Annotated in this window: 57 protein-coding genes (1 of these 57 only partly in view); 27 read left to right on the top strand and 30 right to left on the bottom strand. The window is 71.0% G+C overall.

From position 1 onward, the window contains the following. Positions 1-238: 238 nt before the first annotated feature. The 4 genes from ACIBJB_RS05225 to ACIBJB_RS05210 all read right to left on the bottom strand — a co-directional run bounded on the left by ACIBJB_RS05225 (position 239) and on the right by ACIBJB_RS05210 (position 3,409). On the bottom strand, positions 239-439 hold the full coding sequence (locus tag ACIBJB_RS05225; RefSeq protein ID WP_020116516.1) for an AlpA family transcriptional regulator: 201 nt from the start codon (positions 437-439) through the stop codon (positions 239-241). Between the two features lie 263 nt (positions 440-702). Further along, positions 703-1,239, bottom strand: coding sequence for a hypothetical protein (locus ACIBJB_RS05220; protein WP_398926622.1), 537 nt, complete (start codon positions 1,237-1,239; stop codon positions 703-705). A gap of 131 nt (positions 1,240-1,370) precedes the next feature. Beyond that, positions 1,371-2,399: a helix-turn-helix domain-containing protein gene (locus ACIBJB_RS05215; protein WP_398926620.1), complete on the bottom strand. Its 1,029-nt coding sequence runs from the start codon at positions 2,397-2,399 to the stop codon at positions 1,371-1,373. 92 nt (positions 2,400-2,491) lie between these two features. Beyond that, complete coding sequence (locus ACIBJB_RS05210; RefSeq protein WP_266564466.1) at positions 2,492-3,409, bottom strand: sugar phosphate isomerase/epimerase; 918 nt, start codon at positions 3,407-3,409, stop codon at positions 2,492-2,494. Positions 3,410-3,540: 131 nt separating this feature from the next. Between ACIBJB_RS05210 and iolC the strand changes: the two genes are divergently transcribed. The 8 genes from iolC to ACIBJB_RS05170 all read left to right on the top strand — a co-directional run bounded on the left by iolC (position 3,541) and on the right by ACIBJB_RS05170 (position 15,058). After that, positions 3,541-4,491: a 5-dehydro-2-deoxygluconokinase gene (gene iolC, locus ACIBJB_RS05205; RefSeq protein WP_398926618.1), complete on the top strand. Its 951-nt coding sequence runs from the start codon at positions 3,541-3,543 to the stop codon at positions 4,489-4,491. Further along, positions 4,488-5,369 (top strand): deoxyribose-phosphate aldolase, encoded by an 882-nt coding sequence (locus ACIBJB_RS05200; protein ID WP_398926617.1) that lies wholly within the window; start codon positions 4,488-4,490, stop codon positions 5,367-5,369. The genes iolC and ACIBJB_RS05200 overlap by 4 nt, the downstream gene beginning before the upstream one ends. A 10-nt stretch (positions 5,370-5,379) precedes the next feature. Further along, a complete protein-coding gene (gene iolB, locus ACIBJB_RS05195) occupies positions 5,380-6,195 on the top strand; it encodes a 5-deoxy-glucuronate isomerase (RefSeq protein WP_398926615.1) in 816 nt (271 codons plus the stop codon). Next, positions 6,192-8,069 (top strand): 3D-(3,5/4)-trihydroxycyclohexane-1,2-dione acylhydrolase (decyclizing), encoded by a 1,878-nt coding sequence (gene iolD / locus ACIBJB_RS05190; RefSeq protein ID WP_398926613.1) that lies wholly within the window; start codon positions 6,192-6,194, stop codon positions 8,067-8,069. The genes iolB and iolD overlap by 4 nt, the downstream gene beginning before the upstream one ends. A gap of 16 nt (positions 8,070-8,085) precedes the next feature. After that, positions 8,086-9,588 (top strand): CoA-acylating methylmalonate-semialdehyde dehydrogenase, encoded by a 1,503-nt coding sequence (mmsA, locus tag ACIBJB_RS05185; protein WP_398926611.1) that lies wholly within the window; start codon positions 8,086-8,088, stop codon positions 9,586-9,588. A gap of 294 nt (positions 9,589-9,882) precedes the next feature. Beyond that, positions 9,883-12,531 carry an alpha/beta fold hydrolase gene (locus ACIBJB_RS05180; protein ID WP_398926609.1) on the top strand — a complete coding sequence of 883 codons (2,649 nt, stop codon included), beginning with the start codon at positions 9,883-9,885 and terminating at the stop codon, positions 12,529-12,531. Next, positions 12,528-13,394 carry an ABC transporter permease gene (locus tag ACIBJB_RS05175; RefSeq protein WP_398926607.1) on the top strand — a complete coding sequence of 289 codons (867 nt, stop codon included), beginning with the start codon at positions 12,528-12,530 and terminating at the stop codon, positions 13,392-13,394. Before ACIBJB_RS05180 ends, ACIBJB_RS05175 begins: the two co-directional genes overlap by 4 nt. A 146-nt stretch (positions 13,395-13,540) precedes the next feature. Continuing rightward, complete coding sequence (locus tag ACIBJB_RS05170) at positions 13,541-15,058, top strand: von Willebrand factor type A domain-containing protein (RefSeq protein WP_398926605.1); 1,518 nt, start codon at positions 13,541-13,543, stop codon at positions 15,056-15,058. Positions 15,059-15,084: 26 nt separating this feature from the next. On the opposite strand, the gene ACIBJB_RS05165 is transcribed toward ACIBJB_RS05170, so the two are convergent. The 3 genes from ACIBJB_RS05165 to ACIBJB_RS05155 all read right to left on the bottom strand — a co-directional run bounded on the left by ACIBJB_RS05165 (position 15,085) and on the right by ACIBJB_RS05155 (position 17,052). After that, positions 15,085-15,780: a chaplin gene (locus ACIBJB_RS05165; protein WP_398926602.1), complete on the bottom strand. Its 696-nt coding sequence runs from the start codon at positions 15,778-15,780 to the stop codon at positions 15,085-15,087. Positions 15,781-16,008: 228 nt separating this feature from the next. Continuing rightward, positions 16,009-16,284, bottom strand: coding sequence for a hypothetical protein (locus ACIBJB_RS05160; RefSeq protein ID WP_398926600.1), 276 nt, complete (start codon positions 16,282-16,284; stop codon positions 16,009-16,011). A gap of 75 nt (positions 16,285-16,359) precedes the next feature. Next, the gene (locus ACIBJB_RS05155) at positions 16,360-17,052 is read right to left on the bottom strand and encodes a hypothetical protein (RefSeq protein WP_398926598.1); all 693 of its coding nucleotides are present in this window, start codon (positions 17,050-17,052) and stop codon (positions 16,360-16,362) included. Positions 17,053-17,516: 464 nt separating this feature from the next. On the opposite strand from ACIBJB_RS05155, the gene ACIBJB_RS05150 reads away from it, so the two are divergent. From ACIBJB_RS05150 to ACIBJB_RS05140, 3 genes are all read left to right on the top strand, one after another. Next, positions 17,517-18,002: a hypothetical protein gene (locus tag ACIBJB_RS05150; RefSeq protein ID WP_398926596.1), complete on the top strand. Its 486-nt coding sequence runs from the start codon at positions 17,517-17,519 to the stop codon at positions 18,000-18,002. A gap of 155 nt (positions 18,003-18,157) precedes the next feature. Then, positions 18,158-18,445 (top strand): hypothetical protein, encoded by a 288-nt coding sequence (locus ACIBJB_RS05145; RefSeq protein ID WP_398926594.1) that lies wholly within the window; start codon positions 18,158-18,160, stop codon positions 18,443-18,445. Between the two features lie 198 nt (positions 18,446-18,643). Then, a complete protein-coding gene (locus ACIBJB_RS05140) occupies positions 18,644-18,934 on the top strand; it encodes a hypothetical protein (RefSeq protein ID WP_398926592.1) in 291 nt (96 codons plus the stop codon). Between the two features lie 129 nt (positions 18,935-19,063). On the opposite strand, the gene ACIBJB_RS05135 is transcribed toward ACIBJB_RS05140, so the two are convergent. From ACIBJB_RS05135 to ACIBJB_RS05110, 6 genes are all read right to left on the bottom strand, one after another. After that, positions 19,064-19,420 (bottom strand): hypothetical protein, encoded by a 357-nt coding sequence (locus ACIBJB_RS05135; RefSeq protein ID WP_398926591.1) that lies wholly within the window; start codon positions 19,418-19,420, stop codon positions 19,064-19,066. Between the two features lie 320 nt (positions 19,421-19,740). Next, on the bottom strand, positions 19,741-20,064 hold the full coding sequence (locus tag ACIBJB_RS05130; protein WP_398926589.1) for a hypothetical protein: 324 nt from the start codon (positions 20,062-20,064) through the stop codon (positions 19,741-19,743). A gap of 121 nt (positions 20,065-20,185) precedes the next feature. Continuing rightward, positions 20,186-20,527, bottom strand: coding sequence for a hypothetical protein (locus ACIBJB_RS05125; RefSeq protein ID WP_398926587.1), 342 nt, complete (start codon positions 20,525-20,527; stop codon positions 20,186-20,188). Positions 20,528-20,564: 37 nt separating this feature from the next. After that, positions 20,565-20,810: a hypothetical protein gene (locus ACIBJB_RS05120; protein WP_398926585.1), complete on the bottom strand. Its 246-nt coding sequence runs from the start codon at positions 20,808-20,810 to the stop codon at positions 20,565-20,567. 213 nt (positions 20,811-21,023) lie between these two features. Beyond that, a complete protein-coding gene (locus ACIBJB_RS05115) occupies positions 21,024-22,436 on the bottom strand; it encodes a condensation domain-containing protein (protein ID WP_398926583.1) in 1,413 nt (470 codons plus the stop codon). A 272-nt stretch (positions 22,437-22,708) separates the two neighbouring features. Continuing rightward, positions 22,709-23,107: a rodlin gene (locus ACIBJB_RS05110; RefSeq protein ID WP_398926581.1), complete on the bottom strand. Its 399-nt coding sequence runs from the start codon at positions 23,105-23,107 to the stop codon at positions 22,709-22,711. A 245-nt stretch (positions 23,108-23,352) separates the two neighbouring features. Here ACIBJB_RS05110 and ACIBJB_RS05105 point away from each other — a divergent pair, with 245 nt between their 5' ends. Both ACIBJB_RS05105 and ACIBJB_RS05100 read left to right on the top strand, forming a co-directional pair. Further along, the gene (locus ACIBJB_RS05105; protein ID WP_398926578.1) at positions 23,353-23,751 is read left to right on the top strand and encodes a rodlin; all 399 of its coding nucleotides are present in this window, start codon (positions 23,353-23,355) and stop codon (positions 23,749-23,751) included. Positions 23,752-23,950: 199 nt separating this feature from the next. Further along, a complete protein-coding gene (locus tag ACIBJB_RS05100) occupies positions 23,951-24,202 on the top strand; it encodes a chaplin (protein ID WP_398926576.1) in 252 nt (83 codons plus the stop codon). A 291-nt stretch (positions 24,203-24,493) separates the two neighbouring features. Here ACIBJB_RS05100 and ACIBJB_RS05095 read toward each other — a convergent pair whose 3' ends face one another. Both ACIBJB_RS05095 and ACIBJB_RS05090 read right to left on the bottom strand, forming a co-directional pair. Next, the gene (locus ACIBJB_RS05095; protein ID WP_398926858.1) at positions 24,494-25,786 is read right to left on the bottom strand and encodes an FAD-dependent oxidoreductase; all 1,293 of its coding nucleotides are present in this window, start codon (positions 25,784-25,786) and stop codon (positions 24,494-24,496) included. Further along, positions 25,786-27,102: an ATP-grasp domain-containing protein gene (locus ACIBJB_RS05090; protein ID WP_398926574.1), complete on the bottom strand. Its 1,317-nt coding sequence runs from the start codon at positions 27,100-27,102 to the stop codon at positions 25,786-25,788. Before ACIBJB_RS05090 ends, ACIBJB_RS05095 begins: the two co-directional genes overlap by 1 nt. A gap of 167 nt (positions 27,103-27,269) precedes the next feature. Between ACIBJB_RS05090 and ACIBJB_RS05085 the strand changes: the two genes are divergently transcribed. Further along, positions 27,270-28,580, top strand: coding sequence for a glycosyl hydrolase (locus ACIBJB_RS05085; protein ID WP_398926572.1), 1,311 nt, complete (start codon positions 27,270-27,272; stop codon positions 28,578-28,580). Positions 28,581-28,608: 28 nt separating this feature from the next. Here the strand turns inward: ACIBJB_RS05085 and ACIBJB_RS05080 are convergent, their stop codons facing one another. The 9 genes from ACIBJB_RS05080 to ACIBJB_RS05040 are packed head-to-tail and all read right to left on the bottom strand — an operon-like array spanning position 28,609 to position 38,063. Then, positions 28,609-29,730, bottom strand: a complete 1,122-nt coding sequence (locus tag ACIBJB_RS05080; protein ID WP_398926570.1) for a GNAT family N-acetyltransferase — start codon at positions 29,728-29,730, stop codon at positions 28,609-28,611. Next, the gene (locus ACIBJB_RS05075; RefSeq protein WP_398926568.1) at positions 29,727-30,383 is read right to left on the bottom strand and encodes a lipopolysaccharide biosynthesis protein; all 657 of its coding nucleotides are present in this window, start codon (positions 30,381-30,383) and stop codon (positions 29,727-29,729) included. The genes ACIBJB_RS05080 and ACIBJB_RS05075 overlap by 4 nt, the downstream gene beginning before the upstream one ends. After that, a complete protein-coding gene (locus tag ACIBJB_RS05070) occupies positions 30,380-31,534 on the bottom strand; it encodes a glycosyltransferase (protein ID WP_398926566.1) in 1,155 nt (384 codons plus the stop codon). The genes ACIBJB_RS05075 and ACIBJB_RS05070 overlap by 4 nt, the downstream gene beginning before the upstream one ends. A 1-nt stretch (position 31,535) precedes the next feature. After that, positions 31,536-32,279, bottom strand: coding sequence for a polysaccharide deacetylase family protein (locus tag ACIBJB_RS05065; RefSeq protein WP_398926564.1), 744 nt, complete (start codon positions 32,277-32,279; stop codon positions 31,536-31,538). Beyond that, the gene (murJ, locus tag ACIBJB_RS05060) at positions 32,263-33,921 is read right to left on the bottom strand and encodes a murein biosynthesis integral membrane protein MurJ (RefSeq protein WP_398926562.1); all 1,659 of its coding nucleotides are present in this window, start codon (positions 33,919-33,921) and stop codon (positions 32,263-32,265) included. The genes ACIBJB_RS05065 and murJ overlap by 17 nt, the downstream gene beginning before the upstream one ends. Next, the gene (locus ACIBJB_RS05055) at positions 33,918-35,231 is read right to left on the bottom strand and encodes an O-antigen ligase family protein (RefSeq protein WP_398926560.1); all 1,314 of its coding nucleotides are present in this window, start codon (positions 35,229-35,231) and stop codon (positions 33,918-33,920) included. The genes murJ and ACIBJB_RS05055 overlap by 4 nt, the downstream gene beginning before the upstream one ends. Before the next feature lie 4 nt (positions 35,232-35,235). Further along, positions 35,236-36,660 carry an exopolysaccharide biosynthesis polyprenyl glycosylphosphotransferase gene (locus ACIBJB_RS05050; RefSeq protein WP_398926558.1) on the bottom strand — a complete coding sequence of 475 codons (1,425 nt, stop codon included), beginning with the start codon at positions 36,658-36,660 and terminating at the stop codon, positions 35,236-35,238. Then, the gene (locus ACIBJB_RS05045; RefSeq protein WP_398926556.1) at positions 36,657-37,832 is read right to left on the bottom strand and encodes a glycosyltransferase; all 1,176 of its coding nucleotides are present in this window, start codon (positions 37,830-37,832) and stop codon (positions 36,657-36,659) included. Before ACIBJB_RS05045 ends, ACIBJB_RS05050 begins: the two co-directional genes overlap by 4 nt. Before the next feature lie 48 nt (positions 37,833-37,880). After that, a complete protein-coding gene (locus ACIBJB_RS05040; RefSeq protein WP_398926864.1) occupies positions 37,881-38,063 on the bottom strand; it encodes a hypothetical protein in 183 nt (60 codons plus the stop codon). 253 nt (positions 38,064-38,316) lie between these two features. Between ACIBJB_RS05040 and chpG the strand changes: the two genes are divergently transcribed. The 7 genes from chpG (at position 38,317) to ACIBJB_RS05005 (ending at position 42,750) form a co-directional block, all read left to right on the top strand. Next, positions 38,317-38,556 carry a chaplin ChpG gene (gene chpG, locus ACIBJB_RS05035; protein WP_392767513.1) on the top strand — a complete coding sequence of 80 codons (240 nt, stop codon included), beginning with the start codon at positions 38,317-38,319 and terminating at the stop codon, positions 38,554-38,556. A 247-nt stretch (positions 38,557-38,803) separates the two neighbouring features. Next, the gene (locus ACIBJB_RS05030; protein WP_398926554.1) at positions 38,804-39,481 is read left to right on the top strand and encodes a hypothetical protein; all 678 of its coding nucleotides are present in this window, start codon (positions 38,804-38,806) and stop codon (positions 39,479-39,481) included. A 164-nt stretch (positions 39,482-39,645) separates the two neighbouring features. Continuing rightward, positions 39,646-39,927: a hypothetical protein gene (locus ACIBJB_RS05025; RefSeq protein ID WP_398926856.1), complete on the top strand. Its 282-nt coding sequence runs from the start codon at positions 39,646-39,648 to the stop codon at positions 39,925-39,927. A gap of 90 nt (positions 39,928-40,017) precedes the next feature. Continuing rightward, complete coding sequence (locus ACIBJB_RS05020; RefSeq protein ID WP_398926551.1) at positions 40,018-40,602, top strand: vitamin K epoxide reductase family protein; 585 nt, start codon at positions 40,018-40,020, stop codon at positions 40,600-40,602. Between the two features lie 116 nt (positions 40,603-40,718). Next, entirely contained in the window at positions 40,719-41,234 is a 516-nt protein-coding gene (locus ACIBJB_RS05015; protein WP_398926549.1) for a hypothetical protein, read from the top strand. A 177-nt stretch (positions 41,235-41,411) separates the two neighbouring features. Then, on the top strand, positions 41,412-41,900 hold the full coding sequence (locus tag ACIBJB_RS05010) for a tyrosinase family oxidase copper chaperone (RefSeq protein ID WP_398926547.1): 489 nt from the start codon (positions 41,412-41,414) through the stop codon (positions 41,898-41,900). Next, a complete protein-coding gene (locus ACIBJB_RS05005) occupies positions 41,884-42,750 on the top strand; it encodes a tyrosinase family protein (protein ID WP_398926545.1) in 867 nt (288 codons plus the stop codon). Before ACIBJB_RS05010 ends, ACIBJB_RS05005 begins: the two co-directional genes overlap by 17 nt. Before the next feature lie 87 nt (positions 42,751-42,837). Here ACIBJB_RS05005 and ACIBJB_RS05000 read toward each other — a convergent pair whose 3' ends face one another. From ACIBJB_RS05000 to ACIBJB_RS04975, 6 genes are all read right to left on the bottom strand, one after another. Continuing rightward, a complete protein-coding gene (locus ACIBJB_RS05000; RefSeq protein ID WP_398926543.1) occupies positions 42,838-43,176 on the bottom strand; it encodes a chaplin in 339 nt (112 codons plus the stop codon). A 132-nt stretch (positions 43,177-43,308) separates the two neighbouring features. Beyond that, entirely contained in the window at positions 43,309-44,268 is a 960-nt protein-coding gene (locus ACIBJB_RS04995; protein ID WP_398926541.1) for a D-2-hydroxyacid dehydrogenase family protein, read from the bottom strand. 57 nt (positions 44,269-44,325) lie between these two features. Further along, positions 44,326-45,981 (bottom strand): ABC transporter substrate-binding protein, encoded by a 1,656-nt coding sequence (locus ACIBJB_RS04990; protein ID WP_398926539.1) that lies wholly within the window; start codon positions 45,979-45,981, stop codon positions 44,326-44,328. 5 nt (positions 45,982-45,986) lie between these two features. Further along, positions 45,987-48,128 (bottom strand): hypothetical protein, encoded by a 2,142-nt coding sequence (locus ACIBJB_RS04985; protein ID WP_398926536.1) that lies wholly within the window; start codon positions 48,126-48,128, stop codon positions 45,987-45,989. A gap of 620 nt (positions 48,129-48,748) precedes the next feature. Next, entirely contained in the window at positions 48,749-50,659 is a 1,911-nt protein-coding gene (locus ACIBJB_RS04980; RefSeq protein WP_398926534.1) for a TerD family protein, read from the bottom strand. Positions 50,660-51,990: 1,331 nt separating this feature from the next. Next, positions 51,991-52,746, bottom strand: a complete 756-nt coding sequence (locus ACIBJB_RS04975) for a GntR family transcriptional regulator (RefSeq protein ID WP_398926532.1) — start codon at positions 52,744-52,746, stop codon at positions 51,991-51,993. A 78-nt stretch (positions 52,747-52,824) separates the two neighbouring features. Between ACIBJB_RS04975 and ACIBJB_RS04970 the strand changes: the two genes are divergently transcribed. From ACIBJB_RS04970 to ACIBJB_RS04945, 6 genes are all read left to right on the top strand, one after another. Beyond that, positions 52,825-53,103 (top strand): hypothetical protein, encoded by a 279-nt coding sequence (locus ACIBJB_RS04970; protein ID WP_398926530.1) that lies wholly within the window; start codon positions 52,825-52,827, stop codon positions 53,101-53,103. 12 nt (positions 53,104-53,115) lie between these two features. After that, the gene (locus ACIBJB_RS04965; protein WP_398926528.1) at positions 53,116-53,427 is read left to right on the top strand and encodes a hypothetical protein; all 312 of its coding nucleotides are present in this window, start codon (positions 53,116-53,118) and stop codon (positions 53,425-53,427) included. A gap of 199 nt (positions 53,428-53,626) precedes the next feature. Further along, complete coding sequence (locus tag ACIBJB_RS04960; protein WP_398926526.1) at positions 53,627-53,851, top strand: hypothetical protein; 225 nt, start codon at positions 53,627-53,629, stop codon at positions 53,849-53,851. Continuing rightward, complete coding sequence (locus tag ACIBJB_RS04955) at positions 53,848-54,591, top strand: GntR family transcriptional regulator (RefSeq protein WP_398926524.1); 744 nt, start codon at positions 53,848-53,850, stop codon at positions 54,589-54,591. The genes ACIBJB_RS04960 and ACIBJB_RS04955 overlap by 4 nt, the downstream gene beginning before the upstream one ends. After that, entirely contained in the window at positions 54,588-54,890 is a 303-nt protein-coding gene (locus ACIBJB_RS04950; protein ID WP_398926522.1) for a hypothetical protein, read from the top strand. Before ACIBJB_RS04955 ends, ACIBJB_RS04950 begins: the two co-directional genes overlap by 4 nt. Positions 54,891-55,001: 111 nt before the next feature. Then, a protein-coding gene (locus ACIBJB_RS04945) for a hypothetical protein (protein WP_398926520.1) crosses the window boundary here: on the top strand, positions 55,002-55,163 show its 5' portion. It continues 291 nt past the right edge of the window; 162 of the gene's 453 nt are visible here — the first part of the coding sequence; its start codon is at positions 55,002-55,004; the stop codon falls past the right edge of the window.

Genomic DNA, 55,163 nt, shown 5'->3' with positions numbered 1-55,163 from the left:
GCCAGACGTCGACTCGCCCTGCCCCGGGATTTTCGGCGGGCGGGCACAGGACGACTGCGGCGTCCCGGGTGCCGCCGGTGGGTCGTCCGGGGGGCCTGGGTGCCCGGAGGCGGGTCGGCGGCGGGGCTTCGGTACCGAAGGTGAGATCGGCGCCCGCCCACAGCCCGTGAGGGCAGGACGGGACTCGGCCGGGTCCGGCTTGGTGCCCGCGGTGGCGCCCTCCCCGTGAGGCCGGCCCTCAGTCCTCTCTCCGCCCCCGGTTGCCCGGCCGGGACGCGACCCATGCGCGCACGGTGTCCGCGTACCAGAAGGGCTTGCCGCCCTCGACGTGATCGGGTGGCGGCAGCAGCCCGTGCTTGCGGTACGACCGCACGGTGTCCGGCTGCACGCGGATGTGCGCCGCGATCTCCTTGTACGACCAGAGCCTTCGGTCGGTCATGTGGTGCACCTCCCCGCGCGCACCGCGGCGGCGGCCGGGGAAGGCCGTCGGGGGTACCGGGCGCTGCGCTGGCGATCACAAAGCGTGTGCCCGGTCAACGACCCGCGGTGACTTTCGGTCAGGGCCTGTGTGCCTGGTGTGACGGGGAGCCCGCGTACCCGAGACATCTGTGACACGGAGGGGGAGTTTGTGACAGAGGTGACGCAAAGGCGTACGCGGGCGCGAGGGCGTGGCGCGTTGACAAAGTTGACAAAGGGGCCGCCTCAGACTCCCGCGGTCTTGCCGGCGAGGAATTCCTCCACCTCGCGTGCGGAGTCGGGCGCGAGCCGATAGACGCCCTGGAGGCTGACGGCGCTGCGCAGTTCGCCGTCCACGACATGCTTGATCTGGCGCTCGCCCCGTCTCGAACGGTAGGTGAGACGCGCGAGCAGGTCCGGCGGCACGGGCCTGTCGAAGCCGAGCGGGACACCGGGCCCGCCGAGGAGGACCTCGCTCGCGCAACTCCCCTCCAGCAGCCCCCAGCGGTTGAGGCGTGCCTGCCGCTCGACGCTCAACTCCTCGCCCACGTTGTCGTAGTCCACCAACCGCTCGACCTCCATGGCCCCGAGCACCCACATACGCTTCTGGAAGACCCGTATCGGCAGGATCCGGTCGCCGGGCCGGACCCCGGCCCGCGCGAAGCTCGGCATCGAGGTGTGCGGGCCTCCGAAGAGCACGGTCAGCGGCTCGCCGTCGAAGCCTCCGGCGCCGAGCGCCCTGCAGAGGTCGTTGGTCCACAGGGTGGTGTACGTGTCGGCCATGCCCGAACGCTAACCGCCGCCACTGACAACGCAACTTCGCCAGGGCGGGCCGGACCCGCTGCGCCGGGCCCGACCCACCGGCTCCCCCCGGCCGTCCCCCGATCAACCAGTTGGACGCGCACAGTGTGCAGTCAGGTGGACCAGTCGGTCTTGGAGAAACCCGCACTTCGCCCGGAAGCACCGGACGCACCAGGCGTACCAGGCGTACCGAGGGTGCTGGACCTGCTCGGCTTACCAGACGTACCAGAAGTACCAGAGGTATCAGATGTACCAGACGCAAGGATCAAGCTCGTTGCCTCCCCGTCCATCCGGTCCCCGGGCGGGGCGGCGGCCAAGGGCAGCCGCCGGGCCGTCGTGAATTCCCGAGGCGTACACCCGGTCATCGCCTTGAACTCGCCGCTCAGATGCGCCTGGTCGTAGAACCCGCAGGCCGCCGCGGTCTCCGCCTGTCCGCGCCCCGCGGCGAGCAGCCGCCGGGCCCGCTGCAACCGCAGAACCCTCGCCGCCGCCTTGGGCCCCAGCCCGATCTGCTCCCGGAACCGGTTCTCCAGATGCCGCACACTCCAGCCCACCTCCTCGGCGAGCCGCCGCACCGGCATGGCACCGCACGTCCGCACGAGCTCCGACCAGGCCCGTACCACCCGGGCCGAACAGGGCGTACCGGCGTCCCACCACCGTGCGAACACGTCGTCCAGCAACCGGAAGCGCTCCTCCCAGGAGGGCAACACGGCCAGCGCGGCGGCGAGTTCATCGACCCGCCGGTCCAGGGCGTGCGGAAGCGCGTCGGGATCGACGACCCGATCGGCGATCTCGTGCTGCGGGGTCCCGAACAGGGTGAACGCGGCCCAGGGCGTGAGCATCACCTCGATGCCGGACAGCCGGCCACCGTGTTCACCGACGGCCGGTGTGGTGGTGGGCCCGCAGAAGACGGAGACGAGTGTCTCCGGAGCCCGTCCCGCGCGCGTGATGCGCACGGGCTGCTCGAACCCCAACAGCAGCGTGGCGGCCCCGACGGGCGTCTCGAGCCGCCGCCGCGGCCGGTCCATCGCCAGCTTGATCCCGCGATAGCTCAACACCCCGGGCCGCAGCCGAGGGTGAGGCGCCCCGAGGGCGAACTCCCAGTACCCACCGGACCCACGCCCGGTACGGACCAACACCATCGCCCCAGCTTCACAGCCGACGGGCCACAGCAACACCCTCTGGACCCACCAAGGACTCCGCCACCAGCGATCACCGGCCCACAGCCGACGAACTACGCCCCGCAGGACCGCAGGAACGCCCTGGTCCGCTGAGCGATCGGCAACGGCCGATCCGGCTCGCACGGATACATGTCCTGCTCGACGATCGCGAACAGATCGACATCCAGCCGCCCCGCCGCCTCCAGCACCGGCCCGAGCGCCGGCACACCCGAAGGCGGCTCACACATCACGCCCTGCGCCACCGCGGGCCCGAACGGCGTCCCCTTGGCCCGCACGTCGGCGAGGATCTCCGGATCCACCTGCTTGAGGTGCAGATATCCGATCCGCGACCCGTACGTCTCGATCAGCTTGACGCTGTCGCCGCCGCAGTACGCGTAGTGCCCGGTGTCCAGACACAGCGACACCAGGGAGGAGTCCGTCCCGTCGAGGAACCGGACGACGTTCTCCTCGCTGTCGATGTGGGTGTCCGCGTGCGGGTGGACGACGATCTGGAGGCCGTACTCCTCCCGCACCCGCTGCCCCAGCCGCTCGGTCAGCGAGGTCAGGTTCCGCCACTGCTCGGGCGTCAGCGAGGACGACTCCAGCACCTCACCCGTCTTGTCGTCCCGCCAGAACGACGGGATTACAACGAGATGCTTCGCACCCATCGCCTGCGCCAGCACCGCGTTGTCCGCGACATGCGCCCAGGTCTTCTCCCACACGGCCTCGCCGTGGTGCAGGCCGGTGAAGACGGTGCCCGCGGACACCTTCAGGCCGCGCCGGGAGACTTCTTCGGTCAGGACCGTGGGATCGGTCGGCAGATACCCGTACGGCCCCAGCTCGATCCACTCGTAACCGGAGTCCGCGACCTCGTCGAGGAAGCGCTGCCAGGGGACCTGCTGGGGGTCGTCGGGGAACCACACGCCCCAGGAGTCGGGAGCCGAGCCGATCCGGATGCGGGACAGTGAGGGCTGAGGTGCGGGCGCTGTCATGCCGGTCAGCTTCGGTTCGGACGGCAAGCGCTGTCAAGGTCTCGTCCGAATGTCTGGACAAAACATTGACAGGGCTCGGCGTCCGGGGCTACAAACGCCGGGAGAGCCGACGCAGGTACGAAGGGAAGCCGATGGCGTACGACCTGATCACCATGGGGCGGATCGGTGTGGACCTGTATCCACTCCAGACCGGTGTCCCGCTGCCGCAGGTGACGTCCTTCGGGAAGTTCCTCGGAGGATCGGCGACCAACGTCGCGGTCGCCGCGGCACGCCTGGGACGGCGGACCGCGGTGATCACCCGCACCGGCGACGACCCCTTCGGCACCTACCTGCACGAGGCCCTCCAGGGCTTCGGCGTGGACGACCGCTGGGTCACCCCGGTCCCGGGCCTGCCGACCCCCGTCACCTTCTGCGAGATCTTCCCGCCGGACGACTTCCCGCTGTACTTCTACCGGCAGCCCAAGGCCCCCGACCTCGAGATCGACGCCCACGAGCTGGACCTCGACGCGATCCGCGAGGCGAGCGTCTTCTGGATCACCGGCACCGGCCTGAGCGAGGAGCCCAGCCGTACGGCGACCCTGGCGGCCCTCGCCCACCGCGCGAAGGCGGGCACCACCGTCTTCGACCTGGACTGGCGCCCGATGTTCTGGAAGGACCCGGCGCAGGCCCGCCCCTTCTACGAAGAGGCCCTGCGCCACACCACCGTCGCCGTCGGCAACCTCGACGAGGTCGAGGTCGCGACCGGCGTACGCGAGCCGCACGCCGCCGCCCGCGCCCTCCTGGACGCCGGTGTCGAACTGGCGGTCGTCAAGCAGGGCCCCAAGGGTGTCCTCGCCGTCAACAGCAGGGGCGAGTCCGCCGAGGTCCCGCCCCTGCCCGTGAACGTCCTCAACGGCCTCGGCGCCGGCGACGCCTTCGGCGGCGCCCTCTGCCACGGCCTGCTCAGCGGCTGGGACCTGGAGAAGATCATGCGGCACGCCAACGCGGCCGGGGCCATCGTCGCCTCCCGTCTGGAGTGCAGCTCGGCGATGCCGACGCCCGACGAGATCGACAGCGCAATCGCGGCGGGAGCGGTCAAGTGAGGATCGACATCGCGGAACTCGTCCGCCTGCGTGCCGAACACCCCGAGGCGATCGCCGAGGCGGCCGCCCGCCGCACCCGCAGGCCGCTGCTCAACGACAACGGCCGTCTGATGATCGTCGCCGCCGACCACCCCGCCCGGGGCGCGCTCGGCGTCGGTGCCAACCGCATGGCCATGGCCAACCGCGCCGACCTGCTCGAGCGCCTCTGCCTGGCCCTGTCCCGCCCCGGCGTCGACGGCGTCCTCGCCACCGCCGACATCCTGGACGACCTGCTGCTGCTCGGCGCCCTGGACGGCAAGGTCGTCCTGGGCTCCATGAACCGCGGCGGCCTCCAGGGCGCGAGCTTCGAGCTCGACGACCGCTTCACCGGCCACCGCCCCGAGGACATCGAGCGGCTCGGCTTCGACGCCGGCAAGCTCCTCCTGCGCATCGACTACGACGACCCGGGCTCCCTCACCACCATGGAGTCCACGGCCCGCGCCATCGACGACATGGCCGCACGCCGGCTCCCGGTGTTCGTCGAGCCGTTCATCAGCGGCCGCACCACCGAGGGCAAGGTCAGGAACGACCTCTCCGCCGAGGCCGTCAGCAAGTCGATCGCCATCGCCTCGGGCCTGGGCGGCAGCTCGGCCTACACCTGGCTCAAGGTCCCGGTCACCGACAACCCCGACGACATGGGCGAGGTCATGGCGACCTCCACGCTCCCCGCCGTACTGCTCGGCGGCGAGGTCGGGGACGACCAGGACGGCGCGTACGAGAAGTGGCGCGGCGCCCTGCAACTGCCCACCGTGCGCGGCCTGGTGGTCGGCCGTTCGCTGCTGTACCCGGCGGACGGCGACGTGGCCGCCGCCGTGGACACCGCCGTAGGACTGCTGTGAGGGCCGGCGCATGACACAGAACGAGCTGTACGTCCCCAAGGGCGGCTCCGCCAACGCCCAGTACACGCTGGACATCGACCCCAAGCGGGCCGGCTGGACCCACAGCAGCCTGCGCATCGTCGAGCTGGCAGCCGGCGGCACCCACACCTTCACCTCCGGTGACAGCGAGTGGATCGTGCTTCCGCTGGAGGGCGCCTGTACCGTCCACACCGACAACGAAGAGTTCCAACTCCTGGGCCGGGAAAGCGTGTTCGCCGGAGTCTCGGACTTCGCGTATGTGCCCCGGGACGCCCAGGCATCGATCGCCTCCGGCGCGGGAGGCCGCTTCGCCCTGGCAGGAGCGAAGTGCGAGCGACGACTCCCCGCCCGCTACGGCCCCGCGCCGGAGGTCCCCGTCGAAGACCGCGGCAGTGGCAGCCAGTTGCGGCACGTGCGCAACTTCGCCTCCGCCGACGCCTTCGACTGCGACAAGCTCATCGCCGTCGAGGTGGTCACCCCCGGCGGCAACTGGTCCTCGTATCCGCCGCACAAGCACGACGAGCACCGGCCCGGCGTGGAAGCGGAGCTGGAGGAGATCTACTACTTCGAGATCGATGGCCCGAACGGTTTCGGCTATCAGCGCGTATCTCCCTCCCGTGAGGGCGGTTCCGACGTCCTCGCCGAGGTCCGCTCCGGCGACGCCGTCCTCGTCCCCGACGGATGGCACGGCCCGTCCATCGCCCAGCCCGGCCACGACATGTACTACCTCAACGTCATGGCGGGACCGGGTGAGACGCGGGAGTGGCGGATCTGCTTCCACCCGGACCACACCGAGGGGTACCGATGACCACCCGTCTGACCGTCGCGCAAGCGCTGGTCCGCTTCCTCGCCGCCCAGTACACCGAACGCGACGGCGTTCGGCAGCGGCTGATCTCCGCGACCTGGGGCATCTTCGGCCACGGCAACGTCGCCGGGCTGGGCCAGGCGCTCGTCGAGTACGCCGACGACATGCCCTACCACCAGGGCCGCAACGAGCAGTCCATGGTGCACGCGGCCGTGGGCTACGCGCGTCAGTCGAACCGCCTCTCCACCCACGCGGTGACGACCTCCATCGGCCCTGGCGCCACCAACCTGGTGACGGGCGCGGCCCTCGCGACCATCAACCACCTCCCCGTCCTGCTGCTGCCCGGTGACACCTTCGCCACCCGGGTCGCCGACCCGGTCCTCCAGCAGCTCGAAGTGCCGTACGCGGGCGACCTCAGCGTCAACGACTGTCTGCGGCCGGTGTCGAAGTACTTCGACCGCGTGACCCGTCCGGAAGCCCTGATCCCGGCCGCCCTCCAGGCGATGCGGGTCCTCACCGACCCCGTCGAGACCGGCGCGGTGACCCTCGCCCTCCCGCAGGACGTCCAGGCCGAGGCCCACGACTGGCCCGACGAGTTCTTCGCCGAGCGCACCTGGACCGTACGACGACCGGGTGCCGACCCGACCGAACTCGCCGAAGCGGTACAGGCGATCCGCACCGCCGAGCGCCCGCTCGTCATCGCCGGCGGCGGAGTCCACCACAGCCGCGCCGAGGAGGCCCTCGCCGAGTTCGCGAACGCCACCGGCATCCCGGTCGCCTCCACCCAGGCCGGCAAGGGCTCCCTGCGCCACGACCACCCCCAGGACGTCGGCGGCGTCGGCCACACCGGCACCGCCACCGCCAACGAACTGGCCCGCCAGGCCGACCTGGTGATAGGCGTCGGCACCCGGTACACCGACTTCACCACGGCCTCCGGCACCCTCTTCACAGGCGACGGCGTCCGCTTCCTCAACCTCAACATCGCGCCCTACGACGGCCACAAGCTCGCCGGCACGCCCCTGGTCGCGGACGCCCGCAGCGGCCTGGCGGAGCTCACCGAGGCACTCCAGCTGCACGTCCACCGGGTCACGGGCACGTACGTCGACGAGTACACGCTCGACAAGGAGCGCTGGGAGCAGCGCGTCGACGCCTGCTACGAGGCCGACGAGCCCGACATCAGGCCGACCCAGCCGCAGGTCCTCGGCGCCCTGGACGCCCTGGTCGACGCGTCGGACGTCGTCATCAACGCGGCCGGCTCCCTCCCCGGCGACCTGCACAAGCTGTGGCGCGCCCGGTCGAGGGACCAGTACCACCTGGAGTACGGCTACTCCTGCATGGGCTACGAGATCCCGGCCGCGATCGGTGTGAAGATGGCCGCGCCCGACCGCAACGTCTGGGCGCTGGTCGGCGACGGAACGTACCTGATGATGCCGACGGAGATCGTCACGGCCGTGCAGGAGGGCATCGCGATCAAGCTGCTCCTGATCCAGAACCACGGCTACGCCTCCATCGGCGGCCTGTCCGAGACGGTCGGCGGCGAGCGGTTCGGAACCGCCTACCGCTACCAGTCCGACGACGGCACCTACACGGGCCCCCCGCTGCCCGTGGACCTGGCCGCCAACGTGGCCAGCCTCGGTATGCGCGTGCTGCGCGCGAAGACCGTACGAGACCTCCGCGCCGCCCTCGAAGAGGCGCGGGCGGCCGACACTCCCACATGTGTCTACGTCGAGACCGAAACGGCAGACACAGTGTCGGGCCCGCCTCCGGCGCAGGCCTGGTGGGATGTACCTGTGGCCGAAACCGCGACCCGACCGTCCGCGGTGAAGGCCCGTGAGCTGTACGAACGGCACGTCTCAACCCGACGCCGCCATCTGTGAAAAGGAGTACTCGGTCATGACGAAGATCGTCAACCACTGGATCGGCGGCAAGACCGTCGAAGGCGCGTCGGGCAACTACGGGCCGGTCACCGACCCTGCGACCGGCGCGGTCACCACCAAGGTCGCGTTCGCCTCCGTCGACGAGGTCGACGCCGCCGTAGCCGCCGCCAAGGACGCGTTCGCGACCTGGGGCACCTCCTCGCTCGCCAAGCGCACCACGATCCTGTTCCGCTTCCGGGCGCTGCTCGAGGCGAACCGGGACGCGATCGCCGAGCTGATCACCGCCGAGCACGGCAAGGTGCACTCCGACGCCCTCGGTGAGGTCGCGCGCGGCCTGGAGATCGTGGACCTGGCGTGCGGGATCACCGTGCAGCTCAAGGGCGAGCTGTCGACCGAGGTCGCCAGCCGCGTGGACGTCGCCTCCATCCGCCAGCCGCTCGGTGTCGTCGCGGGCATCACGCCGTTCAACTTCCCGGCGATGGTCCCGATGTGGATGTTCCCGATGGCCATCGCGACCGGCAACACCTTCGTCCTCAAGCCGTCCGAGAAGGACCCGTCGGCCTCCCTCAAGATCGCCGAGCTGCTGGCCGAGGCCGGTCTGCCCGACGGTGTCTTCAACGTCGTGCACGGCGACAAGGTGGCCGTCGACCGCCTCCTTGAGCACCCGGACGTCAAGGCCGTCTCCTTTGTCGGCTCGACCCCGATCGCCCGCTACATCCACACCACCGCCTCCGCGAACGGCAAGCGTGTCCAGGCCCTGGGCGGCGCCAAGAACCACATGCTGGTCCTGCCGGACGCCGACCTGGACGCGGCGGCGGACGCGGCGGTCTCGGCGGCCTACGGCTCGGCGGGCGAGCGCTGCATGGCGATCTCCGCGGTCGTGGCCGTCGGTTCGATCGGCGACGAGCTCGTCGACAAGATCCGCGAGCGCGCCGAGAAGATCAAGATCGGCCCCGGCAACGACCCGGCCTCCGAGATGGGCCCGCTGATCACCAAGGTGCACCGCGACAAGGTGGCCTCCTACGTCGAGGGCGCCGCCGCCGAGGGCTGCGAGGTCGTCCTGGACGGCTCCGACTACACGGTCGAGGGCTTCGAGGACGGCCACTGGATCGGCATCTCGCTCCTCGACAAGGTCCCGACCACGGCGAAGGCCTACCAGGACGAGATCTTCGGCCCGGTACTGACCGTGCTGCGCGTCGACACCTACGACGAGGGCATCGCCCTCATCAACGCCTCGCCGTTCGGCAACGGCACCGCGATCTTCACCCGGGACGGCGGCGCCGCCCGCCGCTTCCAGCTGGAGGTCGAGGCCGGCATGGTCGGCGTGAACGTCCCGATCCCGGTCCCCGTCGGCTACCACTCCTTCGGCGGCTGGAAGGACTCCCTCTTCGGCGACCACCACATCTACGGCAACGACGGCACGCACTTCTACACCCGCGGCAAGGTCGTCACCACCCGTTGGCCCGACCCGGCCGACGCCCCGGCGGGCGTGGACCTGGGCTTCCCGCGCAACCACTGAGCCAGACCGTCCAGGGGCCGTCCGTGATCCGGGCGGCCCTGTTTTTCTGGCGCCCGCGCAGGAACCCGGTGGCGTGTGTCACCCCCTGCACACCAGCCGCCCCAAAGGGGCGCGGGGAACTGCGCGACCAGCCCCAACGCACCCGCACCCGCCCGACAACAGCCCCCCCCCGAGCTCCCAACCGCCGTACCACGCCCGCGGTACACGGACCCGCCCCCGTACCCCCACGGGATGGGGCATGGTTCACCCCCCAGTCGACAACTCCCTGCCCACTTCACCCCGTACCGTTGACACATGGATCTTCGACTGCCGCCGCTGCGTGACCTACGACGGCGGCCACGACGGCTCGCCGCCGCCGTGGCCGCCGTCGTCGTGCTCGCCGGTGCCGGGACATGGACGGCCGTGGCCGACGACAAGCCGGCCCCGGTGCACCGGGAGGACCAGGTCATGGCCCTCGACGGCGTCCGCATCGACACCTCGTACTTCACCTCGTCCGACGCGGGCCGCCGCCCCGCCGTCCTGCTCGCGCACGGCTTCGGCGGCAGCAAGGACGACGTGCGGGAACAGGCCGAGAACCTGGCCCGGGACGGATACGCGGTACTGACCTGGTCGGCGCGGAGCTTCGGCAGGTCCACCGGGAAGATCGGACTGAACGACCCGAAGGGTGAGGTCCAGGACGTCAGGAAGCTGATCGACTGGCTCGCCCGGCAGCCGCAGGTCCAGCTCGACAAGCCCGGCGACCCCCGCGTCGGCGTCGCGGGCGCCTCGTACGGCGGCGCGATCTCCCTGCTCGCCGCCGGTTACGACGACCGCGTCGACGCCATCGCCCCGGCGATCACCTACTGGAACCTCAGCGACGCGCTCTTCCCGAACGGCGTGTTCAAGAAGCTCTGGGCGGGCATCTTCGTCAACTCCGGCGGCGGCTGCGCCAAGTTCGAGCCGCAGCTGTGCCGGATGTACGAGCGGGTCGCCGAGTCCGGCACCCCGGACGCGCAGGCCGAGAAACTGCTGGACGAGCGCTCGCCGTCGGCCGTCGGCGACCGCATCAAGGTGCCCACCCTGCTGCTGCAGGGCCAGACCGACTCCCTCTTCCCGCTCGGCCAGGCCGACGCCGCGGCGAAGGCGATCCGCGCCAACGGCGCCCCCGTTGACGTCGACTGGATCGCGGGCGGGCACGACGGCGGCGACATGGAGACCGACCGGGTCCAGGCCCGGGTCGCCTCCTGGTTCGACCGCTACCTCAAGGACGACAAGGGCGCCGACACCGGCCCCGCCTTCCGCGTCACCCGCACCCTCGGCACCGACACCGGCGACGGCGAGACCCGGCTGAGCGGCGTGGACGCCGACACCTACCCCGGCCTCGAAGACCACCCGCGCCCGATCGCCCTCACCGGACGCGAGCAGTCCTTCGAGAACCCCGCAGGCTCCAGCCCGCCCGCCGTCTCCGCCCTGCCCGGCATCGGCGGCGCCGGCGGCCTCGCCCAGCTCTCCACGCTCGGCGTCGGGATCTCCCTCGACTTCCCCGGCCAGTACGCCGCCTTCGAGTCGGCCCCCGTCAAGGACGACCTGCAGATCACCGGGTCCCCGACGGTCACCGTCCACGTGAAGTCAACGAGCGACGACGCGGTCCTCTTCGCCAAGGTGTACGACGTCGGCCCCGGCCGCGGACAACAGGTGCTGCCCTCCCAACTGGTCGAGCCCCTCCGCGTGGCGGGCGCCAAGGCCGGCAAGGACGTCACCCTCACCCTCCCGGCGATCGACCACGAGGTGCAGGACGGCCACCGGCTGCGCCTGGTCCTCGCCTCCACCGACCTCGGCTACGCCTCACCGGCAGCCCCCGCCACGTACACGGTCTCCCTCAAGGGCGACCTGAAGGTGCCGACCACCCTCGCCGACAGCGGCGCGGCCGCACCACTGCCCTCATGGGTGTGGTGGCTGCCCCTGGCCGGCGCGGTGACCGCGCTCGCCCTCCTCCTGACGGCGAGGCGCCGCACCACGGCCCCCGCCCCCGACCCGGGCCTCGCCGAAGTCCCCCTCCAGATAAGGGACCTCAGCAAGCGGTACGCCAAGTCCGCCGACCGGTACGCGGTCCGCGACCTGTCCTTCCGGGTGGACAAAGGCCAGGTCCTCGGCCTGCTCGGCCCGAACGGCGCGGGCAAGACGACCACCCTGCGCATGCTGATGGGCCTGATCACACCGGACGGCGGCGAGATCCGCGTCTTCGGCCACGCCATCGCGCCCGGCGCCCCCGTACTGTCCCGCGTCGGCGCCTTCGTCGAGGGCGCGGGCTTCCTGCCGCACCTGTCCGGCCGGGAGAACCTGGAGCTGTACTGGCGGGCCACCGGCCGCCCGCCAGAGGACGCCCACCTGGACGAGGCCCTGGAGATCGCCGGCCTCGGCACCGCCCTGGAACGCGCGGTCCGCACCTACTCACAGGGCATGCGCCAGCGCCTCGCCATCGCCCAGGCCATGCTCGGCCTGCCCGACCTGCTGATACTGGACGAACCGACCAACGGACTCGACCCGCCGCAGATCCGCGAGATGCGCGAGGTGATGATCCGCTACGCGGCGGCCGGCCGCACGGTGATCGTCTCCAGCCACATGCTGTCCGAGGTCGAGCAGTCCTGCACCCACCTGGTGGTGATGGACCACGGACAGCTCGTCCAGGCGGGCCCGGTCGGCGAGATCATCGGCTCCGGCGACACCCTGCTGGTCGGCACGGCCGGCCCGGTCGACGAACCCCTCGTCGAGAAGGTCGCCGCGCTGCCCGGCGTGGCCTCGGCGGTCCGCACCGACGGCGGGCTGGTGGTCCGCCTCGACGCCGACGGCAGCGCCCGGCGCCTGGTCGCCGAACTCGTCCGGCTGGAGATCCCCGTGGAGGCGGTCGGCCCGCACCGCCGCCTCGAAGACGCCTTCCTCACCCTGATCGGAGACTCCGCATGAGCAGCACGCTGATCGACAGCGCGGAGGTCGCCGACGGCTATCGCGCCGGCCGCACACTGCCCCTGAGGGTGGAACTGGTCCGGCAGTTGAAGCGACGCCGCACGATGGTCATGGGCGGAATCCTGTTCGCCCTGCCGTTCGTGCTGCTCATCGCCTTCCAGGTGGGCGGCGGGCCGGGCGGCGACAACAACGGCGTGAACCTGATGGACACGGCCACCCTGTCCGGCGCGAACTTCGCGGCGGTGAACCTGTTCGTCTCGGCGGGCTTCCTCCTGATCATCCCCGTCGCCCTGTTCTGCGGGGACACGGTCGCCTCCGAGGCCGGCTGGTCCTCCCTGCGCTACCTGCTGGCGGCGCCCGTGCCCCGGGCCCGGCTGCTGTGGTCCAAGCTGGTCGTCGGACTCGGGCTCAGCCTGGCCGCGATGCTGCTCCTGCCGCTGGTCGCGCTCGCCGTCGGCACGGCGGCCTACGGCTGGGGCCCGCTTGAGCTGCCCACCGGCGGTGAGCTGGCCGCCGGCACCGCGGCGCAGCGCCTCCTGGTCACGGTGGCGTACATCTTCGTGTCCCAACTGGTCACCGCTGCTCTGGCGTTCTGGCTGTCCACCCGGACGGACGCCCCGCTGGGCGCGGTCGGCGGCGCGGTCGGCCTGACCATCGTCGGCAACGTGCTCGACCAGGTGACGGCGCTCGGCGACTGGCGGGACTTCCTGCCCTCGCACTGGCAGTACGCCTGGCTCGACGCCGTCCGACCCCGGCTGGAGTGGTCCGACATGATCCAGGGCACGGCCCTGTCGGTAACGTACGCCCTCGTGCTGTTCGCGCTGGCCTTCCGCGGTTTCGCCCGCAAGGACGTGGTGTCGTAGGTCACCGGAGGATCACCCACCGGTATCGAAGGCCGTCGTCCGTGCCCTGTTCGAGATCCATCCGCAACCCCCCGTAGCGCACGTTCCGGCCCCCCGGCCCGTCACAGTCACAGACACGGCGTCAACTGGCCAAGGGGGCACGGACGATGGACCGGTACGGGACACGGCGGCTGCGGGCCGCTCTCCTCGCGCTCACCGCGACGGGCGGCCTGCTCCTCACGGGATGCGGGGCGGGCGGCTCGGGCGACGGCAGCAGCACGGACCGGGCGAACGGCGCCAGCGCCTTCCCGGCCCCCGAGTACAGCCGGGGAAGCGAACAGGACGACGAGTCCCGCGACACCGCCCCCGACCACCTCTCCACCTTCGCCCTCGACGTCGACACCGCGTCCTACGGCTACGCCCGCCGCACCCTCGCCGACGGACAGCGCCCCGCCCCCGCGACGATCCGCCCCGAGGAGTTCGTCAACAGCTTCCGCCAGGACTACGAGCGTCCCGACGGCAACGGCTTCACGGTGACCGTCGACGGCGCCCGCACCGACGAGAAGGACTGGTCCCTGGTCCGCGTCGGCCTCGCCACCCGGAACGCGCGGGACCAGCACGGCGAACGCCCGCCGGCCGCCCTCACCTTCGTCATCGACATCTCCGGCTCCATGTCCGAACCCGGCCGGCTCGACCTCGCCCAGGAGTCCCTCGGCGTGATGACGGACCGGCTGCGCGACGACGACTCGGTCGCGATCGTCACCTTCAGCGACAAGGCGGAGACCGTCCTGCCGATGACCCGCCTCGACGGCAACCGCGACGAGATCCACGACGCCATCGACAGCCTGGAACCCACCTTCTCCACCAACCTCGCGGCGGGCGTCGAGACCGGCTACGCCACCGCCGTCAAGGGCCTGCGCGAGGGCGCCACCAACCGGGTCGTCCTGATCTCCGACGCCCTCGCCAACGACGGCGACACCGACCCCGACGCCATCCTCGACCGCATCGACGGCGCCCGCCGCGAACACGGCATCACCCTCTTCGGCGTCGGCGTGGGCAGCGACTACGGCGACGCCCTGATGGAACGCCTCGCCGACAAGGGCGACGGCCACACCACGTACGTCTCGGACGCGAAGGACGCTCGCGAGGTCTTCTGCGAGCAGCTCCCGCAGAACATCGACCTCACCGCCCGCGACGCCAAGGCCCAGGTCGCCTTCGACCCGGAGACGGTCACCGACTTCCGGCTCGTCGGCTACGACGACCGCCGCGTCGCCGACGACGACTTCCGCGACGACCGCGTCGACGGCGGCGAGGTCGGCCCCGGCCACACCGTCACCGCCCTCTACGCCGTCCGCACCCGACCGGGCGCGGACGGCCACCTCGCCACCGCCACCGTCCGCTGGCAGGACCCCGAGACCCGCACCCCGCACGAGGAGTCGGGCCAACTGGAGTCGGACAGCCTCGCCGACTCCCTGGGCAGCGCGAGCCCGCGCTTCCAGGTCACCGCGGTGGCCGCCTACTTCGCCGACGCCCTCCGCCGCGGCGACGACCGCTGGAGCCCCCTGCCGGGAGCCCCCCGCCTGAGCGAACTGGCCGACCGGGCGGACAGGTTGGCGGACATCACGGAGGACCGGGCGGTACGACAGCTCGCCGACACCATCCGGCAGGCGAAGCACCTCGAGTGACCACCCCGCCAGGCAGTCGGCCGGGATCACCCCTGGAGGGCGCCCGCGCTCGGACGAGAGCGCCGGTACAGCACCGCTCCGGCGGTCAGGAGGGCCAGGCTCGCCACGCTCGGCACCCAGAGGCTGCCCGCTCCGGTGTCCGCGAGCGCGGCGGCCCCCTCCTGCTGTACGACGGCGGGGGACCCCTCCGGCGCGTAGTGCCCCTTGGCCGGGTGCGACGGCTGGTGAGGGATCCGCCGGGTGGACGGTACGGACCGGTCCTCGGGCTCGTCGGGACGGTGGGCCGGGCCGTTGACCGACTCGTTGCCGAAGGCGGGATTGCCGATACCCACCAGGTTCGCGCTGTTGCCGCTGAGGTTCACGGGCAGATCAATCGGAAGCTGGACGTTGTTGCCGGAGACGACGCCCGGCGAGCCGTGGGCGCTGCCGTCGGCCGCGGCCCCGCGCGGCGCCGCGGACTTCTTGTCGCCCCCGTCCTCGCCGTTCTCGTTGGCGCAGCGGTTGCCCATGGCCGGGTTGAGGAGCCCGACCACGTTCAGGGTGTTCCCGCACACGTTCACCGGGACGTCCACAGGCAACTGGACGCCGTTGCCGGAGAGCAGCCCGGGTGAGCCCTCTGCGGAGCCGTCAGCGGTGGAGTCGGCCTGCGCCGGCCCCGCGACTGCCATCGCACCGGAGGCGACGGCGACGGCGATCACACTGTTTCGGATAGCCCGTTTCATGGGTCCCTGCCCTTCAGACATGTCGCGGGCACTCACCCGCACTTGGTAAAACATGCGTGAAACCACGGAAGTAATGGCTTTTCAGTCTTTTGCCCGGAACGGGGTTGTGTGCGTACACCAGTTGGGGCCCGTTCGCGCGGCAGGCCGCCCACAGCGAAACCCTCGCCCCGCACCGCGAGTTCTCGGCGCAGGGGAGGGTCAAGGCCGCCTGTAGGGCGGCGAAGCCGGTCAGAGGGCCTGGTTGTCGCAACCCATGTCCGAACCGAGGTGGTTCTGCTGCGCACCGGGGTTGCCCTCGCCGTTCACCAGGTTGCCGGCCAGGCCGGTGAGGGCGCCGACGCTGCCGAGCACTTCGATGTTCATGTCGTGCGAGCGGCATTCGATGCCCTGACTGATGTCGAGGTCGTTGCCGGGCTCACCGTGTGCCACGGCGGTGGTGGCGCCGAGGGAGCCGACACTGCCGAGGATGGCGCCCACGAGGACTGCCTTGTGGAACATGCGCATGGGGTACTCCATTTCGAGCGGATGGGGTCTGCGACAGAACAAGCTGGGATGTGCTGGACGAGGCTCGGGCGGCCGTCAGCCGAGTCGGGGGAGCCCCAGTTGGCCGACGGGAGGCGCCGCGAGCTGTCCGAGGCCGACCGGAGCCAGCTGCGGCGCGCTCGCCGGTGCGAGCTGCGGGTTGAGAAGCGGATTCACCTGCGGGTTGACCTGTGGGTTCACCTGAGGAGTGACAGTCGTCGGCGGCTCTGGCGCGAAGGTCTGCGGTACGGCCAACTGGGGGGCGACCTGCGGCATGACCTGCGGCACGACCTGGGGCTGTACGGGTGCGGGTGCGGCCGGTGCCGGCTGCGCGGGTACCGCCTGCTGCGCGAACGGCGAAGTGGAGGCCTGGGCCGATCCCTGCGACGAGGCGGCGGCGTAGCTGGCCTGCTGCGGTGCCGGGTGGTAGACGGGCGCCGGGGCAGCCTGCGGAGCCGGCTGGTAGGCGGGTGCGGGCGCGGCCTGGGGAGCCGGCTGGTAGGCGGGTGCGGGCTGAGGCGCCGGCTGGTACGCGGGTGCCGGGGCCGCCTGTGGGGCCGACTGGTAGGCAGGTGCGGCCTGCGGTGCCGACTGGTAGGCGGGCGCCGGGGCGGCCTGCGGAGCCGCGTTGTCGGGAGCCGGCGCCGGCGGGGGAGCGATGGGAGAGTCGGCATGGCTGATGCCGGTGCCCATGGCGGACAGACCGCTGGCCGCTGCTACTAGGAGCACGGCCTTGTGAAGCTTGCGCATGAAACTCTCGGCCCTTCATACCTGAATAGGGAAGTCCATTGCATTGAGTGCGGTTACGCGTGCAGTCGATGCGCTGCTCCCTACTGCAGGGGGCAGCGGTGATCCCGAGTGGCACGCGGACTTCGCATCAAAGCCGGCAGCGACTCGCCTCACCCTCTTCAGGTCCACGACCGCTGCCCTCTCCCGGTTGGAACGAGGAGGCCTGGCCGCGGTCACGGAATCCCACGGCCCGTCACCCGTTTGCCACCTGGGGGAGCGCGTGTCGCGACCCGTACGCCGTTTGCGGCAAATGGGTGACCACATCCCGGCGCCCGTATCTGCGTCTCTTCTCGTGTCGTTCCCCACGGGGCAAGGACGTTGGTCCATCGCAGCCGCTCAGGGCAGTGGGAACAGCTGCAACTGCGCTGCCGTATCAGCGTTTCCCCAGATTTTCCTGCACAGGTCAATGAAGGGCCGAGAATTCAATGCGCAAGCTCCAGCACATCGCGCTCGTCGTCGCAGCGGCCGGCGGACTGACCGCCGTCGGGGCAGGATCGAGCTCTGCCGTCACCCCCGCCGCCTTCAACGGGGCTGTGCCGCCTCCCGTTTCACAGCCGGACGCCCAGGCCACCACCGCCACGTCCGCTCAGGCGACCACGCAGAGCTACGGCTCGCCGACCGCTCAGCAGCCGGCCCCGCAGCGCGGCACCCAGGTTGCACCGCAGCTCAACCCCCAGCTCAACCCGCAGATCAACCCTCAGCTCTCCTCCCCGGCCCCGCAGACGGGGCAGACAGGGCAGAGCGCCGCGCCGGCCCAGACCAACCTGTTCCGGCCGGCACAGGAGTGCAGCCCGCAGTCCCTGCTCGACGCGAACGTCCCGGTCGCGGTGCTCGCCGCCTCCCAGACCCGGGGCATCGAGTGCACCCAGGCGAACAGCCAGTCGAACGCCCTCGCCCACGCGCGCGGCTAGCTCTTCGCACGCGATACGACTTTCGGGTGTTTTGGCTCCGCGATCACGAAATCGGCGCGCCTTTGACCGTTTTGGGATACTTCGCACTAATCTCCTGTAACTGTAAGGAGTCGATCTGGAACAGATCGCACCCATTCACTCTCACCGGAGATGACATGCGCAAGCTTCGCAACGTTGCCGTCCTGGTCGTTGCCCTCGGCAGCATCGGCCTCGTGGGTGGCACCGCCCACGCCGACGGTCATGGAGGGAAGGACGGGCACGGGGACAAGTTCAAGATCACGCAGAGCTCCAACTGCCGCTCGCACGACCTGAACCTTGACGTCCTCGGCGAGGTCGGTCTGATCGACGGCCTGCTGGGCAACGGCCTCAACGGCGCGGGTAACCCGGGTGCTCAGGCCACCGACATCGGCTCCACGATGGGCTGCAACAACAGCGCCTTCTGAGGTCTGACCGGCGTCCAGGCGCCGAACTCCGCAAATGGTCCCGGCGCAGGGCCGGGACCATTTGCGTACCGCCAGGCCTGCCGGGCGGCGATGGTTCCGGCGTGTCGCCGGAACCTGTCGGCTGTTCCCTTCGGCCTTCATGACCGCACTGATGTCGATCAACACGGATCGCGTCCACCTCACTTCACCGGAGATGACATGCGCAAGCTCCGCACGGCTGCCGTCCTCGTCGCCGCATTCGGGAGCATCGGCCTCCTGGGTGTCGGCACCGCCCACGCCGACCAGGATGGGCACAGGGGCAAGGGCGACACTTTCGATATCATGCAGACCAGCAACTGCTCGTCGCACGACCTGAACCTTGACATCCTCGGCGAGGTCGGCCTCGCCAACGGCCTGGGCGGCAACCTCCTGAACGGCACGGGCAACCCGGGCGCCCAGCAGACGTCCATGGGCTCGAGCATGGGCTGCGGCAACACGGTCGGCAAGTAAGACCCAGTCTTTCCCCGGTGCCCCGAATCGCTGACGGGGTGCCGGGGATTTTCGTTTCGTCGGGAGACCTTCCGCAAAAACCGAAATGCCGGGCCGGGAATCATCCCGGCCCGGCATTCGCTGTAATGCTCAGAACTCGATGTGCGGCTTCTTGAACTGCTTGGACTTCTTGTACTCCTTGGGCAGGGGGGCGTTGTTGGAGCACTCCACGACCGGCCCGACGCTCGTGGACCCGCCCTCGAGCATCTGGTCCTGCCAGTCCACCACATGCGGCTGGTCCGACGTCGAGCAGTCCTGCGCCTGGTCGACGATATGCGTGTCGTCCTTGTCGACCTGGGTCTCACTCTTGCGAATACAGATGGTGTCACCCTGCGCGGTGGTCGCGCAGTTGCCGTCGTCCGCGTAGGCGTGCGGGGCGCCGAGGCAGATCGCGGCGAGACCCGCGACGAGCCCCGAGACGGCGGCGATCTTCTGCGGAGTGAACATGTGCGGTATTCCTTTACGACGGAGGCCCGAGCGCACGTGCCATTGACCGGTGTGCGCTCGAGCCCGGGAGGGTCGAAACAGAGCATTCTGCGTCCGGACGCGCTGTCGGCAGCGTCCGACGGCAAGACGGCCGCAGCCCGGACGCGTGCTCTGATCGAGCGGCGCGTCCGGGCTGCATTCGCCATGGGGATTCACTCAGCACACCGTTGAACCCGCTGAAGCGGTGCGGGACCGAGACGTTGAGTTCGTGCAATGTGCGTCAGGCTTCCCAAGAAGGGGGATCCGTTGTGGCGCTGTGCGGATGGGCTTGCGGCGCGTTCTTACTCTTCGCCGTGCTGCTCCTCGGGGTGCTCCTCCGGCTGGGCCTCGGGCTGCTGCTCCTCCGGCTGAGCCTCCGCCGGCTGAGCCTCGGGCTGCTGCTCCGGCTGAGCCTCCGGCTGGGCTTCCGGCTGGCCCTCGGGCTGGGCCTGCGGCAGGGTGTAGTAGTCGCCCCCGAAGGCGACTGCGTTGGCCGACGAGTTGGCCACGGCGCTGATCGGCGGAGGTGCTTCGCCGTTGTCGCCGGCGAAACCGACGCCGGCACCGAGGGTGGACAGCCCCGCAATCGCTGCCGCTACGACTGCAGCACGCTGAAACATACGCATGGTTGACCCTTTCTCACCCGGGCAGGACCGCCCGGCTTGGCTACTCAATGTGAGCTTATACACACACTGCGTAGCTATCGAGGATCTGCGTTCCCCATGTCGCGTCGTCGGTTTGTGGGGCTCAGCCCAGCAGGCCGGTCTCCTCCGGTGCCGTGTCGGTCGCGTCGGGTGCTGTCCGTACCGGGGCGGCACAGGTCACTTGGGTACCCAGCCGCGCCCTGCCATTGCCCAGGGCTGCGGGCAACGTCAAGGGCTGCGTCTGCGTACAGGTCTCATAGTGGGGGATGACGCCGTCTTCGGGAATCACACCCTCGATCTGCTGGCTGCAGCTGAAGCCGCCCAGGAGGTCGCGAGTGCAGGCCCCCGGGCCCGCCGCGGCATGCGCCTGGGTGATGCCGGCGCAGGTCATGAGGATGCCCCCGGTCAACACCGAAAGGGCCGCGATCTTCCTTCTGTTGAACATCTGATGCGTTGTCCTTTGTGGGGGTGGCCTGCCGAGTTCAGCCTGCGAAGGCGGTGTTGAACTGGCCGCAGGTGGTGTCCATGGTGGTCGCGAGGCCGAGCACGCCGACCGGGACGTTGTTCTCGGACACCGTCTGCGGACTGCATTCCTGGTAGGGGCGGTAGAGGTTGTTCACCTGCAGCCCCCCGTCGGAGGTGTCGGCGGCGGCGGTGCCGGCGCCGACGGCGGACAGACCGCCGGCCGCCACTGCTGCTGCGATCACGACCTGCTGAATCTTGCGCATGGAACACCTCGTTCGTCGCTCGTACGTCACAGCTGATTGCCTAGCGTGACTGACCGAATACTAGCAGTAGTCACTGGAGGCTCCGCACGCAACAGGCGTGTTCCTGAGGGGGATACGCCCCGCACCATCACCGGGTTGACGCCAACTGCCCGCCCGCGAAACGGGTTGCCGACGGCGGACGGGTCAACGCGGTTGAAGCAGAAGCAAGTCAGGTCAGGTGAACACCGGCTCCGCGACCCGCAAGCGACCTTGCGCGGGCACGGAGACGATCACATCCCGCAGTCCTTCGGCGTACCGACGCACGTTCTTGTGGGCGATCTCGGTGTCCGGGTAGCGACAGGCGAACCACAGGCCCTCGTGCAGCCGGTTGACCCAGGCGCACACCTGGTCGCCGTACGACACCCGGATCAGCCCGTACGCCCTCTGCTCCGCCCAGCGGGCCGAGCCGGGAATGAGGCGGGCATCCACGTAGGAGACCATCGAGTACATGTCGGGTGACGTCGGACGGAAGTCCGTGCCGAGCAGGCGCAGTACACGGGCCAGCGGAATGCGCGCCAGCGACCGGTTGGCCCGCAACTCGGCGCGGACCGCGACGAGCGCTCCCTCGAAGTCCCGGGCCGCGGGCACCTCGATCGGGGCGCCGCCGACATACCAGCCCACGGAATCCGACCACGCCGACTTCAGCCGGGTGTGGAACGGCACGACCGTCCGGTAGACCGGCTGTCCGCCGAGTTGGTGGACGATGAGACTGGTCGCCGCCAGGATGCCCACCAGACTGCCGCCGTAGGGACGGCAGTACTCCTCGAACGCGGCGGCGGCGTTCGCGTCGACGAGCGGTTCGCACAGCAGCTTCTGGGCGGGCAGAACCCCACCGGGCCGCACACCGAGGTCGACGGGGAATTCCGGGAGCCTTCCGTCGCACCGGCTCACGAACTCCCGCCAGCGCGCGACGATCGCGTGGGTGTCGTCGATCCCGTCCGCGTTCGCCCGCTCCTGCTCGCAGAAGTCGACGTAACTCCCCACAGGCGTACCGACGACGGGCTCTCCCGTGACGGAGGCCATGTACAACTCGCTGATCTCCTCCGGGATGCGCTGCAGGGAGTAGGCGTCGACATTGGTGTGGTCGAAGGCCATGTACACACTGACGGAGTCCTCGTGAACGACCGCCGCGTACATGAGATTCGGCCAACCCAGCGCGTCCGCCGCGATGTCGAACCGGCCCTGGAGGTAACTGACCAGCGCCTCCGGCTCGGTGAAGTCACCGACCACCTCACGTTGCAGTGACACGTCCCTCGCGTCGAGCGTGAAGCGCTGCATGTCGTCCCCGGCCCACCTGAATCCGCTGCGCAGCGTCTCGTGCCGCAGCGTCCAGTCCCGCAGAGCCCCTTCCAGCGCGCCGAGGTCCACACGGCCCGGCAGGTCGAAGGCCGCCCCGAGCCACGTCGGCACGAACAGACCGTCCTCACGCACCGATCGCGCCGTCCTGACGTGCGACTCCTGGATGTACGCCGGCGGCCGCGGATCCGGTGGCAGCACCGCCGCAGCCGCGACGGTTGCCGCACTGACCGTCCACTCGACGAGCTGTCCCGGCCGGGCCTCGCAGCGCTGAATGTCAGAAATTCGCACGGTGGTGTCTCCTTCGCCAGAAGACACCAGCTTGATCAAGAGGCCGCCGTGTGGCAGCGGTGGCCGCCGTGTCGCCGTCATTTCAGCAACACGTGTGACACCTCGAACGACGAAGCGATCCCTGGGAGACACCAGGACGAGGCGGCCTAGTTGAGCACGAGTGTCGCACAACCCGTTTGCCGCGCAAGCGGGTTGGCGACCTTGCATCCGGTCGAGGGCGCACAAAGGGCGGGGCCACCGATCAGTTCGGTGGCCCCGCCCTCCCGTCGATGTCAGTCCTCGCCGTTCTGGGACAGAACCGACACGTCCTCCAGCAGGTGCGCCAGCGCGCCGTCGCGCTTGACGTTCGAGGAGTTCTCGGTGCACTGCTGCTGCATGTGGTCGGACAGGATCGGAACGTCCTGGATCGCGCCACCGATGGCCCCGTCGACCGAGGCCGGAATGTCGTTCACGGCGAGGCACGGCTTGTTGAAGGAGCCCTGGATGAGAGCGATCTGCGGGCTCATCTTCCCGTACGTGGTCGAGTTGCCGAAGGCCTGCCATCCCGCGTTGCCGTTCGTGACGGAGGGCCCATGGTCGTTCCCGACCGCCAGGGCCTGCGGTGCCGCGGCAGCGGAGGCGCCCAAGGCGGAAGCGGCGACAGCCGCAGTGGCAACAAACTTCTTGATCACTGGCCAACCCTTTCTGAGGAAACGTCTGCGCGGGAGCGCTCTGGCTCAACTGCATTGGCCCAGCATGGTTTCTCCCGTTCACTCCGTCGGCCCATACCGAGGACACCCGGCGAGCCTTGTCGGCCCTGGTGATGAGATGTCCGGCATTTCATGCGGGCCAACCGGGTGAATCCCCGCAACCAAATCGGGAGGGTCCGGTTGATGAGGCCGTAGGACATGCGTCGCTACGACGAAAGGAAAGCGAAGTGCTCAAGAAGGCAATGGTCGCCGCGGCGGCTGCCGCTTCTGTGATTGGCATGTCTGTGGCGGCCGCGCCCCAGGCGCTTGCCATGGGCGACGACAAGGGGCCGAGCGTGGCCAACGGCAACGGGGCCTCGTCGAAATTCGGCAACTCGGTGACCAAGGGCGACATGAGCCCGCAGCTCTCGCTGGTGCAGGGCTCGCTCAACAAGCCCTGCCTGGGCATCCAGGACACCGACGTCGCGGTCGACGGGTTCGTCGGCGGCACCATCCAGGACATCCCGGTTCTCTCGGACCACCTGCAGCAGCAGTGCACGGAGAACTCCTCGAACGTCAAGCGGGACGGCGCGCTCTCGCACGTCCTGGAGGACGTGGCGCTCCTGTCGTCGAACAGCGAGAAGTGAACCGCCCCGCAGGGTGAGGGCGTCGGCGGCTGTGTAGCTCTTTCGGCGGTACGGCGGCGGTATTGTGCGGCCCATCCGAGTGAATTTCGGAGTGTCGCACATTGATTTTCCCTTCTTCGGTCAATTTCTCGTGTGCAGGCTGCTGGTCATGGTGCGAGCCGTACGGCTGTGCTCGCGCGGTTTCGGCCGTCAATGAGGCATGACCGCAGAGAAGGGAAAGTTCATGAAGAAGACCGCTGCTGTCGTTGCGGGCGTGATCATGGCTCTGGGTGCGGCCACTCCGGCCTTCGCTGACGCGGAGGCCCAGGGTGTCGCCGCCGGTTCCGGAGGATTCCTGTCCGGCAACGTGATCCAGGTCCCCATTCACGCGGCCATCAATGTGTGTGGCAACTCCGTGAACGTTTTCGGGGCCTTGAACCCGGCGTTCGGCAACGTGTGCGTGAACAGCTGACGTCGTTCCGCACCAGCCGTACGGCTGCGTCATGGCCGGCCTTGGACATCTTTGTCGGTTCCAGGGCCGGCTTTACCCTTTCTTCAAGCAGGAAGACGATCAAGAGTGCGACAGGCGTCGTCCGGCAATGACGTGCAGGTCCGGTCGAACACGCCTCCCCCCGCCGGCAGCGACCACGTCATCCTGTACCGGCGAAGCCGAGCAGCGTGCCGTTGATGACACGTGGGGGTGCCGGCCGGGCGCGCCCGGCATCCTTCCCGTGGACGCCGAGCCACCCGGCCAGGCGCCAGGTCAGGGCCGCACGGCGGGCGCCGCCCCGCGCTGTCCCCGGCCGCTGGGTGCCGGGATGGTTCCGCCGGGTGTCCCCGTGCGCAGGTGACGCCGCACTCCGCCGACGAGCGTGCTCGCCGTGAAGGTCGCCCCGTGCACGAAGCGCATGGCCGGGCCGAAGCCGGACGCCGTCACCAGACCCGCGAGGAACAGCCCTGGACAAGAGGACTCGAAGTTCCGCCCGACCTGCGGCGCGCCGTCGGCCACCGTCGCCAGCGAGCCGCGCAGTTCGTCGGAGAGCAGCCGCAGCCGCTCTCCCGTCGCCCTGAAGCCCGTGGCGGCGATGACATGCTCGGTCTCGAGGGAGCGCAGGGTCCGCCCCGACCCCGACGATGCCGATCCGCCCCCGCCGCTCACCACATCCAGCCGCACCCCGCCGTGCACCGGACGGGCCGCCGCCACCTCGTGACCGAGCTGCACCTCGACGACCGGCTCGATCCGGTCCCGCAGCCACCAGGCTCCGGCCGGCCCCAGCGCCGAGGCGCAGATCCGCGTCCGACTCGCCTCGGGAAGCCGGTGGAAGAGGCCGGGGCGTTCGGAGTAGAACCAGTTGCGCCAGCCGGGGCCGAGGCCGCTGTGAGGGGCGCGCGCCCGCTGCCACCAGGGGCGTTGCCAGGGCGGCGGCACGTCGTTCCACTGCAGCTGGTCGGCGCGCGCCAGGACTCGTACGCGTGTGCCCTGCTCGGCGAGGAGGGCCGCCGTCTCCAGGGCCGCCTGGCCGCCGCCGATGACGGTGACGTCCCGGTCGCGGAAGCGGACGAGGTCGTCGTGATGGCTGCTGTGCGACACCAGGGAGGCGGGCAGCCCGCGCAGTGCGGCCGGCAGCTCCACGAAGGGCATCACACCGACCGCGAGTGCGACCGTGCGGGCGTGCAGGGTCTCGCCGTCCTCCGTGACTGCCTCGAAGCCGCCCGGGCAGGCGGCGATCCGTGTGACCGTGCGCTCGTCCACCTCCGGTACCGCGTGACGGGCGAACCACTGGCCGTACGCGGCGAACATCTCCACCGGGATCGGCTCCCCGTGCTCGGCTGCCACGCCCTGGCCCGCGCAGTACGCGTCCAGCCGCAGACGGCCCGCCGGGTCCGACAGGTTGGACGCCCAGGGCTCCGACTTGAGGAACATCCCGCGCGGCATGTGGTCACGCCACGAGGCCATGGGGCGGCCGAACACCCGCAGCCGCAGTCCGGCGGCCGCGGCATGGGACGCGATGGACAGACCGTACGGGCCCGCGCCCACCACCAGGAGGTCGTACATCAGCAACTGCTCACTTTCTTGTCGTCGGACAGCTCGTCGGGGAGGCCGTTCGCCAGGGCGGGGGACCGGTAGGGCGTGGCGGGGGAGGGCGGCGGCACGGACACGGTGGCTGCGACCATGCGTCCCGTTGCGTCTCCGCCCGGCCGTCGCAGTCGCTCCCGCACGCGGCGGGACACATGGCGTGCCCACAGCCCCCGCATCACCCGGCCCGGCTCCGGGTCGTCCTCCGCGTGCCAGGCCAGTTCACGTCCGTCGGGGGCGGGACGCAGCACGGTGAGCGGGGAGTAGTTCTCCACCACGAAGGCGCGCCCCGGCAGGGGCGAGCCCTCCGGCAGCGGACGGTGGGTCAGGTCCAGGTGCAGGGCCCGTACGACGTCCAGGTCCGCGCTGTCGGCGAAGAGCCGGAACTGGGCACCGGGGCGCGGGTTGAAGTCGAGGAGGTGATAGGCGCCGGTCGTGCCGCAGCGGCGGAAGTCGAGATCGAGGATGCCGCGGTAGCCCAGTGCGCCGGTGAGCCGCTCGGCGAGGGCCTGCACGTCCGGGTTCGGCCGCCAGCGCCCCACCGCGGTCAGACCCGCCGCGCGCGGCCAGGACCGTTCCTTCACACCGGGGCCGCCGCCGATCACCGCGCCCGTGCGGGCGGCGTAACCGTGGAAGAACCAGTCGCGGTCCGGGCCCGACGGCAGGAACGCCTGCAGCAGCAGCCGGCTGCCCGCCTCCTCGGTGCGCAGATACAGCTCGTGCGCCTCCTGGGGGCTGCGCACCACGACCGTGCTGCGCAGCCCGCCGGTCGTCGGCAGCAGCCAGGGGCGGCTCCACTTCGCGACCACCGGAAGGCCCAGCCGCCAGGCCGCGGCGGCGGCCTCGCCGGCACTGGCCGGGACCACCGTCTCCGGATGCGGGATGTCCGCGGCCGCGCACACCGCCGCCAGTTCGGCCTTGTCGGCCACCCGCTCGGGCAGCGCCGGGGGCTGCTGCGGCAGGAGGTAGGAGGGGGCCAGCTCCTCGCGCAGTCGGCCGACCGCGACCGCGCTCGCGTCGTCCATCGGGATCAGGACGGCGGGGCCGGCGATCCGCGCGGCCACCTGACGCAGGACGACGGCGATGTCGGCCGCGGACGCGCCGGGCCGCGGCGGGGGGTGCAACTGCCGTACGAAACGGGACGCGCGGACCGGACTTCCCGCGCAGTCGGCGACCAGGTGCACCTCCACACCCGCCCGGCCGAGTGAGCGCACGGCACCCAGTGTTCCGTGGTGAAAGGGATTGGGGTCGATCCGCAGCAGTACTGCGGGGACCCGGCTGTCGAACGGCGACACGGCATCGTCCTTCGGTTGTTTCACTCGTGCGGGCGATCGGAGCACACGAAAGCCGTAAGCACGGTGGCGGAATTCCTATTGATATGACTGAGTGTCAGGTAAGGGAAAGGCCTGAGGACGCGTCAGAGAGCGAAAGCGGAAGTCCGAGCGTGGAGAAAGGAGCAGGCATGGCCCCACAGCATCGACGGACCCGGTCCGGGCGGTTGGCCGTCGTCGCGGCGTCGGTCGTCGCGACGACGGCACTGGCGTCCGGACCAGGATTCGCCGCGGGTGCGGGGGTGGCGCGGGTCGCCGGTCCTCCCGCTCCGACACCCGCCGCCACACCGGCCCCCGTGACCCCGGTCCTGCCCGAGCGGCCGACACCGCCGCCCCTCCCGGCCCCGGCATGGCCCGGAAAGCATGCCCCCGCGTTCGGCGCCTACCTCGACTACGGCCCCAGTGGCGTGGCCCGCATGCTCGACCTCAGCCGCTGGCTGGGTGGTGCCGAACTGCGCGTCGGGCACACCTATCTGCCCGGTGACCTGTGGAGCAACATCGAGGGCGCCCCCGGCTTCCTCGACGCGTGGGCGCGCTGGCGCACCGGGCGGGACGACCGGATGTTCGTCCTCAACGTCCCCATGCTGGAGCGCAACGAGGAGCACGTCTCCGACGCCGAGGTGCGGCTGCTGCTGCGCCAGGGCGCCGCCGGCCGGTTCGACCATCACTTCCGCGCCCTGGCCGAACGGCTGGTGCGGCTGAAGGTGCCGGACACGGTGATCGTGCTCGGCTGGGAGATGAACGGCACCACGTACACCCATCGCTGCGGGCCCGACCCGCAGGCCTGGAAGACGTACTGGAACAGGATCGTCACGGCCATGCGTGCGGTGCCGGGGCAGAGGTTCCGGTTCGACTTCGCGCCGTCCCGGGGGCGGGACGCCGTGCCCTGGACGCGGTGTTATCCGGGGGACGACTCGGTCGACATCGTTGGCATGGATTCCTACGACCAGCCGTCCGGGATGACATTCGACGAACAGGTGAATGAGCCCTACGGCCTTCGGGCGCAGGTGAATTTCGCCAAGGCTCACGGAAAGCCCGTCTCCTATCCGGAATGGGGACTGTTCCGCAACGGGGACAACGCCGAGTACATGCGGCGCATGCTCGCCTGGATGAACGAGCACAAGCCGCTCTACAACACGCTGACCGACTACTGCCCGCACGGTGTGTGGCAGTGCCCGGACAACCCGAGGGCGGCAGAGATCTACCGGTCCCTCCTCTCCGGCACCATCACCGACCCCGTCACGGAGCCGGCCGAGCCGACCGACCCCGTCACGGAGCCGGCCGAGCCGACCGACCCCGTCACGGAGCCGGCCGAGCCCACCGTCCCTGCCGGCCCGACGAGCCCGCCCAACTGCTCGCCGCTGGATCTGGGCGACTGGGTCGAGTACTGGCTCGGCGGGAAGCTGTGCCTGCGCTTCGACTGGTGGTCGCGCAACCGGTAGCGCGGCCGGCCGGTGGCGGCGGGCTCCCTCAGGACCCGCCGCCACCGTCGCGCTCCTTCCGCTCCGCCCGGCCCTGCCAGTGGAGCAGCAGTTCCTTGCCCCGCCGCCGCGCGGCCACGTCGCACTCGACCGCCGCCAGCAGCGGGGCCGTGCGCCGCCGGGCCAGCAGCAGCCGCTGGTTGACGACCACCTCGGGCCGCCAGTGATGCTTGTACGGCTCGTTGCCGCGCAGCAGGCTCAGCGTGCCGTGCCCGCCGTCCCGGGTGTGCCGGCTGCACGCGTCGAGCAGCATCACCGCCACGTCCGCCCGGCGTTCCCGCAGGCACGGGTGGGCGCCGTACAGGTAGCCGCCCGCGAGCCGTCGCGACAGCAGGGTCAGGTCCACGGCCACCACGTCGTCGTCGAGGCGGAACTCGGTGACCACCGCGTCCCCCGAGCGCACCATCGGCGCGACCGAGCGCACCAGGTGCTCGCGGAACCGCGGCCGCAGATGCTCGGGCGTCACCCCTCGGCCCTCCCACTGGAGTGCGTGCAGCTCGACGAGCCGCCGCAGCGCCTTGTCCACCTCGTCCGGTGTCACGGTGTGCCGCTGGATCCCGAGCGCGGTCAGCTTGCGCAGCTTGGCGCGGACCCGCTGCTGGGCCTTGGCCGTGGGCAGGCGCGTGATCAGTTCGTCCATGGACACGGCGGGCAGTTCCAGGCACACCGAGTCGTCCACCCGGCGTCGGGGCCCGCTCCAGTGACCGTAGATCCGCTCGGCCGCCCCGCCCGGGCGGACCTCGCGCAGGTCGATCAGGGCGGTGCGAGCGGCCGCGGACAGGCCCCCGGCGAGTGCGGTGACCGCCTCCGGGCCGCGCTCGTCGTCCAGCAGGACGTCCCCGTAGTCGGAGATGGACCCGCCGAGCGGCACGAGCGAGGGCACGGGGCGGTCCACGCGCATCAGCGGCGCGGCGGCGGCCAGGTCGGCCCCGTCGCGCACCAGCACCAGCCGCAGCCGGCCGCGTCTGCCGTACGACAGCCACCAGGAGTACAGCCAGGCGTGACTCTGGAAGGGGGTGGCGGACCCGCACCGGCGGTACAGGTCCGCCCACTCCGGGGCCAGTTCGGCGAAGTCCCGCTCGGTGGTGACGAGTTCCGTCCGGTACGTCACAGCTGGCCGTGGGTGTCGGCGGCCATGGCCGGACCCGGTACGGACGCGGGGCGTTCGGACGCGTTCTGGGACCGCCTGGGCCGGGCCAGCAGCGCCAGCCCGCCGAGCAGGCCGCCCGCGCTCGCGCCCACCAGGCCGAGCAGGGTCGGGGAGGCCGAGGACGGCTCGCTGGGCTTGGTGGCCCGGGCGAACTGCTGAAGCTCGACGCGGGTGGCGTCCTTGGTGTCGTTCGCGTGCCGGGTCAGCGCGCGGGAGACGGCGTTGGCCATGTCGGCGGCGAGGTCGGGCCGGGTGGAGGTGGCCGTGATGGAGACCATCGGGGCGTCCGGCGAGGTCTGCGTCCGCACGCTCGACTTCAGCGTCGTCACCGGCACCCCGGCCCACACCTGCGCGTCCCCGAGCACCGCGAGCTGCGTGGCGACCCGGCCGTAGGCCTGCGCGAAGCCGGTCGCGGTCGCCGGGTCGGACTTCGCGGTCGGGACGGCGACGACGTAGGACGTGGCGGTGTACTCGGGCGGCTCGACGACCCCGTACACCCCGCCGAGCAGGCCGCCGACGAGGGTCCCGGCCGCGAGCAGGGACCAGGGCGGCAGGGTCCTGACGCGGGCCAGGCCGGTGGTCGGGTGGCTTGGTCCGGTGGGGTTCTCGGTCATGAGGAAGGGACTCCCTGGGGTGATTCAGACATGGAAGGGGCGGCCGTCGCGGCGGCGTAGACGTTCATCAGGCGATCGGCGCTGCGGGTGATGCTGTAGCGGTCGGCGGCCTCGGGCGCGGTGCGCGGGCCGGGGCCCATGGCCCGGGTCGCGGTGACGGCCCGCGCGAAGGCGTCGGGGCCGCCCCGGACGAGACGCGCGGCCGCCGCGGTGTGCGCGGGCAGGTCCTCGAGCGCCGGACAGGAGGAGTAGAGGACGGGCAGGCCTGACGCCAGCGCCTCCACCATCGCCAGACCGAAGGTCTCCTCCGGGCAGGGGGAGGCGAGCAGGTCCATCGCCGAGGTGAGGGAGGGCAGGTCGGGGCCGGGGGTGCCGTCGGGGACGCAGGGGCGTTCGCCGGTGAACAGCACGCGGTCCATGACCCCGGCGTCCTGAGCGGTCCGCCGCAGAGCGTGCTCGTGCGGTCCGCCGCCGGCCAGCAACAGCCAGTAATCGGCGGGGAGTCGGGCAAGTGCCCGGATCAGGACGTCGAAGCGTTTGGCGGCCGTGAGCCGGCCGATGCCGCCGATGAGATACGCCGTCTCGGGCAGGCCCAGCCGCTGCCGGGTGCGCAGGCGCCGGTCCGGGTCGAAGCGGAAGCGATCCAGGTCGACGCCGTTGGGGACGACCTCGATCCGGGGGGCCGGAACGCCCCAGCGCCTCAGCCGTTCGGCGACGGTGGGGGAGACGGCGACCGTGGTCCGGCCCAGGCGCTCGCTGGCCAGGTAGAGCCCACGGACCCCCGCCGTCAGCGGACGGCCCTCCATCTGCGAGTCACCCAGGGAGTGTTCGGTGGCGACGATCGCCCGGACGCCCGCGAGCCGCGCGGCGAGCCGGCCGTAGACGCAGGCACGGTAGAGGTGGGTGTGCACGAGGTCATAGCCGCCCGCGCGGATCAGCCGGACCAGACGGGGCAGCGCGCCCAGGTCCCGGTTGCCGGCCATCCCCAGGTGGGTCACCCGCACCCCGTCGGCGGCCAGCCCGTCGGCGACCGGGCCCGGGTTGGTGAGCGTGACGACCTCGCAGTCGACCGGCAGGTGCCGCAGCAGCAGCCGCAGTTGCTGCTCGGCACCGCCGACGCCCAGGCCGGTGATGATCTGCAGGACCCGCACGTCAGACCCCCTCGACAGGACGTCGGCGCAGACGGTGCAGCCGGTACTTAAGAAACAGGCGTACGGCGTTGTCGTTCTGCCCGACGTACAGGCGGGGCAGTGCGTACGGGCCGTTCAGCGGACCGGGGTCGATCGCGCAGGCGTAGGTGTATCCGGCGTCGCGGACGGCGTCCACGGCACGCCGGTCGAGCGTGCCGTAGGGGTAGCAGAAGCCGTTGACGGGAGAGCCCGTCAACTGCTCCAGCGTGGCCCGGCTTTCCACGACCTCGGCCTTCACCAGGGCGTCGTCCGCCTTGGTCAGGTCGACGTGGGTCAGCCCGTGCGAGCCGATCTCCACCCCCTCGGCCGCCGCCTGCCGGATGCCGTCCGCGGTGAGCAGCGGCTTGCGCGGGCCCAGCCGGTCCCAGGCGTTGTCCCCGCCGAGCCGGCCCGGCAGCGCGAAGAGCGTGGCGCCGAAGCCGTACCGGCGCAGGACCGGCAGGGCATGGTCGACGAAGTCGGCGTAACCGTCGTCGAAGGTGAGTCCGACCAGCCTGCGGCCCTCGCCGCAGGCGCGGGCGGCCAGCAGGTCGGCCACGGAGACACCGGTGAGACCGCGTCCGCGCAGCCAGCGCAGCTGCCGGTCCAGCCGCTCGGGCGTGACCGTGACGCGGTAGGGGTCGTCCGAGTAGTCGCCCACGGAGTGGTACATCGCCACCCAGGGCACCGGGCCTCTGAGAGGGGTGCTGTCAGCGGAAACGGGCATGCGGCAGCCTTCGGGTGACGGTGCGTACGGAACGCAGTGCGGAAGCGACGCCCTGGACCTTCAGGGCCCTGGCGAACAGGACGAAGACGGCGACCACGGTCAGGGAACCCGCGGCCAGACCCGGTACCGCCGAGCCGAACCGGCTCGCAGTGAACGCGCCGGCGACGGCTGCGACGACTGCCGCGCACAGCGTCCTGCCGAGCCCGACGAGAACCCGCCGGGTGCGGATCGGGACGTTGCGCGGGCCCATGCCGGCGAGCAGCACCATGGCCGTGACGGTGATGCCGACGGCGTTGGCGGCGGCGATCCCGGCCACTCCCCACGGGCCCACCGTCCAGGTGCCCACCCCGGCGGTGGTGACGATGCCGACGGCCATCGCGCCGAGCGGATACCAGGTGGAGCGGCCCGCCGAGAAGTGGGACCGGACCAGGCACCCGACCAGGGTCTGCCCGAGCAGCCCGAGTGCGTACACGCGCATGATCTCCGCGGTCGCCGCCGTGTCCGCCGCGGTGAACTCACCTCGCTGGAAGAGGAGTTCGACCATCTGCGGTGCACAGGCGATCACCGTGGCCGCGCCGAGCAGCACCAGACACGCGGCCAGCGCCAGGTCCCGCTCCACGCGGTCCCGGGCCCGCTCCGTGTCGCCGTCGGCCAGCGCCCGCGCCACCACCGGGAAGGTGACCGTGCACAGCATCAGCGACAGGGTCATCGGGATCTGTGCCACCTTCTGCGCGTAGTTGAGGTGCGAGATGGCGCCGGCCGGGAGGGCGGAGGCGAGAAAGCGTTCGATGAGGATCTGGGACTGCCGGCACAGGGCGAAGAGGAGGACGGTGGCGACCATGGCCAGCGTCACGCTCTGCCCGGGCGCCTCGGCGGATGCGATCCGAGGCGCTGCCCGGCGCCGCGACTGCCGCCAGACGGACGGCAGTTGGATCGCCACCATCAGCCCACCGCCCACCGCGACACCGACGGCCGCCGAGCGCACGCCCCATTGCCCGCCGAGCACGAACATCGCGGTGATGATGCCGGCGTTGTAGGCCACGTAGATGGCGGCCGGCGCGAGGAAGGTCCGGTGCGCCCTGAGGGCCGCACTGCAGTACCCGGCAAGACCGAAGCCCAGCACGCTCAGCGCGGTCAGCCGGGTGCAGTCGACGGCGAGGCCCGGGTCGGGCAGCCCGGGTGCCAGGGCCCCGACCAGGTAGGGGGCGGCGCCGATGACCACCGCGGACACGCCGACGAAGGCCAGCGACAGCCAAGGGAGCGTGGCGGTCACCAGCGAGCGGACCGGGTCGCCGGGAGCGCCCTGCGCACGGAGGGCCAGCGCCAGGCTGAACGCCGGGATCAGCGCGAAGGACAGCCCGTCCTCGATGAACAGGGTGGAGGCGAACTCGGGCACCGTCCAGGCCACCAGGAAGGCGTCCGTCTCGCTCCCGGCACCGAACAGCCGGGCCAGCGCCTGGTCACGGACCAGGCCGAGCAGGGCGCCGACGATCGAGAGGGCGGCCGTGATCAGGGTGGCCTTGGCGACGAACCCCCCGGAGACGGGGGCGAGTTCGCTCGTGTCGGCGGTGCGGGCCGCGGGAACCGCCACCGTGCCGTCGGTGTCGGCGTGCGCGTCGGGCCTGGAGGGCGTCACCTTCATCGCACCGTGCCCCGTGCCGTCGTTCCGCCGCTTCCGACCAGCGCCCACCACGCCACCAGCCCGAAGCACACCGCCGTCAGCACGGTCGAGGGGCCGCCGATGTCGGCGTACGCGAAGTCGGTCAGCTGCCAGATCAGCAGACCGCAGGCGACGAGTGCGCAGTCGAGGCCCGGGCCGTCACGCCGTACCCGGAACAGCCCGTACAGGACGCACACCAGGAGGGCCAGCCAGCAGCCCGCGAGCGCGAGGAGACCGAGCAGGCCCTGTTCGGCGAGGACGAGGAGGTACATGTTGTGCGGGGACAGCAGCGGCTGCTTGCGGAAGTCCGCGCCCGCGCCCTCCGTGTCGCTGCCCGCGGACAGCGCGAGCGAGGCGTGCGTGTCCCGGTACTCGGGGAAGCCCTTCAACCCGACGCCGGTGAGCGGATGTTCGCGCCACATGCCGGCGGCCGCCGCCCACAACGTGTAGCGGTCGGTGACGGACTGGTCGGGCGCGTCGGTGACCCGGGTGACGCTGTCGACCCGCTCCTGGAGCTGCGCCGAGCCCAGTCCGAAGCCGCCCACCAGGAGCACGCAGGTCGCGGCCACCGCCGCGGTCACCGTCAGCGCCCGCCGCAGCCCGGCCAGCACCAGCTGTGCCCCGCAGGTCACGGCCGTCGCGATCCACGCACCGCGGCTGAAGGACAGCGCGAGCGGCAGGAGCAGCGCGACCGCGCAGCCGGCGGCAACCGCCCGCTGTCGTACGGAGGTCCGGCCCAGGGCAAGACCCACCGAGCACACCAGCCCGAAGGAGACGACGGTCGCCATCGCCATCACGTCGCTCGCCCCGAAGGTACCGACGGCCCGGATGTCCTGGCCCTGGTACGAGGCGCCGGTCCCGGTCAGGTACTGGTGCGTGCCGATCGCGCCCTGCCAGACGGCGAGCCCCACGAAGGCCCAGGCCAGCAGCCGGAAGTCACCCCGGTCGCGGATCAGCAGCATGACGGCGGCCGGGACCAGCACGAACACCTGGAGGTAGCGGCCCATGCCGCCGATCCCCGCGCCCGGCGAGGCCGCCCCCGCCGCGGCGAGTGCGAGCCCGGCCACGGGCAGGCCCAGCAGCACGACCGCCGTACGGGACAGGGGGCGCCGCCGGTCCCGTACGAGACGGATCGCGCAGTACACGACGACGAGCGCGGAGAGCGCGTCGGCCGGTCCCGCGCCGCCCTCGGCGCCCGGTGTGAACGGCAGCGCGAGCAGGGCCACCACTGCGAGCACGGGCAGGACGGGGGGCCACTGCCGGACGCGGGGCAGGGTCAGGGCGTGGGTCATGCGCTCAGCTCCCCGTCGGGCGCACGAGCGCGGCCGCGGTGCGCAGCAGGATGCAGACGTCCTGCCACAGCGACCAGTTGTCGATGTAGGCGTTGTCGAAGCGGGCCCGGTCCTCGATGGAGGTGTCCCCGCGCAGACCGTGGATCTGGGAGAGGCCGGTGATGCCGGTCTGCATGCGGTGGCGGGCCGCGTAACCCGGGTGGGTCTGGCTGAACTTGGCGACGAAGTACGGGCGTTCGGGGCGCGGGCCGACCAGGCTCATGTCGCCCCACAGGACGTTCCACAGCTGGAGCAGCTCGTCCAGTGAGGTGCGGCGCAGGAAGCGGCAGAACCACGGCATGCGGTGTTCGTTCGCCACACTCCAGCGGGTCGCCGCCTCGTGCTCGTCGACCGGGCGGTGGGTGCGGAACTTCAGCAGGGTGAAGGGCCGGCCGTCCTTGCCGATGCGCTCCTGCCGGAACACCACACCCGGCCCGCCGGTCAGCCGCAGCGTCACCGCGCACACCAGCAGCAGCGGACTGACCATCAGCAACAGCGTCCCGGAGACGGCCACGTCCAGCGCCCGCTTGCCGAGGCCGCCGCGCCGCCGCGAGCCCATGTCCAGCCGGCGACAGGAGAACCCGGCGAGCTGGTCCTTCGAGGCGTACGACGGTGAGTCCGGCTCCACCTCCCACACCGCGCAGCCCGACTCGGCGAGCGCCCGCAGCAGCGGCGCCTGCGCGGACCGTGCGGAGGGATGCACGACCAGGACGTCCCGCACACCGTTCTGGATGAGGGCCCGCTCGACCTCCTCGCCGGTCGTCAGCACCGGCAACTGGCCGCCGCCGTCAGGCTGTTCGGTCACGATCCCCACCGGGCGCACCCCGCACCGCGGATGCCGCAGCACGGCGGCGGCCACCCGCTGCGCGGTCCCGGCCGGGCCGACGACCAGCGCGGCCCGCGGCCGGGCGCGCCGCAGCACGCGCCGCCGCCAGTGCACGGTGCCCCGGGTCGCGCAGGCCGTCGCCGACTGGAGCACGAAGCCCGCGGCGAGGGTGCTGGCGGACAGGGCGTGGTGGGGCGCGTACGCGGCGACGAGCGCTGCGACCGCCAACCAGGCGACCGCGATCCGTGCGCACACGGTGGGCAGTTCGTCGAGGATGCCCGGTACCGGCCGGATCGGATGCCGGCGCAGCAGCATCGACGCGGTCACCAGCAGCGCCACAAGAAGCACTCGGTGCTCGGTGCCGGCGAGCGCCACCGCGCCCAGCAGGGCGGCGACGCCGTCCGCGGCGAGCAGCGGGGCCGGGGAGGCGGGGCGGGCCGGGGGTCTGCGGGCCGGGAAGCGGAAACCGGCCGCGGTGCCGCGCGACGGCATGACGAACAGGGGCGCGAAACCGGGATCCCGTGGCTGGGCACCGGGCGGGGGGACGGTACTTTCCGCGGTCACGAGTGGATGAACTCCCTGTACTCGGTGGGCACGGCGCATGCGGCGGCCGGGCCGCCGAGCACGTCGCGGTACACGGCCGCCACCGCCTCGGCGGTGAGCCGTACGTCGTGCGTGGACAGGACGTGGCGGCGCCCCTGATGGCCGAGCGCCTCGCGCAGCAACGGATCGAGCAGCAGCGTGGTGACCGCCTCGGCGAGCGGCGCCGGATCACCCGGCGGCACCAGGCAGCGGGGGACGAGCGCGGGCGGCAGGCTCTCCCGGGCACCGTCCACGTCCGTCAGCACCACGGGCCGGCCGCAGGACATCGCCTCCAGCGGGGCGAGTGCCATGCCCTCCCAGAGCGAGGGCAGCACGACCAGGTCGGCGGCCTGGTACCAGGGCGCGGTGTCGGTGACGGCCCCGGCGAACAGCACGGACCGCGGAGCGCGGGAGCGCAGCCGTTCCTGGTCGGGTCCGTCACCGACGAGCACGAGCCGGGCATCCGGAACACGCCGCGACACGCTGTCCCAGGCGTCCAGCAGGACGTCCTGCCCCTTCTGCCGGCACAGCCGCCCCACGCACACCACGAGAGGGGCCGCCGGATCGACACCGGGAAGGACAGCGGACCGTACGGTGTCGACGGGGGCGGGGTGGAAGCGTTCGGGCCGGATGCCGTTGGGGACGACCGTCCACCGCCCGCCGATCCCGGCGCGCACGCCGGTCGCGCGCTCCGCCGCGCTCACACACACCACCTGGGACGCCCAACGCGCCGCCCACCGCTCCCACCGCAGCGCGAGCGCCGCCGTCATCCCGCCGACCGCCTCGAACGACCAGGCGTGCGGCTGGAACACGGTCGGGATCCGCCCCCGTACCGCGAGCCGGCCGACCAGTCCGGCCTTCGCGCTGTGCGCGTGCACCAGGTCGGGCCGCACGTCCTCGAGCACCTGACCGAGCCGCCGTACCTCCCGCACGAGGGCCGGACCCGGTGAACGGGTGGCGTGCCAGTGCCGTACGTCGGCGCCGAGCCCGCGCACGGCGGGGGCGAGGGGGCCGTCCGGGCAGGCGACCGTCACCTGCAGACCGGCCGCCAGCTGGGCTCGGGCCAGGTCCGTCACCACACGGGCGACCCCGCCGTCCACGGGCTGGGTCAGATGCAGGACTCGCGGCCGGGGGTCGGGGACTGACTGGTGCATGCGCGTTTCCTCGCTCACGGACGGCGCTCGGGACGGGAGGGAAGGCGCCTACGCGCGGGCGGCAGCAGCGACGAAGGGCACGCCGGCCCAGGCCGCGTCGCGCTGGGAAACGAGCCGGATGGCCGACTGGTCACCACCGGACCGCGGCGCCTTGCCGAGTTCGAACAGGTTGTCCGCCGCGCGGACGCCGCCCCTCGCAACGTGGCACAGCGGGACCCGGGAAATACGCATGACCGGCATTGCCCTTTCGGGAAGGTGGCGTGACGAATGCGATGCGCTGGCTGCATGGGTGCGTCAAGAGCTTCGCAACCCTATCCGGTATGCGCATTTAGTCCGTGAAACCCGACATGTGTGTCGGAGTGGTGAAGCACGTTCGTTCGTGAGATCACCCCATTGGCGGCACAACCCGCGCGGGCGCCACGCGTTGACACAGGGCCGGGCATCCCCGCCCGGTTGTTTGTGTCAACCCAAGGAGCACCTCTCCATGTCGCGTATCGCGAAGGGCCTGGCCCTGACCACCGTTGCGGCCGCCGCCGTTGCGGGCACCGCGGGCATCGCCGCCGCCGACAGCGGCGCGCAGGGCGTTGCCGCCCACTCCCCGGGCGTGCTGTCGGGCAACGTCGTCCAGGTCCCGATCCACATCCCGATCAACGTCTGCGGCAACACCGTCAACGGCATCGCCGCGCTGAACCCCGCGTTCGGCAACGAGTGCGAGAACGACTGACGTCGACTCTCCGCCTTCGCCGGCCGCACTCCCGTGGACCCCTCCACGGGAGTGCGGCCGGTCCGTGTTTCCCCGGATGGGGGGTGGCCTGCGGACAGGCTGGGCCCGGTCTCGGCGCGCCCCTCACCAGGGGCGATGTCCGAGGGGCGCAGGTGGGGCGGTGTCAGGGTGTGATCGCTGGGTTGCAGGGCGCGGTGGTCGCTTCCACGGTGGGCTCAAGATCCGACGCACATCGAAAGGAACACCCATGCGTGGTCTGCCCGCACGGTGTATCGCCTCCTGCGCACTCTGCGCCGCACTTCTCGTCGCGGTCGCCGGTCCCACCGCGGCGGCCTCCCGTGGACCTGTGCCCGTTCCCCACGCGGACGCGCTCCGCCCCCAGGTCGAGGCTCTGGCCGAACTGGGCGGCGTGCTCACCCCGGTCACCGACCTGCTGAACACCGTGCTCAAGGCCGACAACGGCCAGATCTCCGCCGAGCAGGCGGCCAAGCTCGGGGACGCCGTCAAGGACGCCACCGCGAAGATCACCGAGGCGACCTCGGCGGCCGCCGTCACCTCGCCCGCCACAGGCATGACGACGACGCCGAGCACGGCGACCGGCGGTACGACGACGGGCGGTACGACGACGTCGACCCCCTCCCTGCTGCTCACGCTCATCCAGAACGGCGACGACGCAAAGGCACGGTCCGTCAAGGCGCCGGCCGACCTGCTGGACGACGCGATCGACGCCCTGGACAAGGCGATCGACGCCCTGATCGAGGCGGTCACCTCCGGAGAGCCCACCCAGGTCGAGTCCACCCTCCCCGCCGTGATCAGCGGCCTGGTCGACGCCGTCGCCGCCACCATGCTCGACACCGAACTGCCCGCTCCCGACCTGGCGGGCCTGTCCTCCTTGCCCAGCAGCTCGCAACTGCCCGTGTCGTAAGGCGCCCGCACCACCGGGATGCCGGCCTCTCCGGAGGCCGGCATCCCGGCATTTTCATGAAAGCCCAATATCCGCGCACGGAGTTTCCGCTTCGGCCGGGGCTCGTTGAGCTCGGTGTCGGACTCGCCCGCCCGACGACATGAACTGCCGAAGAGAGGAACATGATGAAGTCCCTGAAGGCTGCTGCCGTTGTTGCCGGTTCCCTGGTTCTTGCCGGTGCCGCCGCGCCCGCGTTCGCCCAGGACACCGCCGATCTCACGCCCACCAGCCTCAACGGCGCCGTCAACACGCTCACCAAGGGCCCCCTCGACGTGCGGCCGCTGCAGCACCAGTCCGACGCGCTGAACACGGAGAAGAAGAAGTCGGTGCTCCACACCGCCAAGAAGGCGACCACCAAGCTGAACTCCAAGCCCGGACTCCTCGGTGGACTTCCCCTGGGGAGGTGACGTCATCCTCCACGCCGGGGCCGATTCCCCAGCGGCGGCTGCCGCCCGGGAACGGCCCTTCGTGCTGCCGTCGCGCGGCCTGCGCTCCTGATGCGGCGGGCCGAGAGCGGCGGCCGCGGGTTCGCCCTGCTCCTGCTGTTGACGGGCGCTGCGGGGCTGCTGGCCTCCTGGGTCATCACCCTCGACAAGTTCAAGCTGCTGCAAGACCCCGACTTCACCCCGGGGTGCAGCCTGAACCCGGTGGTGTCCTGCGGCAGTGTCATGGAGAGCGACCAGGCCGAGGCCTTCGGCTTCCCCAACCCGATGCTGGGACTGGTGGCGTACGGCATCGTCATCTGCGTCGGCATGAGCCTGCTGGCCGGCGCCGCCTTCCCGCGCTGGTACTGGCTGACCTTCGACGCCGGCTGCCTGTTCGGCGTCGGCTTCGTGTCGTGGCTGCAGTTCGAGTCGCTGTACCAGATCAACGCCCTGTGTCTGTGGTGCGTTCTGGCGTGGGTCGCCACGATCGTCCTGTTCTGGTACGTGACCTCGTTCGCCGTCCGCCACGCGTTCCTGCCCGCGCCCGGCTGGTCGCGGGTCCTCTTCGCCGACTTCACCTGGTTGATCGCGCTGTCGCACCTCGGGGTCGTCGGCATGTTGGTCCTGACCCGCTGGTGGGACTTCTGGACGAGCTGACTGCCGTACGTCGTACTACTGCGGCAACCGGGGGAATCTCGCGCTGGTCACCGCATCAGGATCGTTACCGGTACGGACGTTGAGCCTGCCGAAACCTGAAAGGGACCGAATCTGCCATGAGGTCGACCACCCGAGGAACCCTTGCCGCCGTCGTCACGGGCATCGCGGCCGCGGTGGGGGCTGCCGCGTCCCCCGCCGCGGCGGTGGGCACGGTCCCCGTACCCGTGCCGCTGGAGGGCGCCGAGCGCGCCCTCCACATGGAGCTGCCGGAGGTCGGCGGGAAGGTCCCGGTGATGACGCCGGGCGTCCCCGAGGCGCCGAAGTTCGTCGAGGGCCGGCTCATGCCGGAGCGGACGATCCCGCGCGTGCCGGTCAACGGCGGGCTGCCCGGCGCCGACCTGACCGCGCCGGTGCCGCACCTCCTCGACGAGGACTTCGACCACCTCGGCCTCGACGCGCCCGCCGCCGACGTGCGGACGCTGACGCCTGGCCTGGCCCTGGACGCCCCGCTGACCGCCCCCAAGCCCGGCAGCGGCGCCCTGCCGGAGCCGAAGCTCCCGGAGGTGGGCGTCCTGCTGCCGACGGTGCAGGCCGCGCCGGGCGCCGACCTGACCACGGGGCCCGGCCTGTAGGACGCGTCGACCCGTCCGACGGGGCCCGGGCCGTGACACGGCCCGGGCCCCGTCGGCGTACCGGGCGCGAAGATCACCCCCTTGGGCCCTCGGACGGTGACCGCGCAGGCCGTCGGGCGGTTACCGGTACGGACAACGGAACCCGACCCGGCTTGCCTGCGAGACGAGGAGCACACGATGGTCATGAGCGTCGGCCGAACACCGGTGGGCGCCGAACCCTCCCGGGCCGGCCCGGAGAGCGGCGCCCCCGCCCGCCGGAGCAGGCGGGACCTGCTGCTCGGGCTCTTCGGCCCGGCCGCCGTCGCGGTCGCGCTCATCCCCGTCGCCCTCGCCTCGCGGGTGCCGCGCGCGGCCGAACGGGCCGCCCGTCCCGTCTTCGACGAGACGTACCGGGGCCGCCGGATCCGCGGCATCCGCGGCTCCGCGGCCGCGGCCGGCGGCGTTCTCGGCGCCGGGGGGTGGCACGTCACCGTGGACGGACGCCCGCTGCACCTGATGCGCCGCGCCGACGGCACCTGGCTGAGCATGGTCGACCACTACCGGTCGTACGCCACCGCGCTGGACGCCGCCCGGGCGGCCGTCGACGAACTGGGACCCGGACGGCAGTTGCGGGAGACGTGGAACGACGGGGACGACATGAGGGGACACAGTGGCGTACACGCGTAAGGACGTCAGCACGCTGACCGCGGCCGAGAAGCGGCGGTTCGTGCAGGCGATGCTGGAGGTGAAACGACGCGGCGAGTACGACGAGTTCGTACGGTTGCACATCGACTTCTACGTCTCGGACGGCGAGGACGGACTGCGTACGGCGCACATGTCGCCCTCCTTCCTGCCCTGGCACCGCCGCTTCCTGCTGGAGCTGGAGCGCGCCCTGCGCCGCGTCGACTCCTCGGTGACCGTGCCGTACTGGGACTGGACCCGCGACCGCACGACGAGCGCGGCGCCCTGGACGGACGATCTGCTCGGCGGCACGGGCCGGCTCCCGGACCGGCAGGTGACGACCGGGCCGTTCGCCTACGCGACCGGCAACTGGACGCTCAGGGAGCGCATCACCGACGAGGACTACCTCACCCGGGAGCTCGGGCGGCCCGCCGATCCGATCGAACTGCCGACGCGGAGCGACCTCGAGTGGGCTCTGCGGGACCCCGTCTACGACACCTCGCCCTGGGACTCGACGTCCACCGAGGGATTCCGCAACAAGCTGGAGGGCTGGGGGAGCGGCCAGGGCCCGACCGCCTGGCGCAACCACAACCGGGTGCACCGCTGGGTCGGCGGGGTGATGGTGAGCGGCGCCTCCGTCAACGACCCGGTGTTCTGGATGCACCACGCCTTCGTCGACCTGTGCTGGTCGCGCTGGCAGCGCCGGCACCGCGACCACCGCTATCTGCCCGCGGGACCACCCGGCCCGGGCAGCCCCCAGCGCGGCCGCATCGTCGCCCGCCACGAGAAGCTCCCGCCGTGGGACGTGACCCCGGACGAGTTGGAGGACCACGGCAGGATCTACCGGTACGCGTAGGCCGTACGGCGGCACGGAACCACGCGTCCGGACACACGAGAGCCCCGGCGCTGGAAAGTGCCGGGGCTCTGCGGTGGGTGTGGGCGATCAGCCGCCGTAGCCCGCCTGGCCGTTCTTGTGGCCGGCGCGGTTCTCCTTGTGGGCGCCGTTCTTCTTGTCGGCGGCCTTCGTCTCCTTGTGGTCGCCACTGTTGTTCTCGCAGTGGTTGCCGAACGCAGGGTTCAGCAGGCCGAACACGTTGACGGTGTTGCCGCACACGTTGATCGGGATGTGGATCGGCACCTGGACGACGTTGCCCGACAGGAAGCCGGGCGAGTGGACGGCTGCGGCGTTGGCGCCCGCGTCCGCCATGGCCAGGCCGGCGCCGCCGATCATCACGGCACCGGTGCCGAGGGCGACTCCGGCTGCCTTCGCGATGCGAGACATCACGTTCTCCTTTGGTTCGGGGGGTACGACGGCAGGACGCGCCGTCGCACTCCCCGTTCAACGCCGCCCGTCACGGCTGGTAACGGCGCTTCGGTGCAGATCACCCGTTTTGAACAAGGATGCGGTGGGACGTCAGGGCAGTCGCCGTATCGGAGAGCCCGAGAGGAAGGCCCGGATGTCCTCGATCGCCTGGCCGTAATACGTCGTGTAGTTGGCGTGGGAGACGTAACCGAGGTGGGGGGTGGCGAGCAGGCGGGGAGCCGTGCGCATCGGGTGGTCGGGAGGCAGGGGCTCGGTGTCGAAGACGTCGACGCCCGCGCCCGCGATGCGGCCCTCGTGCAGGGCGGCGAGGAGGGCGTCCTGGTCGACGATGGCGGCGCGCGAGGTGTTGATCAGGTACGCGGTCGGCTTGAAAAGGGCGAGTTCGGCCGGGCCGAGCAGGCCGCGGGTGCGGTCGCCGAGGGCCAGGTGGACGGAGACGAAGTCGCTGGTGGCGAGGAGGTCGTGCAGGGAGGGAGCCAGGTCGGCGCCCGCCTCGTCGGCGCGCTCCTTGGTGAGGTTCTGGCTCCAGGCACTGACCTGCATACCGAAGGCGAGGCCGACCCGGGCCACCCGGCTGCCGATCTTCCCGAGGCCGAGCAGCCCGAGCCGACGGCCGTGCAGATCGGCGCCGACCGTTTGCTGCCAGGGGCCGTTGCCGCGCAGGGCCCCGCTCTCCTCGACGATCCCCCGGGCGAGGCCGAGCAACAGGGCCCAGGTCAGCTCGACGGGTGGGGTGGAGGAACTCGCCGTACCGCACACGGTGACGCCGTGGGCCTCGGCGGCGGCGTAGTCGATGACGGTGTTGCGCATGCCGGAGGCGACGATCAGCTTCAGCCGGGGCAGGCGCGTGATCAACGAGCCGGGGAAAGCCACGCGTTCGCGCAGGGTGACCACGATGTCGACGTCGGCGAGGGCCGCGGCGAGCGCGTCCTCGTCGGGGAAGTGGGTGTCGAAGGTGACGACGTCGACCTCGCCGGCCAGCGGCGACCAGTCGGCGAGCTCGGTCGCCACGTTCTGAAAGTCGTCCAGCACCGCGCAACGCAGCCGCACGTCGGGTCCCTCCGGTTTCGCTTCATCTTCGTCATCTTCATCTTCGACGAGGCCGACTCAGGAAGTGCTGCTCGGGATCACGCAGTTCTTCGGCTGTTCCTTGCCGGTGGGCCAGCCCAGGCCGACGAACTTCAGGGTCCCGCGTACCCCCTGGCCCGGGTTCAGTTCGACCACCGCGACCGGCTTGTCGTACGGATTTCCGCCGCTGGTCAGGCAGATCAGGCCACTCGTGCCCCTCACCCGGTGCACCGACTGCAGTTTCGACCACTCCTGGCGGACGTCCGCGAGGCCGGGCGCCTGCTCGGCGTCGTTGCCCTGTACCTCGTGCAGGGCCGTGCCGATGGTGACGAGGCCGTCGTAGACGAGCATGGTGCGGGAGTCCTCCAGGTTCGGGGCGGAGCCGAGGTCCGTGCCCGCCTTGCTCGTGCTCCTGATCAGGTCGCTGAGGCCGTCCAGGGCTGCCTTGGGCTCCGTGAGGTACTGGGGGAGTTCGTTCGCGGTGGGCTCGCGGTGGTGGGTCGCCTTCCACCGCTTGGTCCAGGCGGCCAGTTCGGTGTCCCAGGCGGCCGGGTGCGCGGGGGCGGCGTACTGGACCGTCACCTTCGCCGCGCCGTCCTCCCCGCGCAGCTGCGCCCAGTCCTGCTCGGACATGGCCTGCCGCAGCGAGGCGGCGTCGGAGCCGCTGACCAGGGTGAAGTGCCGGTTCGCGCAGGTCTGCCTGGCGAGCGTGAGGGCGAAGATCCGCAGGTGCAGGGTGCGCCCCGCGAAGTAGACGGTGTCGGCCGCGGAACCGCAGATGTTGTTGGCGATCTGCTCGAACTGGCTGCCGGTCGAGCCGGCCTTGTCGATCCCCGGGGATTCGAAGGACATGTCGGCGGGACCGGCCGGGCCCGTCTCCTCGATCCCCCGGAACGCGCTCGCCAGCGACTCGTCGTAGGCGTCCGGGCGGGCGTCGTAGACCAGCACCGTCCTGGCGTCCTGCCGGCCCCGCTCGCCGTTGAAGTTGGCCAGGGCCTGGGCCGCGTTGCCGTTGGTGGGGATGATCCGGGCCAGGCCGGGGAACCGTTGCTTCTTTCCGTCGACGTTCGCGATCCCGTCTCCGCTGATCCGGGAGGCGAGCACCGGGACACCGTTCTCCGTCAGACGGTCCACGGCCTCCTCGGTGGTGTCGAGGGTGAGGTTGAAGCCCGTGACGGCCCTCAGCCTGTCCTTGTCGGATGCGGCCATGTCGAGCAGCGTGCTCACGACGTTGTCCTGATGGCCGTAGTTCAGCCCGGGGTTGGCCAGCACCAGCCGGATCTTGGGCACTTGGCCCTCGCCCGAGTTGGCCTGTCGCTGCCCCAGATACGCGCCCTGGAGGTCGCTGCGCATCTGCCGCCGCAGCCCCGCCGTGTCCGACTGGAGGGGCAGCATCATCGCCACGGTGACGTGGGGCTGGTTCGCGATCCTCTTGTTCTCCTCCGCGATGGCCTTGGCCACGGCGCTGATCTCCGGTGTGCCGAAGTCGTAGCCCGTGTCGTCGACGCCGATGCACTCGGCGCCGATCCTCTCGATGCCGTCGTGGCAGCTGTCCGGCTTCTGGAGGGCTGGAAGGCCGTATACGAAGGCGGCGACGAGCCCCGCCACCACCGCCAGCGCGTAGAGGATCTTTCCCCACCTGGGCAGTCTGTTCCACCTGGGCGGTCTCGTCCACCTGGGTATCCAGCCGGGCATCCCGGTTACCTCCCTCGGCCGAGCTGATCGGTGCAGTCGCAGCGGAGCAACGGCTGCTCGTTCGCGGCCAGGAGGCTCCACTCGGTGGCTGTCGGGCCGAGTTCGCCGGCGCCGTCGAAGTTCATCGTCGACAGTTGCCTCAGCAACTGCTCCAGCGTGCCGGCCATTTCGCCCCCGGTCGGCCTGGTGCGCTCCTCGCACAGCCATACGGCGTGCAGGAGTTGGTCGACGGTGCGGCGCAGCGGCGGCCCGTCCACGGGTACCAGACCCTGGGCGCGCTTGCGGCGCTCGTCCGCCCCGCCCGGATAGGGCGCCTGGGCGATCTCCAGCAGTTCCTCGCACCACTGACGGGGGCGGCCGGGGAGGCCGGCGGCGAGGTGGCGCACCACGTCGTCGACGCCGCCGGAGACGAGGTGGTGGTTCATCCGGTGGGTCGCCACCGAGTGGAACGCACCGCCGCTCGGCTCGCTCACGGCGTAGTGGTCGCGCAGCAGATGGTGGTCGGCGTGCCAGGCGGCACCGTCGCGTTCCAGCCCGTACAGCCGGTGCACCAGCAGCTGGCGCAGGCCGAAGTCCCCGATGAAGTGCCGCTCGCAGCTGGGCCACCCGGTGTCGTCGAGCAGCCGCGCGACCTCATGTGCCGTCAGCCGCAGTACCCGCTCCGCCTGGTGATGGCGCAGCAGGACATCCGCGCACTCCAGGTCGTGCGCCACCGACAGATGGGTGAGGAGATCGAGCCACTGGTCATGGTGCTCGCCCGGAAGCCGTACCGGCAGCTGGTCGAGGATCAGCTCCTGAAGCAGTATGTCCGTCACCGACCGCTCGGCGGCGCCGTCCGGGTGGTGCAGCCCCGCGTCCAGGATGGCCCGGTCGTTGGCGTCCGTCTCCATCCGGTGGTCGGCGGCAGCGGTGGCCAGCCGGATCACCGTGTGCGGCCGTCCGCCGCTCAGCTGGGCCACGGCGGCGGTGATGCGGCGGCGATGCGTACCGCCCTCTCGCTCCGCGCCCAGCTGTATGCGCTCGGTCGCCTTGCGGAGCTGGTCGCCGGTGAGGAAAGGCATCCGCAGCATGAGTACCCCGGCGGACAGCGGGCCCCGGTCCCCCTCCGTGTCCCTGCGGCGGGACCAGGTGGCCGGCACCTCGTCGGCGGGCCGGAACGCCGCCACCGCCCTCGGTGGCAGACCCCCGTGCAGGAAGGCGCCGCCGTCCGCCCGGCGCGCCGTGCCCACGATCACCACACGGTCGCGCTGCCCGTCCCGGCGGTCGGTGAGCGCGCCGCGCAGCAGCCGCTCGCCCAGCGGTTCGTCGGCGTGGTCCAGCAGCAGTGCCGGGCGTCCGACCCGGCCCAGCCAGCCGCCCAGACCGCCGTACGCCGCGTCCAGATCCTCGCGCAGCGCCCGGAACAGGAAGCGCTCCGCGTCCTCCCGCGGCTCGCCGCCCGCCTGGAAGCCGAGGGCGAGCCTGCGCAGCCCGTGCTTGGGTATCCCGGCCGCGCCGGGATACTCGCCGTAGAGCCGGGTCAGTTCCGCCTCGACCCGCGGCGTCAGGTGCTCGAAGAGGGCGTCGAGCAGTGCGGTGAGCGCGGCGGCCCCGTACGGGCCGAGCGCCTGTCCGGCCAGGTCCCCGAGCATGTTCCGTACGGCCCCGAGGAGCGCGCCGCGCCAGAAGTCGCGCGTCCCCAGACCGCGCAGGCGCGGCTGCTGGAGCAGCTCCTCGTACCGCTCGACCTCTGTCCTGATCGCCGCACGGTCGCCATCCGCGACGCCGGTCGCGATCACCGCCAGGCCCGCGAAGAGCCGCGGGAAGGTGAACGCGCCGCCCGTTCCCCGCCAGGTGTGCAGCAGCAGGGCGGCCTCGACCAGGGCCTCGGTCACCGCCGAGCGGGCACGGGGTTCCGGTCCGGCCCGGTCCGCGTACTCCCGTGACGCGCAGTCCAGATGGATCACCGGCACCCGGCGGGCGAAACGGTCGTGCACCGCCCTTAGCAGCCGCCCCTTGCCCATCCCCGGGCCGCCGGTGAGCAGCACCACGGGCAGGTCAGGGCCGTACAACAGCACGCGTTCCTCACCTGACGGCGACCGCCCTAACAGCTGTGCGAAGAAACCGTCCTCGTCGAGGAGTTTCTCGAAGCCCAAGTCCTCATACACGCATCTCCCCCGTGGATGCTCTCCCGCCCGGGAGCGGGTGACCGATGTGGTGGATGGAAATTAGTGGAACACGAGAACTTCAGTCAGGACAACGGGTGTTATGTGAAGGGAAGTTGGTGGTGGGGATCCTTGATGTCCTCATGTCGTTGCTGCATGGGCGGTGGGGAGCGGTGTGCCTGAGCTCCAGGGGGTATGAGTACGGCCGCGCAGGGCGGAGTCGGCGCACGGTGTGGAGTCGGCGCTCGGTGTGGAGTCGGCGCTCGGCGTGGCGTCGGACGTGACCTCGTTGACGACCGTGGCCACCGCGACCGGGCGTAGGCGAAGGACGGTGTGGCCGGTTGCCGGGCGGGGGGTGTCCGCGACCGGGAGTGGAACCACCAGATCCACGGTCCGTGCGCAGTGGGTCGACGACCATGGCGATGCCTCCGTGGTCGCGCAGGAGAAGTGCGCCACGACCGACCACGCGGGGCCCGCCTCGTCGGCCGGCAACACCGTGCTGCTTGCCTACCCGGACCGGATCACCACGGTCTCCGGGCCCTGCGGCACCAAGCACCCGCACCGCGCTGTCGGGCCTGACCCGCCCCGGGCGACACACAGACCTCCGCCTCCGGCACCGTTGTTCAGTCGACGATGTCGACGCCGTAGCCGCGTGCGAGGTCGGCGAGGCCGTGGTCGTAGCCCTGTCCGACGGCGCGTAGGCGCCAGACCGGACCTCTGCGATAGATCTCCGCGAGCAGCATCGTGCGTTCGGTGGTGGCGGCGTCCAGGGTGGCCCGGGTCAGCGGCGCTCCGCTGCTACCAGGGGCCGCGCCGATCTGGATCGCGCCGACCGTGCCGAAGGTGGCGGTGCCGTCGACGGCCGCGGCGACGACGACCTTGCGGGTCGCGGGTGGCAGGGATGCCAGGCCGAGGGCGATGGTCTGTTCGGCGGGACCGCCGGTCAGCAGCCGCACCGTCCCGGCGGGGCTCTCCGGGGCTCCGTAGAAGATGAAGTCCTCGTCGAAGGTGACCTGTTCGTCTTCGTCGAGGAGGAAGGCGACGACGTCGATCGCGCAGTCGGACTGAGGGGCCCAGCCGGCGGTGAGGTACCACTCGGGGGCGGGGGTGCCGTGCGGCATGGGCAGGTCGATGACGCCTCCCCTCGGCAGCACGTGCGGTTCCTGAGGCCGGAAGGCCGCTGCGTCTTGGCCGGTGCCGATGGGCGCGGTGAGCCAGTGCGGGCCGTGCAGGGGGAGTTCGAGCGCGGTGATGCGGCTCATGCGCCGATCGCCCTCCCCGCCCGGCAGGAGGACGACATCGGTGACGCTGGCGGACAGGTTGACCGCCGCGGACCCGCCCAGCTCGACGACGCGGGTACGAGTGGCCGCGGCATCGGCATGGGCGCCACCGAGTACCAGCACCCGACGCCTGGCCAGGGGCTTGTCCGAGGCGCCGACGGACGGTACTGGCCGGCGTGGAGCGGGCACCGACGCACCGGGCACGGCCGTGGGGACGGTTGGTGCTTCCGAGACGGGTGCGGCAGAAGCCGTGGTGGGCGCCAAATCCACGGGGCCAACGACGGGTTCTCCTTCCGGCTCGGCCACCGGGGCGACAGCGACGGCCGTCGCGTCATGCGCGGTCCCCGGCCGTACGTCGGCCAGCAGCCGCAGGAAGGTGTGCTCGTCGATGACCGGCACGCCTTCGGCGAGTGCGCGTCGGGTCTTTGCCGAACCGGACGCCGGTTCATTGGTGACCAGCACGCTGGTGTGCCGGCTGACGGAGGTCATCATGTTCAGCCCGGCGGCTACCGCCCGCCCGACCAGCTCCGCCCGGGCGTGCGCGGTATCACCGGTGATCGCGACCTTCATGCCCTGCTGGAGCGGTCCGCCGGGAGTCAGCCGTCCCGGATTGCGGTAGGCGCAGGGAGTCTTGGGCGGCTTGGGCGTGAACGGGGATTCCGCCCGGGGCGGGCAGGTCACCAGCGGCAACGGCAGATCGAGCCGGGCTGCCTCGCGCAGTGACGCCCGTAGGATCCCGGCCAGTACGCGGGTGTCGTCCAGTGCATCGTGAGCGTGCTGCTGGGGGACGCCGTAATGGGCGGCGAGGGTGCCGAGCTTCATGTCGTCCGTCGGCGGGTCCACCTGGCGATTCAGAGCCAGGGTGCACAGACGCTGAGACACCGGCAGCCACATCCGCGCACGGGCGAACTCGTAGGCCAGGAAGTCGTAGTCGAACTGGGCGTTGTGGGCGACCAGGACCCGGTCCTCGAGCATCGCTCCGATCCGCCCGGCCACTTGGTCGAAGGTCGGCGCACCCTGTAGTCGCTCGACGGTCAGCCCGTGCACCTCCACCGGCCCCGGATCGCAGCCCGGATTGAGCAGCGTCGAGAACTCCCCGGTCTGCTCGCCGTCCGGACCGATCGTGATCACCGCGACGGACAGCACACGGTCTCGCCGGGCCATGAGACCCGAGGTCTCCACATCAACCAAGGCCCAGTCATAGGCGTAGTCGCCCATCGCGGGCACATCGAAGGAGGCGGAGACGAGACTCATGACGGCAAGGATGATCCGATATCGGGCCCTCCTTCAACCTGTATGCCTATTTGCCATCGTTCGGGTCGCTGCAACGAGGCGATCCTGCGACGGCGACCGCTGAACCGGCGGGTGTCGTCACTCTGCTGCGAACCCCTCGCTTGCAGAAACGCCGGAGAGCCATCGTGAGGCCCAGGCTTCGGCACTGTCTTGCCTCTTGGCGGGCGCGATTGCCTGAGACTCAGCTTCGAGGAGCGAACTGAGGCTGTCCATCAGACCGGTGCCAGCCAGGAAGTGGGCGAGTGATGCTACTGACGCTGCCGCCCCTGGTGTGACGTCCCGAGACCCTGGTGGCGAGCAACTCGAGAATCCTCACGTCCAGGACGACAGCTGGCAGTGAAGGTTGCGTGAGATGGCCGGAGCATCTGCCTGCGCCCCTACGCCGAGATCCACCCGTGCGAGAACCACGTGTGGTCCGTCAGGGAGCGAGTCCGTGGGGAGGAAGGACTCGGCTCCGCTCACCTCGCAGGGCAGTTGGTCCCGGAACGGGCCGTCCCCGGCAGCGTTCCCATGAAGCCAGTCGCGGTTCGTACAAGGTAATGGGGCCGAACGTCTGGACCATGCCCGCGATCCGGGCCTTGGCGAAGGCGTGCCACACCACGTGATGGGCGTGACGCGGAGGAGTTGTCAGCAGCAAAAAACGCCCTCCCGATGGGAGGGTGGGAAGAGGGAGCCCCCGGCAGGACTCGAACCTGCGGCCAAGTGTTTAGAAGGCGTTTGGTGAGATCACCGGTGCATGCCCTCTGACCTCGGGTTCTTCGGCTGACGACCGTGGACGTGCGGTGCCTTCCACACACATTCGGCAGACGGCTTCCGCCGGGTCGGTTGTCAGTCGGCGGAGCATCCTTCCCGGTCAGTACGGGTGAGAATAGAACCCAGCGGAGCCACGTCATCGGCTTCCCTGACAGTGCATGGGAGTGGAACCTCCTTCAGTCTGCCCTCATGCAGCATCCAGAGCCCGAAGCAGTCGTCGTCCTGGTCCCGAAGCAGGACTTGGACCGAGCTAGGGACGGGCCAAGGCATCTTCTCCAAGTGAGGCAGGAGCCCTGTCCAGTTGAGTCGCCAGAAGTCGATGGCCCATGCGTCCATACCGGGGATCGGTTCGAAGCACTGGTGCCACGCGCGATGCTCGTCGGGCTGGGTAAGGGGCTCCATCACCTCTCGGGCTCCGAACGCGATAACAATCACTTCGCAATCTCTGCTCATACGTGCCATGTTCGAGCTCGCGTTGAGAAGAGGTCAACGTCCGCCGACGCACGAGTGGCCCCATCCGGTGGCAGGCTCGCCGCTGGCTAGCGGTTGATCGGGATCTCGTAGACGATCTCGCAGTGAGCGGCAGGCACCACGATGTCCGCCGTCTCCACGGGCCGCCCCTCGTCGCTGTAGTACGTCCGCCGAATGTGCGTGACGAGGGCGGCCTTCTGGATGCCAAGGAGTGACGCCTCCTCGGCGGTCGCCTGCCTCGGCTCCGGCTGCTCCACGGCGTGGCCGACGGTGATGCCGATCGCGGCCATGCGGTTCACCACGCCCGCCCCGGCGTGCGGCCCTCCCTCGGGGAGGACGACGAGCGTGCCGGACGTGAGGTCGTACGGCTCCCAACTCGTCGACAACTGCACGGGCCTGCCGTTCGCCAGAAACTCGTACGTCGTACGCACGCACAGCTCGCCCTCGGCGATGCCCAGCCGTGCCGCGATCTCCGCAGGCGCCGGCACCTTGGCGTCGGTCCGGCTCTCCCAGTCCCCTTGCCTGCCGACAGCCTTCATGTCCGCACGGAAGGGCGACCCGTCGGGCTGCTCACGCGCCGAGGAACGGACCACCCGCACTCGCTGTCGAGGCTCGGCGACGTACGTGCCTGATCCGGCGCGACCCTCCAACACACCCTGGGAGATCAGCAACTCCTGCGCCCGGCGCACGACGTTCTCGCCCACGCCGCACTCTTCGCCGATCTGGGCGCGGGAGGGCAGGCGGTCTCCCGGCTCCCACACGTGCTCCGCGATCCGCCGCCGGAGTTCGTCGGCGATGCGGAGATAGGGCGGTTGCTCAGGCATATGGAAAATCTAGTCCACTAGCTCTAATCTAGTTAACTAACTTCACTGAAAGTGATCTCTGGTGACGGAGGCTGCCCTGTGCCCGCTTCGGGAATTAGCGCGGCGGCCATCGCCGCACGGCTGTCCGCCATCGGGCTTCTCACGCGAGTGGAGGAACACCCCCGGCACACGTCGGTCGAAGCCGAGGTGCCGGAATCGCTCTCCGCCGACTTATGGCGAGAGGCACTGGAAGTAGTGGCCGCGGCTGACCGGTTCGGTCTCGTCGCCACCAGCCTGAGCGGCCGCACCCTTTGGGCGGTCGTACGCAAAGAGGTCCCCGCGACGGGCGACGTCGGGGGACCGGGCTATCAGCGATAGGAGCTGAGCAGCGTGCTCAACCGTATCCGCCGTGCCGTCTCGCGCACCAGAGAGCGGCACTTCCCCAAGGGCAGGCACCGCCGCCCCTTAACGACCTCCGGGCCGTCGGCCGCCCCCGCCTCCTCCCTGCCTTTGGACAGGACGACGGCCGCCCGCTGGCGCGCCTCCGACGACGTGGACCACAGGCAAACGCTCAAGGGTGAGGACATGGGGCTCGTCCGCCCATACGTACTGGCCTGGGAGAAGCGCGTGAGAACGCGCGAAGTGGTCGTTGCTGCCTATCTGCCGGCCGACGCGTGGTCGGGCCTGGTGGGGGTCCACTGATGCCTCCCCGTCGACAGACCCGCGTCACGGACGCCTCGGCCGTTCCCTACCGGTCCACTGCATGCCGGATCGGCACCCACCATGCCTGCGCGGAGTCCTCGCCGGCCCCGGCGCCGGTCGACCTGCCGGTGGTCTACGAGGCGTGTGACTGCCCGTGCCATTCGATGTCCGGACAGATCGCGCCCTCGGAGGTGCAGCGGTGAGGGAGTGGGCACCCGGCGGCACGCTGGCATCCAACGTCGAGGTGACCGCGGCCACCGTGCAGCGCGGCGACATCATCCAACTCGGTGGCCGGGCCTGCCGGGTGCAAGATCTCTTCCAGCTTTCCCAAGGCGCGAAGCAAATCCTCTTCGAGTCCGGCGAGCTGCTGACCATACACACGCGAACTCGGCTCGCTGCCGTGCGGACGCTGAGAAGGCGGTGACCCGATCCGTGCCTTCACGCCATCACGACATCGCCGACGATCTCCGGCACCAGATCACGACCGGCCACCTCAAGCCCGGCGAACGACTCCCGTCCGAGGCTGACTTGGCCTCCCGGTACAAGGCCAGCACTGTGACGCTGCGGAGTGCCCTCGCGGTGCTCCAGGGCGAAGGCCTCGTCGAGAAGATCCACGGCAAGGGCAACTTCGTCCGTCGCCCTCTCAGCCGAATCATGTACGTGGGTGGCTGGGGGACGCTGGACCCGTGGACCGCCGCCGAAGCGGCCCTACGCGTCACCATTCGTACCGCAACGGTTCAGGCCGACGGACACCTGACGACCTTGCTGAGGGTGCCGACGGGCAGCCCTCTCGCGGAGTTCTTCTGCGTCAGCCACGAGGGGGAGTCACCGCACGGGCTGGCCCGTATCTACGTCCCGCGCGACCTGGCGCCGGCCGGAGTGCTCGACGACGAATCCCCGTGCCCGGAGGCAGTCAAGAGATTCGCCGTACTCGGTCCTCCGCCGGCTGCAATTCGGGAGACGGTAAGCGCTCGCCCGCCGACGTCGGACGAGTCATTGACTCTCCGAACCAACTCCGCCGCGCCAGTTCTGGCGGTTACGCGCGTCGCAACCGACCGCACCGGCCGAGTGGTCGAGGCGGCCCTTCTGGTCTTCCCAGGGGACCGAGCCGACGCAGTCTTCACCACCCACCACACGCCCGACGAGAGGCAGACGGCAGGATGACAGCACAGAACGAACTGCGCCTCCTCCCGTGGTCGGGCCCGGAGGGCAAGCCCTGCTACCTGAGCACGGATGACAAGGGCGGCTACATGTCCCGCCTGGCCGACAACATCGAAGCGGACCAACTCGACGCGGCGGCCATCCTGTTGGAGCACGCTTCGGCCACCCTCGACGACCAGGAGACGGACCCGGAGGACCTACGACGGTTGACCGGGGAACTGACCGGGACTCTCCGGGACGTGCTCCGCATCGCAACCAGTCGGGGTCATCTCCTGGGGGTGAGCGAACCACACCGCTTCTGAAACAGCGGCCGCAGGCTGGTCCCACGGCCCCGCCGAATTCCCCCGGGCGGGGCCCCAACCATGCCCCGCGTGGCACCATGCCCCCTCCAGCACACCGTTCATGGGGGACACATGCGCACCCGCGCCACCATCACACTCACCACCGCCCTGCTCGCTACCCTCGCTGCCTGCTCCTCGTCCAGCGACGACAAAGCCGACACCCCGAACAGCAGCCCCACCACGGCCGCCGAGACGCCGACCATGACCCCGAGGGCGCCCGACGCCACCGAACTG

Source organism: Streptomyces sp. NPDC050759 (assembly GCF_044456945.1).
Lineage (GTDB): Bacteria > Actinomycetota > Actinomycetes > Streptomycetales > Streptomycetaceae > Streptomyces.
The sequence above is the reverse complement of the archived record's forward strand: the minus strand, read 5'-3'. Positions and strand labels throughout refer to the sequence as shown.

What these genes read in the sequence shown, in the direction of transcription:
- iolD (WP_398926613.1), top strand. Translation starts at nt 6,192, where the DNA reads ATGACCACCCGTCTGACCGTCGCGCAAGCGCTGGTCCGCTTCCTCGCC.
- ACIBJB_RS04950 (WP_398926522.1), top strand. Translation starts at nt 54,588, where the DNA reads ATGACAGCACAGAACGAACTGCGCCTCCTCCCGTGGTCGGGCCCGGAG.
- ACIBJB_RS05215 (WP_398926620.1), bottom strand. Translation starts at nt 2,399, where the DNA reads ATGGTGTTGGTCCGTACCGGGCGTGGGTCCGGTGGGTACTGGGAGTTC.
- ACIBJB_RS05165 (WP_398926602.1), bottom strand. Translation starts at nt 15,780, where the DNA reads ATGAAACGGGCTATCCGAAACAGTGTGATCGCCGTCGCCGTCGCCTCC.
- ACIBJB_RS04980 (WP_398926534.1), bottom strand. Translation starts at nt 50,659, where the DNA reads ATGAGTCTCGTCTCCGCCTCCTTCGATGTGCCCGCGATGGGCGACTAC.
- ACIBJB_RS05180 (WP_398926609.1), top strand. Translation starts at nt 9,883, where the DNA reads ATGGATCTTCGACTGCCGCCGCTGCGTGACCTACGACGGCGGCCACGA.
- ACIBJB_RS05020 (WP_398926551.1), top strand. Translation starts at nt 40,018, where the DNA reads ATGCGGCGGGCCGAGAGCGGCGGCCGCGGGTTCGCCCTGCTCCTGCTG.
- ACIBJB_RS05085 (WP_398926572.1), top strand. Translation starts at nt 27,270, where the DNA reads ATGGCCCCACAGCATCGACGGACCCGGTCCGGGCGGTTGGCCGTCGTC.
- ACIBJB_RS05210 (WP_266564466.1), bottom strand. Translation starts at nt 3,409, where the DNA reads ATGACAGCGCCCGCACCTCAGCCCTCACTGTCCCGCATCCGGATCGGC.
- mmsA (WP_398926611.1), top strand. Translation starts at nt 8,086, where the DNA reads ATGACGAAGATCGTCAACCACTGGATCGGCGGCAAGACCGTCGAAGGC.
- ACIBJB_RS04975 (WP_398926532.1), bottom strand. Translation starts at nt 52,746, where the DNA reads ATGCCTGAGCAACCGCCCTATCTCCGCATCGCCGACGAACTCCGGCGG.
- ACIBJB_RS05155 (WP_398926598.1), bottom strand. Translation starts at nt 17,052, where the DNA reads ATGCGCAAGCTTCACAAGGCCGTGCTCCTAGTAGCAGCGGCCAGCGGT.
- ACIBJB_RS05000 (WP_398926543.1), bottom strand. Translation starts at nt 43,176, where the DNA reads ATGTCTCGCATCGCGAAGGCAGCCGGAGTCGCCCTCGGCACCGGTGCC.
- ACIBJB_RS05055 (WP_398926560.1), bottom strand. Translation starts at nt 35,231, where the DNA reads ATGACCCACGCCCTGACCCTGCCCCGCGTCCGGCAGTGGCCCCCCGTC.
- iolB (WP_398926615.1), top strand. Translation starts at nt 5,380, where the DNA reads ATGACACAGAACGAGCTGTACGTCCCCAAGGGCGGCTCCGCCAACGCC.
- ACIBJB_RS05125 (WP_398926587.1), bottom strand. Translation starts at nt 20,527, where the DNA reads ATGTTCAACAGAAGGAAGATCGCGGCCCTTTCGGTGTTGACCGGGGGC.
- ACIBJB_RS04990 (WP_398926539.1), bottom strand. Translation starts at nt 45,981, where the DNA reads ATGCCCGGCTGGATACCCAGGTGGACGAGACCGCCCAGGTGGAACAGA.
- ACIBJB_RS05045 (WP_398926556.1), bottom strand. Translation starts at nt 37,832, where the DNA reads ATGCACCAGTCAGTCCCCGACCCCCGGCCGCGAGTCCTGCATCTGACC.
- ACIBJB_RS05095 (WP_398926858.1), bottom strand. Translation starts at nt 25,786, where the DNA reads ATGTACGACCTCCTGGTGGTGGGCGCGGGCCCGTACGGTCTGTCCATC.
- ACIBJB_RS05135 (WP_398926591.1), bottom strand. Translation starts at nt 19,420, where the DNA reads ATGTTCACTCCGCAGAAGATCGCCGCCGTCTCGGGGCTCGTCGCGGGT.
- ACIBJB_RS05015 (WP_398926549.1), top strand. Translation starts at nt 40,719, where the DNA reads ATGAGGTCGACCACCCGAGGAACCCTTGCCGCCGTCGTCACGGGCATC.
- ACIBJB_RS05025 (WP_398926856.1), top strand. Translation starts at nt 39,646, where the DNA reads ATGAAGTCCCTGAAGGCTGCTGCCGTTGTTGCCGGTTCCCTGGTTCTT.
- chpG (WP_392767513.1), top strand. Translation starts at nt 38,317, where the DNA reads ATGTCGCGTATCGCGAAGGGCCTGGCCCTGACCACCGTTGCGGCCGCC.
- ACIBJB_RS05065 (WP_398926564.1), bottom strand. Translation starts at nt 32,279, where the DNA reads ATGCCCGTTTCCGCTGACAGCACCCCTCTCAGAGGCCCGGTGCCCTGG.
- ACIBJB_RS05150 (WP_398926596.1), top strand. Translation starts at nt 17,517, where the DNA reads ATGCGCAAGCTCCAGCACATCGCGCTCGTCGTCGCAGCGGCCGGCGGA.
- murJ (WP_398926562.1), bottom strand. Translation starts at nt 33,921, where the DNA reads ATGAAGGTGACGCCCTCCAGGCCCGACGCGCACGCCGACACCGACGGC.
- ACIBJB_RS05130 (WP_398926589.1), bottom strand. Translation starts at nt 20,064, where the DNA reads ATGCGTATGTTTCAGCGTGCTGCAGTCGTAGCGGCAGCGATTGCGGGG.
- ACIBJB_RS05100 (WP_398926576.1), top strand. Translation starts at nt 23,951, where the DNA reads ATGACCGCAGAGAAGGGAAAGTTCATGAAGAAGACCGCTGCTGTCGTT.
- ACIBJB_RS05030 (WP_398926554.1), top strand. Translation starts at nt 38,804, where the DNA reads ATGCGTGGTCTGCCCGCACGGTGTATCGCCTCCTGCGCACTCTGCGCC.
- ACIBJB_RS05120 (WP_398926585.1), bottom strand. Translation starts at nt 20,810, where the DNA reads ATGCGCAAGATTCAGCAGGTCGTGATCGCAGCAGCAGTGGCGGCCGGC.
- ACIBJB_RS05075 (WP_398926568.1), bottom strand. Translation starts at nt 30,383, where the DNA reads ATGACCGAGAACCCCACCGGACCAAGCCACCCGACCACCGGCCTGGCC.
- ACIBJB_RS05170 (WP_398926605.1), top strand. Translation starts at nt 13,541, where the DNA reads ATGGACCGGTACGGGACACGGCGGCTGCGGGCCGCTCTCCTCGCGCTC.
- ACIBJB_RS05145 (WP_398926594.1), top strand. Translation starts at nt 18,158, where the DNA reads ATGCGCAAGCTTCGCAACGTTGCCGTCCTGGTCGTTGCCCTCGGCAGC.
- ACIBJB_RS05220 (WP_398926622.1), bottom strand. Translation starts at nt 1,239, where the DNA reads ATGGCCGACACGTACACCACCCTGTGGACCAACGACCTCTGCAGGGCG.
- ACIBJB_RS05160 (WP_398926600.1), bottom strand. Translation starts at nt 16,284, where the DNA reads ATGCGCATGTTCCACAAGGCAGTCCTCGTGGGCGCCATCCTCGGCAGT.
- iolC (WP_398926618.1), top strand. Translation starts at nt 3,541, where the DNA reads ATGGCGTACGACCTGATCACCATGGGGCGGATCGGTGTGGACCTGTAT.
- ACIBJB_RS05010 (WP_398926547.1), top strand. Translation starts at nt 41,412, where the DNA reads ATGGTCATGAGCGTCGGCCGAACACCGGTGGGCGCCGAACCCTCCCGG.
- ACIBJB_RS05175 (WP_398926607.1), top strand. Translation starts at nt 12,528, where the DNA reads ATGAGCAGCACGCTGATCGACAGCGCGGAGGTCGCCGACGGCTATCGC.
- ACIBJB_RS05140 (WP_398926592.1), top strand. Translation starts at nt 18,644, where the DNA reads ATGCGCAAGCTCCGCACGGCTGCCGTCCTCGTCGCCGCATTCGGGAGC.
- ACIBJB_RS05040 (WP_398926864.1), bottom strand. Translation starts at nt 38,063, where the DNA reads ATGCGTATTTCCCGGGTCCCGCTGTGCCACGTTGCGAGGGGCGGCGTC.
- ACIBJB_RS05225 (WP_020116516.1), bottom strand. Translation starts at nt 439, where the DNA reads ATGACCGACCGAAGGCTCTGGTCGTACAAGGAGATCGCGGCGCACATC.